This window comes from Streptomyces sp. 3MP-14, assembly GCF_006334905.2.
Lineage (GTDB): Bacteria > Actinomycetota > Actinomycetes > Streptomycetales > Streptomycetaceae > Streptomyces > Streptomyces triticirhizae.
The window spans coordinates 1-57,671 of sequence record NZ_VDLZ02000019.1; the positions used below are offsets into that span (position 1 = coordinate 1).

Below are 57,671 nucleotides of genomic sequence, written 5' to 3' on the forward strand. Positions count from 1 at the left end.
GGAAACGCCCGGTTACATTCCGAACCCGGAAGCTAAGCTTTCCAGCGCCGATGGTACTGCATGGGGGACCGTGTGGGAGAGTAGGACACCGCCGGACAATTATTGAAGATGGTTGAAGGGGATTACCGAGACGAAAGTTTCGGTAATCCCCTTCAACCTTTTTCTGTTTTCTGGGGGTCTCTCGGAGTCAGAGCCGGCCCGAGGTCTTCAGGGCGAGGTAGGCGTCCGCGAGGGCCGGGGCCAGGGCGGCGGGGGTGGCGTCCACGACGGTGACGCCCAGGGTGCGGAGGCGTTGCGCGGTGCGTTGGCGTTCCGCCTGGTGGCGGGCGGCGGCGGCCGCCTCGTAGACGGCGGTCACGGTACCCCGGCGCGCGGCGAGTTCGGCGATGCGGGGGTCGCTGACGGCGGCGACCAGCACGGTGTGGCGTTCCGTCAGCCGGGGGAGCACCGGAAGCAGGCCGGCCTCGACGGGGGCCGCGTCCAGGCCGGTGAAGAGGACCAGCAGGGAGCGTCGGGGCGCGCGGGCGAGGGCCGTGGCGGCGAGCGCTGAGGTGTCGGTCTCCACCAGCCGTGGCTCCAGGGTCGCCAGCGCGGCGACCGTCGCCGGCAGGACGTCGCGGCCGGTGCGGCCCCGGACCGAGGCGCGGGGCTCGCGGTCGAAGGCGAGCAGGTCCACGCGGTCGCCGGCGCGGGTGGCCAAGGCCGTCAGCAGCAGCGCGGCGTCCATGGCCGCGTCGAGGCGGGGGATGTCGCCGACCCGGCCGGCCGAGGTGCGGCCGGTGTCCAGCACGAGTAGCAGGTGCCGGTCGCGTTCCGGGCGCCAGGTGCGGACGGCGACCGCGGATTGGCGGGCGGTGGCGCGCCAGTCGATGGAGCGGACGTCGTCGCCGGGGACGTAGTCCCTGAGGCTGTCGAACTCGGTGCCCTCGCCCCTGGTCAACACCGTGGTGCGGCCGTCGAGTTCGCGCAGCCGCGCCAGCTTGGCCGGCAGATGGCGTCGGCTGGTGAACGGGGGCAGCACGCGCACGGTCCACGGCACCTCGTGGCTGCCCTGGCGGGCGGCCAGGCCCAGCGGGCCGTGCGAGCGGATCGTCACCCGGGCCGCGCGGTGGTCGCCCCTGCGGGTCGGGTGGAGGGTCGTGGTGATCCGCCGGCGTTCGCGGGCCGGGACGGTGAGGCGGTGGCGCGCGGCGGCATAGGCGGCGCCCGGTTGCCAGGCGCTGGGCGGCCAGGCGTCGCGCAGCTCGGCGCGGAGCGGCCGGCCGGCCGGGTTGGTGACGGTGAGGCGCACGTCGGCGGTCTCGCCCAGGCGGGCGGAGGTGTCGCCGTCGCGGGCCAGGCGGAGGGTGCGGACCGGGGCGGCCCTGGCCAGGTCGTAGCCGACGGCGGCGAGCAGCGGCAGCAGCACGGCGAGCACGCCGTGCCAGCCCGGCAGCAGGCCGACGACCAGGGCGCCGAGGGCCGCGATGAGCGCGGTGCGGCCGGTGAGTGCCATCAGCGGGGGACCGGGACGCGGGCGAGCAGGCCGGTGAGGACGCGGTCCGGGGTGACGCCCTCCATCTCGGCCTCGGGGCGTGGCCTGACGCGGTGGCGCAGGGTGGGCAGGGCGAGCGCCTTGACGTCGTCGGGGGTGACGAAGTCGCGGCCGGAGAGCCAGGCCCAGGCGCGGGCGGCGGCCAGCAGGGCGGTGGCGCCCCGGGGCGAGGTGCCCAGGGCGAGGGAGGGCGAGTCGCGGGTGGCGCGGCAGAGGTCGACCACATAGCCGGCGATCTCGGGGGAGACGGCGACCTTGGCGACGGCGGCGCGGGCGTTCTCCAGGTCGGCGGGGCCGGCGACGGGGCGGACGCCGGCGGCGGCCAGGTCGCGCGGGTCGAAGCCGGAGGCGTGCCGGGTGAGGACGTCGACCTCCTGCTCGCGGGTGGGCAGCGGAAGGGTCAACTTCAGCAGGAAGCGGTCGAGTTGTGCCTCGGGGAGGGGATAGGTGCCCTCGTACTCGATGGGGTTCTGGGTGGCGGCGACCATGAACGGGTCGGGCAGCGGGCGGGGCACGCCGTCGACGGTGACCTGGCGTTCCTCCATGGCCTCCAGCAGGGCGGCCTGGGTCTTGGGCGGGGTGCGGTTGATCTCGTCGGCGAGCAGCAGGTTGGTGAAGACCGGCCCCGGCTGGAAGGAGAACTCGGCGCTGCGGGTGTCGTAGACGAGGGAGCCGGTGACGTCGCTCGGCATCAGGTCGGGGGTGAACTGGACGCGTTTGGTGTCGAGTTCGAGTGCGGTGGCCAGGGTTCGGACGAGGAGGGTCTTGGCGACGCCGGGGACGCCTTCGAGGAGGACGTGGCCCCGGCAGAGCAGGGCGACCACCAGTCCGGTGACGGCGGCGTCCTGGCCGACGACGGCCTTGCCGATCTCGGCGCGCAGGGCTTCGAGGACCGCGTGCGGGGCTTCGGCTGATGGGGCGGCGGTCACGTGCTTGGCTCCTCGCCTGTCGTGGGTTCGGTGGTCGGGGGGTGGTCGGTGACGCGGCGTTCGAGGGCGTCGAGTTCGTCGGCGAGGCGCACCAGGGCGCGGTCGTCCTCGGGGGCGGGGCCGAAGAGCAGGGCGTGCACGGCCGTCGGGCCGGTGCCGGCGTGGGCGGCGACGGCCGGGGGCAGGGCCTCGGGGCTGTGGGTGTCGGCGGGTGGGATGCCGACGGCTGGTGCGAGGCGGGTGCGGGTGGCGGTGCGGAGCGCGTCGGCGGCCTGGGCGGTGGCGTGGGTCTGGTGGTAGAGGCGGGCGCGGCCCTCGGTGGTCTCGGCCGCGGGAACGGTGACGGGCAGCGGCTCGGTGAGGACGGGGCCGAGGCGGCGGGCGCGCCAGAGGGCGGCGAGGGCGGCGGCGACGGCGAGTTGCAGGGCGGCCCAGCGCCAGCCGTCGGGCAGCAGTTCGCTGACGGTGCGCCGGTCGGTGTCGGCGGGGGCCTCGGCGCCGGTGGGGAGGTACCAGACGAGGTCGGGGTGGGCGCCGAGGAGTTGGAGGGCGAGGGAGGCGTTGCCGGCCTCGTCGAGGTGGTCGTTGGTGAGGAGGTCGGGGGAGCCGAGCAGCACGGTCTCGCCGGCGGCTTCGGGGGCGTCGGGGGAGTCGGGGGCGTCGGGGGAGTCGGCGGGGACGGTGACCAGGGTGGCGGTGCCCTCGGCCGGGTAGCAGGCGGCGGCGTCGGTGCTGCCCTCGGGGAGGGCATAGCGGTAGCCGCCGAGTCGGGCGGAGCCGGCGCGTTGGGCGGTGGGCCAGTCGCAGCCGGGTTCCCGTTCCTCGGCCTCGACGGGCGGGGCGACGGTGGCGTGGGGGGCGAACGCGGCGGTGGCCTCGGGGCCGGGGGCGAGCAACACGGTGCGGGCGGCGGCGCGTTGGGCGGCGTCGCGGAGGGTGGCGCGGGCCGTCGGGGTGAGCGCCTCGGGCCGGGCGACGAGGAGGGTGGTGTCGGGGCCGGTGGCCGAGGCGGCCTCGGCGGCCGTCTCGGCGAGGGTGGTGGTGACGCCGTGGTCGGCGAGGAGCTCGGCGACGGCGCGGGTGCCGCCGGGGACGGATGCGCGGGGGTCGAGGGTGCCGCTGTCGCCGGAGTTGAGGACGGCGAGGAGGAGGCCGGCGAGGACCAGGGCGACGGCGCCGATGGCGAGGGGCCGGGCGCGGCGCAGGAGGTGGCGGGCGTCGGGGGAGACGGCGGTCCCGGCCGTCTCCCCGGCCGTCGTGGTCGCCGTGTCGGTCGCCGTCATGGTGCGGTCCAGGTGGCGGCGAGGTCGGGCGTGGCGCGGCGTTGGGCGTCGTCGAGGGCGGCGAGTTGGGCGTGGTCGGCGGCGGTGGCGGGTTGCTCGCCGTAGGCGACGGCGTCGAAGAGGGCGGCGGCGGCGTGGAGTTGGGCGGCGAGGTCGGGGAGGGCGCGGGCGGCCTCGGCGGCGGCCTCGGTGGCGGTGCGGCCGGGGCGCGGGTCGAGGAGGGCGCGTTCCTCCAGGGCGCGGACGATGGCGCGCATCCGTTCGCGGACGGCGGGCGCCCAGCGGCCGGCGGCGGCGTGTTCCTCGGCGGCGGCGCGGTGTTCGGCGGCGCTGCGGGGGCGTTCGGTGAACAGGGCGCCGGCGGTGCGGGGCCCGGCGGCGGTGCGCAGGGCGCCGAGGCGGAGGCGGATGGCGATCAGCACGGCGGCGAGGATCAGCAGGATGACGAGGAGGCCGAGCCAGCCGCCCGGGGTGTGGAAGGCGGCCGACTCAAGGGCGCCGAAGAGGCGTTCCCAGAGCCAGTTCCAGGCCCGGCGGACCGGGCCCGGCTCGTGGCGGGTGTAGAGGTGTTGGGAGAGTTCGCGTTCGGCGGCCTCCCGAGCCGGGTCTCTGGGCACGGTGAGCGGGGGGCCCACCTCGTCCGCCGAACGCATGGGGTCAACGCTCCGGGTCGGGCTGGTCGGGGGAGCCCTCGTTCCGGGTGAGGCCGGCGGCGCGGGCGAGTTCGAGGTCGAGGGCCTCGCGGCGGATGCGCTGGTCGATGTAGAGCAGGGCGGTGACGCCGGCGCTGATGGGGAGGGTGATGGTGGCGGCGATGATCGCGCCGATGCCGGAGAGGATCAGATAGGTCCAGGTCAGATCGCTCATGCCGCCGGTGAGGGAGTCGGTGCCGTTGCCGTCGATGAAGCCGGCGATGGCGGCGGTGGGGAACTCGATGATGCCGCTGACGACGACGACCAGCAGCAGCATGAGGAGTTGGATGCCGAAGATCCGCCACCAGGTGCCCTCGACGAGCTTGGCCGAGCGGCGCAGGGAGGCGATGACGCCCTGGCGTTCGAGCATCAGCGCGGGCGCGGCGAGGGAGAGCCTGACGTAGAGCCAGACGGCGAGGACGAAGCCGCCGACGAGGCCGAGCACGGCGAGGGCCGGGATGCCGCTGAGGGCGAGGACCAGGCCGGGGACGGCGACGGCGAGGACGGCGAGGAGCGGAACGAGCAGCACGACGCCGAGCAGGCGCAGCAGCCGGCTGCGGGAGTCGGCCCACGCCTCGGCGAGGGTGACGTCGCGGCCGAGGACGGCGCGGCTGACGACGATGGTCAGCATGGCGGTGGCCAAGACGCTGCCGAGCAGGGTGACGACGCCGGTGACGGAGCTGAACGCGAGGATGTCGCCGAGGGCTTGGCGCAGCTCCTCGTCGGTGGGGTTCGGGTTGTCCTCCAGGGCGGCGAGGCCCTCGCTGTCGCTGAGCCACAGGCGCATCGCGACGGTGGCGACGACCTGGGTGACGATGGCGATGCCGAGGCTGATGACCAGCACGGTGCGCCAGTGGGCGCGGGCGGTGGAGACGGCGCCGTCGAAGAGTTCGCCGAGGGTGAGGGGGCGCAGCGGAACGACGCCCGGCTTGGGTGCCAGGGGCATGGGTCCCCGTCCGCCCCAGCCGGGCGGGGGGCCGCCCTGGCCGGGTGGCGGCCCGGTCCAGCCGGGTGGTGGGCCGCCCCAGCCCTGGGGCGGCCCACCGGGCGGGCCGGAGGGCTGGCCGCCGGGCTGGGGCGGGGGCCCGCTGTCCGGGCCGGGGGACTCGGGTCCGGGCGAGGTCCAGCCCGGCTTGTCGCTCACGGTTGCTCCCTTGTCGGACGTCTGTCGAACGTGTCGTGCGTCGAAGTCGTGCGTCGAACGTGTCGAGGGTGTCGAACGTGTCGAACGGTTTTCTGGGGTTACCCCTGCGGCCGGGTGCCGGTCCCGCCGTGGTCCTGGCGCCCATCGTGCCATGGCGGTGGCGCGGTGCGGCCGGCGGAGTTCGTGGCGCGGTCGCGCCTTCTCTCGGCGGGGGTCGGGCGGCAGACTGGGTCAATGGCTGATCTCAGAGTCCCCACCCTCCGCTGGGCGGAGCCGCCCGAGGGCCCGGTGTTGTTGCTGTTGGACCAGACCCGACTGCCCGCGGAGGAGGTGGAGTTGACGGTCACGGATGTTCCCGGGCTGGTGGCGGCCATTCAGTCGCTGGCGGTGCGGGGAGCGCCGGTGCTGGGCGTCGCGGGGGCGTATGGCGTCGCGTTGGCGGCGGCGCGCGGCTTCGACGTGCGGGAGGCGGCGCGGCTGCTGGCGGAGGCGCGGCCGACGGCGGTGAACCTCGGGTACGGGGTGCGGCGCGCGGTCGCGGCGTTCGAGGCGGCGGGCGGCGTGGGCGAGGTGGCGGCGGCCGCGGCGCTGGCGGAGGCGCGGGCGCTGCACGAGGAGGACGTCGAGGACAGCGAGCGGATGGCGAGGCTGGGGCGGGAGTTGCTGGGCGAGCTGCTGCCGGGCGGCCGCTATCGGCTGTTGACGCACTGCAACACGGGCGCGTTGGTGTCGGTGGGGGGCGGAACGGCGTTCGCGGTGGCGCGGGCGGCGCATCTCGCGGGTGAGCTGCGGCGGCTGTGGGTGGACGAGACGCGGCCGCTGTTGCAGGGCGCGCGGCTGACCGCGTGGGAGGCGGCGCGGGAGGGGATGCCGTACACGGTGCAGGTGGACGGCGCTGCCGGGTCGCTGTTCGCGGCGGGCGAGGTGGACGCGGTGCTGGTGGGCGCGGACCGGATCGCGGCCGACGGCTCGGTGGCGAACAAGGTCGGGACCTACGGTCTCGCGGTGTTGGCGGGCCATCACGGGGTGCCGTTCGTGGTGGTGGCGCCGGTGAGCACGGTGGACCTGTCGACGCCGGACGGGGCGGCGATCCAGATCGAGCAGCGGTCCGGGCACGAGGTGACGGAGCTGGCGCCCGGGATGCCGGTGGCGCCGGTGGGGGCGCAGGCGTACAACCCGGCGTTCGATGTGACGCCTCCGGAGCTGATCACGGCGATCGTCACGGACCGTGGTGTGGTGACGCCGGTGGATCACGGCCGGCTGGCGGAAGTGTGTTCCAGATCACGTTCATATGAGTCGCCATCGGGCAATGGGATGATGGACGCATGAAGGGACGCGTACTCGTCGTCGATGACGACACCGCGCTGGCGGAGATGCTGGGCATCGTGCTGCGTGGGGAGGGGTTTGAGCCGTCGTTCGTGGCGGATGGCGACAAGGCGCTGGCGGCCTTCCGGGAGATCAAGCCGGATCTCGTGCTGTTGGACCTGATGCTTCCCGGTCGGGACGGCATCGAGGTGTGCCGGCTGATCCGGGGCGAGTCCGGGGTGCCGATCGTCATGTTGACGGCGAAGAGCGACACCGTCGACGTGGTGGTGGGTCTTGAGTCGGGCGCCGACGACTACATCGTCAAGCCCTTCAAGCCGAAGGAGCTGATCGCCCGCATCCGGGCGCGGCTGCGGCGTTCCGAGGAGCCGGCGCCCGAGCAGCTGGCCATCGGCGACCTGGTGATCGACGTCGCGGGGCACTCGGTGAAGCGCGGCAGCCAGACGATCTCGCTGACGCCGCTGGAGTTCGACCTGCTGGTGGCGCTGGCCCGCAAGCCGTGGCAGGTGTTCACCCGTGAGGTGCTGCTGGAGCAGGTGTGGGGGTACCGGCACGCGGCGGACACCCGGCTGGTCAACGTCCATGTGCAGCGGCTGCGTTCGAAGGTCGAGCGGGACCCGGAGCGTCCCGAGATCGTGGTGACGGTGCGCGGCGTGGGCTACAAGGCCGGATCGAGCTGAGCTGACGGTGTCGGACCGGGTGTGGTGGCACGGCTCCCGGCTGCTGTCCGAGGGGGCGAACAGCGGTCGGGCGCAGCCAGCCATCCGGATTTTCGGCCGGGTGGCGCGCGGCCCGCTGCTGTCGGTGATGCGGCTGTGGCGGCGCAACATCCAGCTGCGGGTGGTCGCCTCCACGCTGCTGCTGTCGCTCGCGGTGGTGCTGGTGCTGGGCGTGGTCGTGGTCGGCCAGGTCCGCAACGGGCTGCTGGAGGCGAAGCGGCAGACGGCGCAGAGCCAGGCCGACGGCGGCTTCGCGGTCGCCGAGGACCTGGCCGTGGACGCCGACGAGCGGGGCGACACCGGCACCGGGCAGGCCGTCGACACCAGTACCTGGCTCAACAACATCGTGGAGCAGCTGGCCAGCGGCGGGCAGGGCGTCTACTACGTGGTGGCGCTCAGCTCGGACCTGTCGCCGCTGTTCGGCTCGGACGCGAGCCCGGCGCCGCCGCGCGGCACCCGTTCCATGGGCGACATCGAGGCGGCGGAGAGCGTCTCGCCCGAGATGCGGGAGGCCGTCGACCGGCACTCGGCGACCCACCGGCAGTACGGCACGGTGGTGCGGGAGAACGGCGAGACCGAGGCCGCGCTGATCATCGGCAAGCGGCTGCCGGACAACGAGGGCAACCAGTACCAGCTGTACTACCTCTTCCCGTTCACGCAGGAGGAGAAGTCGCTGAGCCTGGTCACCGGGACGCTGGCCACGGCCGGGCTGTTCCTGGTGGCGCTGCTGGGCGCGATCGCCTGGCTGGTGGTGCGGCAGGTGGTGACCCCGGTGCGGATGGCGGCCAGGATCGCGGAACGGCTGGCGGCGGGGCGGCTCCAGGAGCGGATGAAGGTCAGCGGCGAGGACGACATCGCGCGGCTCGGGGAGTCGTTCAACAAGATGGCGCGCAACCTCCAGACGCAGATCCAGCAGCTGGAGGAACTGTCGCGGATGCAGCGCCGCTTCGTCTCGGACGTGTCGCACGAGCTGCGGACGCCGTTGACGACGGTGCGGATGGCGGCCGACCTGATCCACGAGGCGCGTGGCGACTTCGAGCCGGCGACGGCGCGGTCGGCGGAGCTGCTGCTCAGCCAGCTGGACCGGTTCGAGTCGCTGCTGGCCGACCTGTTGGAGATCAGCAGGTTCGACGCGGGCGCGGCGCATCTGGAGGCGGAGCCGACGGACCTGCGGGACGTGGTGCACCGGGTGGTCGAGGGCGCCGAGCCGCTGGCCGAGCGGAAGGGCGGCCGGCTGGTGGTGCGCGGCGACGGCACGCCGGTGGTGGCGGAGGTCGATCCGCGCCGCATCGAGCGGGTGCTGCGGAACCTGGTGGTCAACGCGATCGAGCACGGCGAGGGCCGGGACGTGGTGGTGCGGCTGGCGGCCGGCAGGGACGGGCAGGCGGTGGCGATCGCGGTGCGGGACTACGGCATCGGGCTGCGGCCCGGCGAGGCGGAGCGCGTCTTCAACCGGTTCTGGCGGGCCGACCCGGCGCGGGCGCGGACCACGGGCGGTACCGGCCTAGGGCTGTCCATCGCGATGGAGGACGCGCGGCTGCACGGCGGGCTGCTGGAGGCGTGGGGCGAGCCGGGCGGCGGGGCGCAGTTCCGGCTGACGCTGCCGTGCACGGTGGGCGGGCGGCCGCGCCGTTCGCCGCTGCCGCTGGAGCCGGACGACTCGCAGGCGCGTCGGGCGCTGCGGGCCGGCGCGGTGGCGGCGGCGCGCGCGGTGTCGGCGGCGCCGGGCGACGGCGAGGGGCCGGCGGCGGGGGCAGCGGACGGGGCTTCGGCGGCGAGTGGCGCGGTCACCGGCGGGGAGGGCGGCCATGAGCGGTGAGGCGCGCCGGCGCCTGCCGGTCGCGGTGGTGGCGCTGGCGCTGCTGCTGTCCGGCTGCGCGTCGATGCCGAGCGGCGGCTCGGTGCAGCGGGTGGACTCCTCGCAGCGGGCCGAGGGCGACTCCCAGGTGCGGGTCGACGGGGTCAGCCCGCAGGAGGACGCGGCGCCCGAGGAGATCGTCCAGGGCTTCCTTGAGGCCGTGACCAGCGACGACGCCGAGTACGAGACGGCCAAGGAGTATCTGACGCCCGAGCGGCGGGAGTTGTGGGACCCGTTCCACAGCACCACGGTGCTCACGACGGGCGTCAGCAACCGGCTGCTGGACGCCGAGACGGACGCCGGAACCGAGGAGGGCACCGGCCAGGTCGAGATCTCCGGCACCCGGCTGGCCAACGTCGACGACGCCCATGTCTACAGCCCCCGGGAGGGCGAGTTCCGCACGGTGCTCCAGCTGCGGAGGATCGAGGGGCAGTGGCGGATCGACATGCTGCCGGACGGGCTGGTGATGGGCGAGGCCGACTTCCGGCGGATCTACCACGCGGTCAACACCTACTACTACGCGGACCTGCGGCCCGAGTCGGACCGCGTCGACGGCGGCGACGGGGTGCTGGTGCCGGACCCGATCTATGTGCGGCGGCGGGTGGAGCCCGTCTCGGAGAGCGTGCGCACCCTGTTGGCCGGGCCGAGCGAGTGGCTGAGCCCCGTGGTGACCTCGGCGTTCCCCGGCGACGTCCAACTGACCGGCGACGGCGTCAACATCGACGGGGAGGGCCGGCTCAGCGTGCGGCTCGCGGGGGTGCCCGGCGGCTGGCCGGAGTCCCGGTGCGAGCGGATGGCGGCGCAGCTGTTGCACACCGCGCAGGACGTGGCGTCGGTCGAGGTCACCGAGGTCAGGCTGCGGACCGCGTCGGGCGACCGGCTGTGCGACGAGACGGCGACCGAGGCGCGCGGCCTGGCGCCCGGGCTGCTGGACGGCGACGCCGAGCAGGGCTACTACCTGGACGAGGAGCACCGGCTGGTCTCGCTCTCCGACGACCACGACGAGAAGCCGTTCCCGGTCAGCGGCCCGCTCGGGCAGCGCGAAGCGGGGCTGCGCAGCGCGGCGGTCAGCCGCGACGGCGACCAGGCCGCCGGGGTCAGCATGGACGGCTCGACGCTCTATGTCGCGCCGCTGTCGGACCGCGACGCCGAGCCGGAGGCGATGGCGCTGGCCGACCCGACCGACGAGAACGGCGGCCTCTCCGCGCCCAGTTGGGACGGCCTGGGCGACCTGTGGCTGGCCGACCGGGACGCCGAGGAGCCCCGGCTGCTGCGGCTGAGCGACGGCGGGGGCACGCCGAGGGAGGTGCCGGTCGAGGGCCTGCGCGAGGGGCAGCGGATTCAGGCGCTGCGGGTGGCGCCCGACGGGGTGCGGATCGCGATGCTGGTGGGGGACGAGGAGCGCACCTCGCTGCTGCTGGGCCGCGTGGAGCGGACCGAGACCGAGGAGGGCACCGACGTCTCGGTCACCGAACCCCGGCCGGTGACGCCGCAGTTGGCGGACACGGTGGCGGTGTCCTGGGCGGGCGACAGCGGCCTGGTGGTGGTCGGCCGGCCGGTGGACGGGGTGGAGCAGATCAGCTACGTGGAGACGGACGGCTCCACCGGCGGCGCGCCCAGCGTGCCGGGGCTCAACGACGTCCGGGCGGTCGCGGTGACCGAGGAGGAGGGCCGGCCGATGCTGGCCGAGACGGGGAACCGCATCGCGCGGCTCGGCGAGGACGGCCAGTGGAAGCTGGTCGCCGAGGTGGGATCGACGCCGCTCTACCCGGGCTGAGCCTGCGCCTAGCGGCGCGGCGGCGGGGCCCGTTCGACGGCCGGCTCGGGGGGACGATCCGGGTTGACGACTCGGGTTGACGACTCGGGTTGACGCCGGGGCCCGTTCGGGGGAACGCCGCCGGAACTGCGGTGTGCCGCCCGGGTGATGGGCCACGGTGGGGCCATGCGCGGATGGTGGCGGGAGATCTGTTCCCTGGTGCTGCCCACCGAGTGCGCCGGCTGCGGCCGGGGGCGCACGGGTGTGTGTGAGCGTTGCGCGGACGAGCTGCGCGCCGGTCGGGTGCGCCGGGTGTATCCGGTGCCGACGCCGGCGGGCCTGCCCGGGGTCTGGGCGTCGGCGCCGTACGCCGACGCGGTGCGCGGGATGCTGCTCGCGCACAAGGAGCGCGGGATGCTGCCCCTGGCCCGCCCGCTCGGCGGGGCGCTGGGGCGCGCGGCCCTGGCCGCGCTGGCCGGGCGGCCGGACGCGGAGTGGGCGTTGGTGCCGGTGCCCTCGGCCCGGTCGGCCGTCGCCCGGCGCGGACACGACCCGACGCGGCGGATCGCGCTGCGGGCGGCGGGCGCGCTGCGCGGCGCCGGCCTGGCGGCCCGGGTGGTGCCGGCGCTGCGGCAGGTGCGTCCGGTGGTGGACCAGGCCGGGCTCTCGGGGCGCGAAAGAGCGGAGAACGTGGCGAACGCGCTGGCCGTGCGCCCCCGGGCGCTGCCCGCCGGCGCGCGGGTGCTGCTCGTCGACGACGTGGTGACCACGGGCGCCTCGCTCGCCGAGGCGGCGCGCGCGGTGCGCGCCTCCGGGGCGGAACCGGTGGCGGCGGCCGTGGTCGCCGGGCCGCTGGCCGCGTGGGTCGGGCGTACGCGCGGGTAGGGGTGCCACACCGGCGTTGACAGCGGTACGTTCGAAGGAGAGCGGATGATGCGCATTCCGGTTCGGATGACGCGATCAGCTCGCCATAACAGTAGATGCGCATATGTTCGCGAAGGATCGACTTCCGACCACATCCCCTGAGAGTCCCGGAAGAGGAGGGGGTGTTGATCTTCCTCCCCGGGGAAGAGGAGGTGAAAGTCGTAACCCCGTCGTAACGCCGGAAGGGGCCGTGGACACCGGCCCGTCCGGCGCAAGTGCACCAAGGAGGTGCCCCACTCAGAGCGTGGGGCCGTCCGGGAACGGAGTTCGCGTGGACATCGTCGTCAAGGGTCGCAAGACCGAGGTGCCGGAGCGCTTCCGCCGGCACGTGGCCGAGAAGCTGAAGCTGGACAAGATCCAGAGAATCGACGGCAAGGTGACCCGTCTCGACGTGGAGGTGTCCAAGGAGCCGAACCCACGTCAGGCGGACCGTTCCGACCGGGTCGAGATCACGATGCGCCACCGGGGGCCCGTGGTGCGCGCCGAGGCGTCGGCCGCCGACCCGTACGCGGCGCTCGATCTCGCCGTGGAGAAGCTGGAGTCCCGGCTGCGCCGGGAGAACGACAAGCGGACCTCCCGCAGGGGGCGCGGCCGCATCCCGGCGAGCGCCGTCGCCGAGGTGGTGCCGGACGCGGCGCCGCTCAACGGCAACGGGCTGCTGCCGACGCCGACCGCCGAGCCGGACGAGGTGCCCGTGCGGCGCGTCGGGCCCGTGGTGGTGGAGGGTGACGGGCCGCTGGTGGTCAGGGAGAAGACCCACACCGCCGCCCCGATGGGCCTCGACCAGGCGCTCTACGAGATGGAGTTGGTCGGCCACGACTTCTATCTCTTCGTCGACATCGAGACCAAGCAGCCCAGCGTGGTCTACCGACGGCACGCCTACGACTACGGCGTGATCCGGCTGGAGACCGATCCGCTGAGCGAGGTCGCGCCGGAGGGCGCGGGGGGCGCGCTCGGCGGCTGACGCCGCTTCGTGCCTGGTAGCGCGCACCCCTTGGCCGGATCGTGGACCCGGCCGGGGGTGCCGCCATGGAATCATGGGGTAGCCGAGTGTGGCGGCGTACCCGCCAGGGGGAGGGATTCGATGGTGGAGACGTTCGGGCCCAGGATGCCCAGGGGGCGGCCGGCCTTCACGGCCGAGCGCGAGCCGGCGGAGGAGAGCGAGCCGATCCGGGTGCTGGTGGTGGACGACCACGAGCTGTTCCGGCGGGGTCTGGAGATCGTGCTCGCCCAGGAGTCCGACATCGAGGTCGTCGGCGAGGCGGGGGACGGCGCCGAGGCGGTGGAGAAGGCGGCCGACCTGCTGCCGGACATCGTGCTGATGGACGTGCGGATGCCCCGGCGGGGCGGGATCGAGGCGTGCACCGCGATCAAGGAGGTGGCCCCCAGCGCGCGGATCATCATGCTGACGATCAGCGACGAGGAGGCCGACCTCTACGACGCCATCAAGGCGGGCGCGACCGGCTATCTGCTCAAGGAGATCTCCACCGACGAGGTGACCGCCGCGATCCGCGCGGTGGCCGACGGGCAGTCCCAGATCAGCCCATCGATGGCGGCCAAGCTGCTCACCGAGTTCAAGTCGATGATCCAGCGCACCGACGAGCGCCGCCTGGTGCCGGCGCCCCGGCTGACCGACCGGGAGCTGGAGGTCCTCAAGCTGGTGGCCACCGGGAAGAACAACCGGGACATCGCCAAGGAGCTGTTCATCAGCGAGAACACTGTCAAGAACCATGTACGGAACATCCTGGAGAAGCTCCAGCTCCACTCCCGCATGGAGGCGGTGGTCTACGCGATGCGGGAGAAGATCCTCGACCTGGAGACCGGCTGAGACCGGCTGAGACCGGCCGAGACCGGCCGACACCGGTTGAGGCGCGCTGAGACCGGCGTGCGGCGGCGGCCGGAACCGGTACCGCCGCAGCCGGCCCCGGCTCAGTCGCCGGCCGGGGTGACCCTCGCGACCTCGGCGGCCAGCGGGCCCGCCAGCTCCGCCGGGGTGCAGCGCTCCACCCGCACCTGGTCGCAGCCGACCCAGCCGGCGGCCTCCACCAGCGCCTGGGCCATCGCCGGCACCGCCTTCTCCGCCCGGGGCAGTGGCCCCTCGAACGCCGCGTGCCGGGCGACCAGCGTGCGCCCCTCCCGCGCCGGGTCCACGCGGCCCAGCAGCTGGCCGCCGGCCAGCAGCGGCATCGCGAAGTACCCGTATATCCGCTTGGGCCGGGGCACATACGCCTCCAGCCGGTGCACGAAGCCGAAGATCCGTTCCGTGCGCGGCCGGTCCCACACCAGGGAGTCGAACGGCGAGAGCAGCGTGGTGCGGTGCCGGCCACGCGGCGGCGCCGCGAGCGCCGCCGGGTCGGCCCAGGCCCGGTGCCGCCCGCCCTGGCCCCCGGCCGCCGGCCAGCCGGCGACCTCGACCGGCACCAGCCCGGTGTCCTCGATCACCGCCGCCACCTCGGCCCCCCGCAGCCGGTGGTAGTCGGCGAGATCGGCCTGGGTGGCCACGCCCATCGCGGCCCCCGCCTGGGCGACCAGGCGTCGCAGGCACTCCTCGTCCGTCAGCCGATCGTGGTAAAGCTCCTCGGGCACCGCCCGCTCGGGCAGGTCATAGACGCGCTTCCAGCCGCGCCTCCTGGTCACCACCACGTCGCCCAGCATCAGCGCCCGCTCCACGGCCACCTTGCTCTCCGACCAGTCCCACCACAGCCCGCCGTTCTTCGCGCCGCCCAACTCCGTCGCGGTCAGCGGGCCTTCGGCGCGCAGCTGGTCCAGCACCTGGCGGTAGGCCGCGTCCGGCAGCTCGTGGTGCCAGGTGGTGCGGGCGCGGTAGGCGCGGCGGCGGAACGCGAACAGCGGCCACTCCTCGATCGGCAGCACACAGGCGGCGTGCGACCAGTACTCGAAGGCGGTGTCCCCCGACCAGTACGCCTCCTCCACGGCGGGGCGGCCCACCGCGCCCAGCCGGGCGTAGGGCAGCAGCTCGTGGGAGCGGGCCAGCACGGAGATGGTGTCCAGCTGCACCGCGCCCAGCCGACGCAGCACCCCGCGAACCCCCGCTCGGCGGTCGGGCGAGCCCAGCAGACCCTGGGCCCGCAGAGCGATCCGTCGGGCCTCGTCTGGGGAGAGTGTCACAACAGCGGCAGTCATGCGGGGATCGTAGGGCCGACCACTGACACCCGTGTGGGCGCTCGCATACCATGGCCGGTGCGGCGGGGCCATCTCGCTGTGCCCGCGCCTTCCACTCGCGCCAGGCCCGACCGTCAAGGAGACCAGCCCTCGTGTCCGTCTTCAACAAGATCATGCGTGCAGGCGAAGGCAAGATCCTGCGCAGGCTGCAACGCCTCGCCAAAGAGGTCAACTCGATCGAAGAGGACTTCGTCAATCTGACGGACGCCGAGCTGCGGGCGCTCACCGACGAGTACAAGGAGCGGTACGCGGGCGGCGAGAGCCTGGACGACCTGCTGCCCGAGGCGTTCGCCACCGTGCGCGAGGCGGCCAAGCGGGTCCTGGGGCAGCGCCACTACGACGTGCAGCTGATGGGCGGCGCCGCGATGCACCTCGGCTATGTGGCCGAGATGAAGACCGGTGAGGGCAAGACCCTGGCGGGCACGCTGCCGGCGTATCTCAACGCGCTCTCCGGCAAGGGCGTGCACATCATCACCGTCAACGACTACCTGGCCCAGCGTGACTCCGAGTGGATGGGCCGGGTGCACCGCTTCCTGGGCCTGTCGGTCGGCTGCATCACCTCCGGGATGCGCCCGGCGCAGCGGCGCGAGCAGTACGCCTGCGACATCACCTACGGAACGAACAACGAGTTCGGCTTCGACTACCTCCGGGACAACATGGCGTGGTCCAAGGAGGAGTTGGTGCAGCGCGGGCACAACTTCGCCACCGTCGACGAGGTGGACTCCATCCTGATCGACGAGGCCAGGACCCCGTTGATCATCTCCGGCCCGGCCGACCAGGCCACCAAGTGGTACGCGGACTTCGCCAAGCTGGCGCTGCGCCTGGAGAAGGGCGAGGCGGCCGTGCCCTCGCGCCAGGTGGCCGAGTCCGGCGACTACGACGTGGACGAGAAGAAGCGCACCGTCGCCATCCACGACGCCGGGGTCAGCAAGGTCGAGGACTGGCTGGGCATCGACAACCTCTACGAGTCGGTCAACACCCCGCTCGTCGGCTATCTGAACAACGCCATCAAGGCGAAGGAACTGTTCAAGAAGGACAAGGACTACGTCGTCATCGACGGCGAGGTCGTGATCGTCGACGAGCACACCGGCCGCATCCTCGCCGGCCGGCGCTACAACGAGGGGATGCACCAGGCCATCGAGGCCAAGGAGGGGGTGAAGATCAAGGACGAGAACCAGACGCTCGCCAAGATCACCCTCCAGAACTACTTCCGGCTCTACGACCGGCTCTCCGGCATGACCGGCACGGCGATGACCGAGGCCGCCGAGTTCCACCAGATCTACAAGCTCGGCGTCGTCCCGATCCCGACCCACCGGCCGATGGCCCGCAAGGACCAGGCCGACCTGATCTACCGCACCGAGCCGGCGAAGTTCGCCGCCGTGGTCGACGACATCGTCGAGTGCCACGCGAAGGGCCAGCCGGTGCTGGTCGGCACCACCTCCGTGGAGAAGTCCGAGTACCTCTCGCAGCAGCTCAACAAGCGCGGCGTGCGGCACGAGGTGCTCAACGCGAAGAACCACGAGCGGGAGGCGGCGATCGTCGCCAAGGCCGGCCGCAAGGGCGCGGTCACCGTGGCCACCAACATGGCCGGCCGTGGCACCGACATCAAGCTCGGCGGGAACCCGGACGACATCGCCGAGCAGGAGCTGCGCGCCAAGGGCCTGGACCCGGTGGAGCACTCCGAGGAGTGGGCGGCGGCGCTGCCGGGCGCGCTGGAGCGGGCCGAGCGCTCGGTGGAGGCCGAGTTCGAGGAGGTCAAGTCGTTCGGCGGGCTGTATGTGCTGGGCACCGAGCGGCACGAGTCCCGCCGGATCGACAACCAGCTGCGCGGCCGCTCCGGCCGGCAGGGCGACCCGGGCGAGTCCCGCTTCTACCTGTCGCTGGGCGACGACCTGATGCGGCTGTTCAAGGCGCAGATGGTCGAGCGCGTGATGTCGATGGCCAACGTGCCGGACGACGTGCCGATCGAGAACAAGATGGTGACCCGCGCGATCGCCTCCGCCCAGGGGCAGGTCGAGCAGCAGAACTTCGAGATCCGCAAGAACGTCCTCAAGTACGACGAGGTGCTCAACCGCCAGCGTGAGGTCATCTACGCCGAGCGGCGCCGGGTGCTCTCCGGGGAGGACCTCCAGGAGCAGGTCGGCTACTTCATGGACGACACCATCGAGGCGTATGTCCAGGCGGAGACCGTCGAGGGCTTCGCCGAGGAGTGGGACATGGACCGGCTGTGGGGCGCGTTCAAGCAGCTCTACCCGGTGCAGGTCACGGTGGAGGAGCTGGAGGAGGAGACCGGCGGCCGGGACGGGCTGACGCCCGAGTTCCTCGCGGAGTCCGTCAAGGAGGACATCCACCGGCAGTACGCCAGGCGCGAGGAGGAGCTGGGCTCCGAGGTGATGCGGGAGCTGGAGCGCCGGGTCGTGCTCTCCGTGCTGGACCGCAAGTGGCGTGAGCACCTCTACGAGATGGACTACCTCCAGGAGGGCATCGGGCTGCGCGCCATGGCGCAGCGCGACCCGGTGGTGGAGTTCCAGCGGGAGGGCTTCGACATGTTCACCGCCATGCTGGAGGGCATCAAGGAGGAGTCCGTCGGCTACCTGTTCAACCTGGAGGTCCAGGTGGAGCGGCAGGTCGAGCAGGTGCCGGTGCAGGGCGGGACCAAGGAGGAGGCGGCGGCCGAGGGCGCGCAGGAGGCCGTGCCGGCCGGGGCGCGCCCGGCGATCCTGGCCAAGGGCCTGGAGGCGCCCAAGCCGGCGCAGGGCCTGCGCTACTCCGCGCCGACGGTGGACGGCGCCGGCGGCGTCGTCGAGGGCGACTTCGCCGCCGGCGAGGAGAGCGCGCCGGCCGCGACCAGCTCCGGCCAGGGCCAGACCCGCGCCGAGCGGCGCAAGGCGCAGAAGGGCGGCCGTCGCCGCAAGAAGTGACGCGGCGGCGCGGAGGAGCGCCGCCGGCCCCGGCCGGCGGCGCCGACGCTCGCGGTGGATCAGGGGGCGTGTCCCAGCGGGGACGCGCCCCCATGCGCGTGTCCGGGCGCGGGCGGCGGGCGGCCGTCACGGGACCGTGTCCAACTCGACGGCGACGCAGCGCCAGACGCCGGCCCGCTGCTCCTCCAGCCGGAACGCCAGGGCCCTGGCGCGCCGCCCGACGCTGACCACGGCGCACGCCTCGATCGCCGCGCTGCCGGGGCGCGAGCCGCGCACCAGGCGCAGGGCGGGCGCCGGATCGCCCTCGGCGGGGCGGAGCGGGGCGCGCGGCGCCAGCCGGATCAGCTGCTCGTACGCCGGGTCGCGGACATGCCCGAGCAGCACGGTGACCGGGCGCTGCCCGCTGAGCACCAGCACCAGCTGGCGGGCGAACCACTCGTGCGGGAGCGGCAGCGCCCGCTCGCGCGGCGCCCGGTGCCCCGGGCGCCGGGGGTCGGTCCGCCGGCCGCCCGCCGGGCCGGTCGGCCGGGGGCCGCGACGGCTCCTGGGCTGGGGAACCCGCTGCTGACCTCGCTGTTGACCCCGTTGACTGAGCATGGCTGCCGGACCCTTCCCCCCACGCCGTGTGGCGCTACCGATCGGTAACAACTGCGGAGTGTAATCAACTGCCCAACCCCCGGCAACCGTTGCCCGGAGCGCGCGGAGGGCTTCGGAGATGCGCGGCGGACCCCCGCGCGCCCCCTGGTAAGGTGAGGCCGCTTCAGGCCCAGGAAGGAAGCGTCGGTGCCGTGCGCGTCTACATCCCCCTCACGCTCTCCGGGCTGGCCCGCCTCCATGTCGCCCGGGAGATCGCCCCGGCGCCGCTGACCGCCTACGCCGTCACCCCGGCACTGCGCGAGTGGTATCTCTCCGGCAGCGAGGAGGAGTTGGAGTACGCGGCGCTGAGCAGGGCGGCCGTGGCCTCGCTGCGGCTGGTCGCCACCGAGCTGGGGGTGGCCAGGCGGCGGGTGGTGGTGGCCGCGGATGTGCCCGACCGGGTGGCGTTCGCCGATCCCGAACTGGCGCTGTCCCCCGAGGCGTTGGGCGAGGTCAGGCTGACCGAGGCGGTGCCGCTCGGCTGGCTGGCCGCCGTGCATGTGGACGCCGAGGAGGCCGCCGAGGACGTCCAGGCGGCGGCCGAGGCGGTGGGCGCGGCCGACCAGGGCGACGAGGACGCCCAGTTCGTGGTGGACGGCGTCGCCGACCACGAACTGCTCTGGTACGGCGTCCAGGAGATCGACCGCCTGGTCTGAGGCCGCGCGCCCCCTCGTGCGCCGGTGCGCCGGTGCGCCGGACCAGGTGCGCCGATCCAGGTGCGCCGGACAAACCCGCTGTCCCGTTGTCAGTGCCGGGTCGTAGTGTGCGGGACATGGCTTCTCCGCGCGACCCGGCACCCGCACCCCACATCGTCTGGGACTGGAACGGCACCCTGCTGCACGACATCCACGTCGTGCTGGAGGCGACCAACGCCGCGTTCGCCGAGGTGGGGCTCGCGCACCTCACCCTGGACCGGTACCGCGAGCTGTACTGCGTCCCCATCCCCGAGTTCTACCGGCGCCTGCTGGGCCGGCTGCCCACCGACGAGGAGTGGGAGGTGATGGAGGAGGCGTTCCACCGGCACTACTTCGCCCGCTCCGACACCGCCGCCCTCGCCGAGGGCGCGGCCGAGCTGCTCGCCGACTGGGTGCTCGCCGGGCGGACGCAGTCGGTCTGCTCGCTGGCCGCGCACGACCGGCTGGGGCCCTGGCTGACCAGGCTGGGCGTGGCCGAGCACTTCATACGCGTCGACGGGAACCGGGGCGAAGGGCAGGTGCTCGGCAAGGCCGCCCAGATGGCCCGTCACCTGGCGGCCATGTCCGGGGTCGATCCGGCCCGGGTCGTGGTGATAGGCGACGCCACGGACGACGCGGTGGCGGCGGCGCACGCCGGCGCCAAGGCCGTTCTCTACACGGGGGGTTCGCACAGCCGGCGCAGCCTGGCCGGCGCCGGGGTGCCCGTGGTGGACAGCCTGGCGGAGGCGGTGTCCGTCGCCGAGGAGGTGGTGCGGCGCGGCTGACGCGCCGGCGCCTGGCAACCGGCGCCCGTTCGCGAATCGGGCCGGGGATATACGCTGGTGCGGTGTTCAGTGCGATACCGCCTGCCCCCGACGCTTCGAAGGGCAGGCAGCGTGGCCTTCCCTCGGCGACTCCGCCAGCTCGGCGGCCGGCCGGTCGACTGACTTCCACCCTCGGTACCACCGGAAGCATCCCAGCCATCCGAGCGAGCGCTGTCCGGTGACCGTTACTCGACGTCACGCGACGGTGCGCGACAGGAGCAGGACATGCACAGCAAGCTGGACGAAGCCAAGGACGAACTGCTGGCGCAGGCGGCCAGGGTGGCCGACCACGGGCCCAGTCAGGGGCAACCGCCGGCGCACGGGATGGACGCGGAGGCGCTGCGGGCCTATCTGCGGCGCTACTACCTCTTCATCGCCGCCGAGGACGTGACCGAGCGCGACCCGGTCGACCTCTACGGCGCGGCCCTCGCCCACCACCGGCTCGCCGCCGAACGCCCCCAGGGCACCGCCAACGTCCGGGTCTACACGCCCTCGGTCGACGAGATCGGCTGGACGTGCACCCACACGGTGGTTGAGGTGGTAACGGACGATATGCCCTTTCTGGTGGACTCCGTCACCAATGAGCTGTCCCGCCAGGAGCGCGGCATCCATCTGGTGGTCCACCCGCAGATCGTGGTCCGCCGGGACGTCGCCGGCCGGATGCTGGAGGTGCTGGACGCCGGCCGGGACCGGGAGGGGGCGGTCGATCCCGAGCAGCTGCCGCCGGACGCGGTGGTGGAGTCCTGGATTCACGTCGAGATCGACCGGGAGACCGACCAGGAGCAGATCCGTCAGGTCGAGGCCGATCTGCGGCGGGTGCTCGGCGATGTGCGCGAGGCCGTCGAGGACTACCAGAAGATGCGCGAGGCGGCCCTGCGGATCGCCGAGGGCCTGGCCGACGAGCCGCTCTCGGACGAGCTGCGCCAGCAGGATGTCGACGAGGCCGCCGAGCTGCTGAGCTGGCTGGCGGCCGACCACTTCACCTTCCTCGGCTACCGCGAGTACGAGCTGGCCAGGGAGGACGACGGCGGCGGTGGCGACGAGCTGCTGCCCGTTCCCGGCACGGGACTTGGCATCCTGCGCTCCGACCCGCCCTACCCGAAGGGCGAGACGGACCACCCGGCGGCCTCCTCCGCGTTCCACCGGCTCTCGCCGACCGCCAGGGCCAAGGCCAGGGAGCCCAGGCTGCTGGTGCTGACCAAGGCCAACAGCCGGGCCACCGTGCACCGTCGGTCCTACCTGGACTACCTGGGCGTCAAGAAGTTCGACGAGCAGGGGCGGGTGATCGGGGAGCGGCGGTTCCTCGGGCTGTTCTCGGCCGCCGCGTACACCGAGTCGGTGCGCCGGGTGCCCGTGATCCGGCGGAAGGTCGCCGAGGTGCTCCAGGCCGCCGGGTTCAGCGTGCAGAGCCACAGCGGCCGCGACCTGCTCCAGATCCTGGAGACCTATCCGCGCGACGAGCTGTTCCAGACCCCGGTGGAGACCCTGCGCAGCATCACCACCGCCGTGCTGCACCTCCAGGAGCGGCGCCGGCTGCGGCTGTTCCTGCGGCAGGAGGAGTATGGCCGGTACTACTCGGCGCTCGTCTATCTGCCCAGGGACCGCTTCACCACCACGGTGCGGCTGCGGCTGACCCAGATCCTCCGGGAGGAACTGGACGGCAACAACGTCGACTTCACCGCCTGGAACACCGAGTCGGTGCTCTCCCGGCTGCACTTCGTCATCCGGGTCGCGCCCGGCACCGAGCTGCCCGAGCTGACCGAGGCCGACCTCGACCGGATCGAGGCGCGGCTGGCCGAGGCGTCCCGCTCCTGGACGGACGGCTTCACCGACGCGCTGCTCGCGGAGTACGGCGAGGAGCAGGCGGCCGACCTGGGTCGCCGCTTCGGCGGTGCCTTCCCCGAGGGGTACAAGGCGGACTTCCCGCCCCGCGCGGCCGTCGCCGACCTCCAGTATGTGATCAACCTCAGGCCCGAGGAGGGCGAGGACTTCGCGCTGAGCCTCTACGAGCCGGTCAACGCGGGCCCGGGCGAACGCCGTTTCAAGATCTACCGAATCGGCGAGCCGGTCACGCTGTCGGCCGTGCTGCCGGTGCTTCAACACCTGGGCGTCGAGGTGGTCGACGAGCGCCCGTACCACCTCAGGCCGGCCGACGGCGCGCCCACCTGGATCTACGACTTCGGCCTGCGGCTGCCCGAGACGCTCGCCGGCGGCCTGGGCGGCGGCGCCCGGCAGCGGTTCCAGGACGCGTTCGCGGCGGCCTGGACGGGCGCGGCCGAGGACGACGGCTTCAACGCGCTGGTGCTCTCGGCGGGCCTGACCTGGCGCGAGGCGATGGTGCTGCGCGCCTACGCCAAGTACCTGTGGCAGGCCGGCGCGCGCTTCGCCCGGGAGAACATGGAGGCCACCCTCCGCCGCAACGTGCACACCACCCGCCTCCTGGTGAACCTCTTCGAGGCCCGGCACGCGCCCGGCCGGCAGAGCGCCGGGCGTGAGCTGACCGACGGGCTGCTGGAGGAGCTGGACGGCGCGCTGGAGCAGGTGCAGAACCTCGACGAGGATCGCATCCTGCGGGCGTTCCTCACCGTGATCAAGGCGACCCTGCGGGTCAACTACTTCCAGCACGACTCCGACGGCCGCCCGCACGCCTATCTGTCGATGAAGCTGGACCCGAAGGCCATTCCCGAACTGCCCGAGCCGCGGCCGGCGTTCGAGATCTGGGTGTACTCGCCGCGGGTCGAGGGCGTGCACCTGCGGTTCGGCAAGGTGGCGCGGGGCGGGCTGCGTTGGTCGGACCGGCGGGAGGACTTCCGCACCGAGATCCTGGGCCTGGTGAAGGCCCAGGAGGTGAAGAACACGGTGATCGTGCCGGTCGGCGCCAAGGGCGGCTTCGTCGGCAAGCAGCTGCCCGACCCCTCGGCCGACCGGGACGCCTGGCTCGCCGAGGGCATCGCCTGCTACCGCACCTTCATCTCGGGCCTGTTGGACATCACGGACAACCTGGTGGACGGCGAGGTCATGCCGCCGGCCGACGTGGTGCGGCACGACGAGGACGACACCTATCTGGTGGTCGCCGCCGACAAGGGCACGGCGACGTTCTCCGACATCGCCAACGAGGTCGCCCAGTCGTACGGCTTCTGGCTGGGCGACGCGTTCGCCTCCGGCGGCTCTGCCGGCTACGACCACAAGGGCATGGGCATCACGGCGCGCGGCGCCTGGGAGTCGGTCAAGCGCCACTTCCGGGAGCTGGGCCACGACACCCAGTCCGAGCCGTTCACGGTGGCCGGGATCGGCGACATGTCGGGCGACGTCTTCGGGAACGGGATGCTGCTGTCGGAGCAGATCCGGCTGGTGGCCGCGTTCGACCACCGGCACATCTTCCTCGACCCCGATCCCGACCCGGCCGTGGGCTACGCCGAGCGCCGCCGGCTGTTCGCGCTGCCGCGTTCCTCGTGGGCCGACTACGACACCTCGCTGATCTCCAAGGGCGGCGGGGTGCACCCGCGCACCGCCAAGTCGATCCCGCTGACCCCGCAGGTCCGCGAGGCGCTGGACCTGCCGGACGGCACGATCTCGCTCACCCCGGCCGAGCTGATGCGCGCCATCCTGCGGGCGCCGGTGGACCTGCTGTGGAACGGCGGCATCGGCACCTATGTGAAGGCCGCCTCCGAGTCCCACGCCGACGTCGGCGACAAGGCCAACGACGCGATCCGCGTCAACGGCCGGGACCTGCGCGCCAAGGTCGTCGGCGAGGGCGGGAACCTGGGCCTGACCCAGCTGGGCCGGATCGAGTTCACGCTGAACGGCGGCCGGTGCAACACCGACGCCATCGACAACAGCGCGGGCGTCGACACCTCGGACCACGAGGTCAACATCAAGATCCTGCTGGACGCCGTGGTGGCCAACGGCGACCTGACGGTCAAGCAGCGCAACGCCCTGCTCGCCGAGATGACCGACGAGGTCGGCGCGCTGGTCCTGCGCAACAACTACGCGCAGAACGTGGCGCTGGCCAACGGCGAGGCCACGGCCGCCGGGCTGGTCCTGGCGCACCAGCGGGCGATCAGCCGGCTGGGCGAACGGGGCCTGCTGGACCGGGAGTTGGAGTTCCTGCCGGACGACGACGAGTTCCGCGAGCGGCGGGCGGCCGGGCGCGGGCTGACCCAGCCGGAGCTGTCGGTGCTGCTCGCCTACGGCAAGCTGACCACCACGGCCGAGTTGCTGACCACCGAGCTGCCGGACGACCCCTATGTCGACCGGCTGCTGCTGGCGTACTTCCCCCGCCCCCTGCGGGAACGATTCCCCGAGCTGATCGAGCGGCACGCGCTGCGCCGCGAGATCATCACCACGCTGCTGGTCAACGACACGCTCAACGTGGCCGGTTGCACCTTCATCCACCGGATGCAGGAGGAGTCGGGCGCCTCGACGGAGGAGATCGTCCGGGCGCACACCGTGGCCCGCGACATCTTCCGGCTCGGCGAGATCTGGGACACCGCCGAGCGGCTGGACAACGAGGTGCCCGCCGCGACGCTGACCCGCATCCGGCTGCACGCCCGCCGGCTGGTGGAGCGCGGCGCCCGCTGGCTGCTCAACAACCGGCCGCAGCCGCTGAAGCTGGCCGACACCACGGAGCTGTTCGGCGAGCGGGTGGCGCAGGTCTGGGCGGAGCTGCCCACGCTGCTGCGCGGCCGGGAGCTGGCCCATCTGGGCGCGCAGCACGAGGAGTTGGCCGAGGCCAAGGTCCCGGACGAGCTGGCCCGCCGGGTCGCCGGGTTCTCCGCCGTCTTCCCCGCGCTGGACATCGTGGCGGTCGCCGACCGCACCGGGCGCGAGCTGCTCGACGTCGCCGAGGTGTACTACCACCTCAGCGACGAGCTGAGCATCTCCCGGCTCCAGGAGCGGATCAGCGAGCTGCCCAGGGCGGACCGTTGGCAGTCGATGGCGCGCACCGCGATCCGGGAGGACCTCTACGCGGCGCACCAGCTGATCGCGGCCGACGTGCTGGCCGAGGGTGGGCCCGAGGCGACGCCGGAGGAGCGGTTCGCGGCCTGGGCGGACCGCAGCGCGGCCGTGCTCAACCGGGCGCGGGCCACGCTGCACGAGATCCAGTCCTCGGACAGCTTCGACCTGGCCAACCTGTCGGTGGCGATGCGCACGATGCGGACGCTGCTGCGCAGCAACCGCTGACCGCCCTCCGGCCGGCGGCCGGCGCGCGTGGCGCGTGTCGGCCGCCGGGCGGTCCCGGCGGCCGGTGGTTTGCTGGCGGGGAGCCGGCCGGCGGGGACGGCCCGCCGGAGCGAGGGACAACGGGAGGCGGGCAGGCATGGGCGCTCACCAGCACGGTCAGCAGCACCAGCACGGTCACCAGGAGGGCCACCAGCACCACGGGGCGGCCGGGATCGACTGGGCGACGGAGGGGGAGCGGCTGATCAGGGGCGCCGAGCTGCACGCCGACGAACTGCGGCGCACGGTGGCCTGGCTGCGCGCGCAGCAGCCGGCGGCCCGGCTGGTCGTCGACGCCGGCAGCGGCCCGGGCGTGGCCAGCTGCCTGCTGGCCGAGGCGTTCCCCGAGGCCGAGGTGCTGGCCGTGGACGGCACGCCCGAGCTGCTGCGGCTGGCCGAGGAACGGGCCGCCGCGCTGGGCCTGGCCGGCCGGGTGACGGTCCGGCGGGCCGAGTTGCCCGGCGGGCTGGCCGGCGTGGCGGGCGTCGACCTGCTGTGGGCCAGCCGGGTGGTGCACCATCTCGGCGACCAGCTGGCCGGGTTGGGGGAGCTGGCGGCGACGCTGCGCCCCGGCGGGCTGCTGGCGCTGGCCGAGGGCGGGCTGCCGACGCGCTTCCTGCCCCGGGAGTTCGGCCTGGGCAGGGCCGGGCTCCAGGCCCGGCTGGACGCGGCCAACGAGGAGTGGTTCGGGCGGATGCGGGCCGAGCTGCCCGGTGCCGCGACCGTCGTCGAGGACTGGCCCTCGCTGCTGACCAGCGCGGGGCTGGCCCCGGTCGGCTCGCGTACCTTCCTCACCGAGCTGCCGGCGCCGCTCGGCCCCGAGGGCCGGGCGTATCTGGTGGACCGGCTCGCCAGGCAACGGGAGGTGCTGGACGGGGTGTTGGACGCCGAGGACCTGGCCGCGCTGGACGTGCTGCTGGACCCGGACGCGCCGGAGGGGCTGCTGCGCCGGCCCGACGCGTTCTATCTCAGCGCCACCACCGTCCACCTGGGCCGGGCCGGCTGAGCGACGAAGCGGGGGGCGCGGGCCCAACGGCCCGCGCCCCCCGTTCACTTCAGGGCGTTCACGTCGCGACGCTCACGCTCCGGCGGTCACTTCACCGCGCCCGCCATCACGCCGGACACGAACTGCCGCTGGAAGGCGAAGAAGATCGCCAGCGGAATCAGCATGGTCAGGAACGCGCCCGGCGCCAGCACGTCGAAGTTGCTGCCGAACTGCCGCATCTCCTGCTGGAGCGCCACCGTCATCGGCGGCGAGCCGGCGTCGGCGAAGATCAGCGCGACCAGCATGTCGTTCCAGACCCACATGAACTGGAAGATGGCCAGCGCCGCGATCGCCGGGCCGCCCAGCGGCAGCACCACCCGGAAGAACAGCCGCAGTTCGCCCGCGCCGTCCAGCCGCGCCGCCTCCAGCAGCTCGCGCGGGATCTCCGCGAAGAAGTTCCGCAGCAGGAAGATCGCGAACGGCAACCCGAAGGCCGAGTGGAACAGCACCACCCCCGCCGTCGTCTCGAAGATCCCCAGGGTGTTGAAGAGCCGGGCCACCGGGATCAGCGCGACCTGGATCGGCACCACCAAGAGGCCGACCACCACCAGGAAGAGCCAGTCCCGGCCGGGGAAGTCCATCCAGGCGAAGGCGTAGGCCGCCAGCGCCCCCAGCACGATCACCAGCGCCGTCGCCGGCAGGGTGATCGCCACCGTGGTCCACACGGAGCCGGTGAACTTCTCGTTCCCGAGCAGGCTGTCGTAGTTGCTGAAGCTCCACTGCCCCGGGTCGGTCAGCGCCTCCCACCAGCCGGTGGAGGCGATGTCCCTCGGGTCGCGGAACGACGAGACGAACAGGCCGGCGGTGGGCAGCAGCCAGAGCACGCCGAGCACCACCAGCACCACCCGCACCACCGTGCCGGAGGCGAGGGCGGCGAGGCGGCTGCTCCAACGCGTGGGTGGCGGGCCGGCGTTGGCCGACGCCGGGGCGTTGGCCGGGTCGGGTACGTGTGCGGTCAAGGTGGGAGCGGTCACCGCTGGTTCTCCCGTCGCAGCCTGCGCAGGTTGATGATCATCACCGGGACCACGAGCAGCAGCAGGAACACCGCGATGGCGCTGCCCACGCCCTGGTCGGCTCCGGTGCCGAAGGAGGACAGATAGAGCTGGAGCGCCAGGACGTTGGCGTCCGCCTGGCTGGAGCTGGGCGCGATGACATAGACCAGGTCGAAGATCTTCAACACGTTGATCATCAGCGTCACGAACACGACGCCCAGCACTGGGGCCAGCAGCGGAACGGTGATCCTGCGGAACACGTGCCACTCGTTGGCGCCGTCCACCCGGGCCGCCTCCAGGGTCTCCCTGGGCACGCTGGCCAGCCCCGCCGCGATCAGCACCATCGCGAAGCCGGCCCACATCCAGACGTAGCTGGCGATGATCGCCGGCGTGACGACGTTCGGGCCCAGCCACTCGATCCCGTTGTAGGGGGCGGTGAAGTTGTCCGAGGGCAACCGGAGTTGGGCCCCGTCCGCCTCGGCCGGCAGGGTGAACGTCCCGTCGTCGCCGGTCGTCGTGTCGGCGACCACCTGCCCGTCGCGCACCGCCTCCACCGTGATCCCGGAGAGCGCCAGCTCCTCGGGGTCGATGGTGTTCTCGGCGCCCGCGCCGCCCCGGGTGAAGTCCATCCAGACCGTGCCGGTCACCTCGCCCGGCTCGCCGCCGGGCGCCGCCGCCAGGTCGGCGCCGGACAGCTCGGGCTGCGGCACCGCCACCAGCGGCAGCAGCGCCGGGGTGCCGGCGGTCACCGGCTCGGTCAGCAGATACGAGCCGTCCTCCTCGACGGTCAGCGGACCGCCGGGCCTGGGCTGGGCGTCGGGCCAGCTGGAACTCTCGGCGAAGGTGTCGTGCACCGTCGTCGCCAGCGCGTTGGCCAGACCCCGGTCCGGGTTCTGCTCGTAGACCATCCGGAAGATGATCCCGGCGGCCAGCATCGAGATCGCCATCGGCATGAAGACGACCAGCTTGAACACGGTCGCCCAGCGCACCCGTTCGGTCAGCACCGCGAAGATCAGACCCAGCGCGGTGGCCACCGTCGGCGCCACCACGATCCAGATCAGGTTGTTCTTCAGCGCGGTCCTGATGCCGTCGTTGGTGAAGATCTCCTTGAAGTTGTCCAGGCCGACGAAGCTGTCGCCCGAAGCGTCGAACAGGCTGCGCTGGATCGAGTACCCGATGGGGTAGACGACCAGCGCGCCGAGCAGCAGCAGCGCCGGGAGCAGGAAGCTCGCCGCCACCCAGGGACGGGCCCTGATCACCGCCTTGCCGGAAGCCATGGGTTGTCAGTCTCCGTCCGTCAGTGGCCGTACGCGTCGGCGGCCTGGGACTCCAGGTACGCCTGGGCCCCCTCGATGTCGTCGGGGTCACGCAGGAAGTTCTGGAGTCCCTGCCACATGCCCTGTCCCGTGGTGCCGCCGAAGGCGGCCGGGGTCTGGTCCGACATGTCGAACCGGAAGTCGTCGCCGGCGGCGATCAGCGCCTCGGCGATGCCCCGCTGGACGTCGTTCGGGTAGACGTCGAACTCCAGGGACTTGTTGGGCGAGACGAAGCCGCCGGGCTCGGCCCAGATCGCGGCCGCGTCCGTCGAGGCCAGATACGTCAGGAACGCCTCCTGCGCCTCGCTCATCTGCCCGTCGGGTGCCACGGCCACGGCCGCGTCGCCCGCGCTGACCACCGGCGGGGCGCCCTCGCCCACGGCCGGGAACGGGAAGACCCGCGCGTCCACGCCGATCTCCGCGTCCGTGTTGTCGCCGATAACCGCGCCCACGAAGTCGGCCTCGAAGACCATGCCGGACTCCGGCTCGGTGAGGTTGACGAACGTGTTGGTGACCGAGGTCGGGAAGTCCGTCTGGAGCGAGCCGCTCTGGCCACCGAGCAACAGCCGGTTCTCGCCGTAGAGTTCGCCGAGGGTGGTCAGCGCCTCGGTGACGCTCTCGTGCGTCCAGGGGATCTCGTGGGCCGCGAGCTGGTCGTACATCTCGGGGCCGGCCTGGGAGAGATAGATGTTCTCGAACCAGTCGGTGAGCGTCCAGCCGTCGCCGCCGGCGACCGAGACCGGCGTGGTGCCGGACTCCCAGACCGTCCAGGCGGTGTCGATGAACGCGTCCCAGCTGTCGGGCGGCGAGACGCCCGCGTAGTCGAAGGCCGTCTGGTTGTACCAGATCAGTGACTTGTTCGCGGCCTTGACATAGACCCCGTAGAGGTCACCGTCGCTGCCGGCGGCCAACTGCTGCCAGCCCTCGGTGTAGTTGGCGTCCAGCTGCTCCCTGGTGGAGTCCTCCAGCGGCGCTATCCACCCGTTGTCGGCGAACTCCCGCAGCACGCCGGGCTGCGGCACCATCACCACGTCCGGCGGCGAGCCGCCCTCGATCTTGGTGCCGACGAACTGGGAGACGTTGTCGCCGCTGGGTACCACGGTCACCGAGGCGCCGGTGCGCCGCTCGAACTCGTCGGTCACCCGGACGAAGTTGTCCTGCTCGGCGCCGGTCCACACCGCGCCGACCTCCAACGACTCCCCGCTCAGGTCGGGAAGTTCGATGGTCGGCTCCCGCTGGGACTGCTCGCCCTCGTCGTCGCTGCCGCAGCCCGACAGGGCCAGCGCCGTGGTGGCCACCACGGCAGCCGTCACCCGTTTCGCTCTCCGGCCAGGGCTTGGGCCCGAACCGCGCATGAACACCGCCTCACCTTGGAAAAGATGCGGCAACCCCCGTCCGTGCAGGGCCTGCCACGCCGCACGTCCTACGCCGCACGTTCCTACGCTCTGTCCGGTATCCGATCAAGACGGATGTGGTCTCAACCGGCCTTTGTGATGGGGCTGTTACCCACCGCACGGACAATGCGGGGCCAATGTGCCAGGGGGTGCGCCGGTGGCCTGAAGTGGTCGTTGAGGGGGCGTGCCGGACCTGGGCCACGACCTGCGGCGAAACCCGTCCGGACCGCCCCGCGCAGGGCGGACGGCGCGGCCGTGCGACCGGCCGAACTGTCCGAAATCCGACCGGTGGTGGGGCGGCGTGGCGGTGGGGCGGCGGGGCGGCGTCGGGGGTGGGGCGCGCCCGGGGTCAGACCGGGGTGGCGGAGGCGGTCTCCCTGGTGCTGGCGGCGCGGGCCGCCGCGCTGGCCAGCAGAGCGATGTCGGTCGGCCCGTTCCCCAACTCGCGGACCGGGCGGCGGGCCGGGGGATCGCCCAGCCGCGCCCAGTCGAGCCGGGTGACCGTGGGGCGCAGCGTCGCCGTGCGCGGGATGCGCCCGGTGATCCGGCCGGTCTGCACCGGGGTGCGCGCGCCGTCCGGGGTGCGCAACTCCGCGCGGCCGAGCGGCGCCCCGGCGAGCAGCAGGCGGCTGGCCGAGGCCAGGCGCAGCGGATCGTCGCCCGCCGGCGGGCCGCCGGCCAGCACCAGCCGGACGCCGAGCGCCGGGCCCTCCCGGCGCACCGCGTCCAGCGCCCGCAGCATCGAGCCGGCGGCCTGCCGGCCCGGCGCGCCCAGCGGCGGGCTGACCAGCGCCGGCAGGTCGTCCACCAGCACCACCAGCCAGGGGAGCGGGGCGCTGCCGGGCGCGCGCATCGCCGGCTCGGGGCCCGCGTCCTGGGCGCCGCCCCAGCCCAGCGGCTCGCCGCCGCTGCGCGGCGCCACCACCCGGCCCTCGGCCAACTCCCCGCCCGCCGGGGCGATCTCGTCCCCGAAGCGCCCGAAGCGCCCGGGCCCTTCGGCGCGTCCCTCGCCCCGCCCGCGTCCCTCGCCCCGCCCGCGTCCGTCGTCGCCCATGCCGGCCGCGCCGCCCGGGCCGCCGGCGGTGCCCACGGCGAACGCGGTGCCGCCCAGCAGCAGGGCCCGCCGCTTCAACTCGCCGCGCAGCGCCTGGGCGAAGGCCCTGATCCGCACCGGGTCGGTGGCGCCCAGATAGGAGGCGACCTGCGGCAGCTCGGCCGAGGGCGCCAGGCCCTCGCCGGCGCCCTCGACCAGCAGCAGCGACAGCTCGCGCGGGCCGTGCGTGGCCGCCAGCGAGGCGGCCAGCGCGTTGAGCGCCTCGGTGCGGCCGGAGCGCGGGCCGCCCTCGACCAGCAGCGGGTCGCGCGCCTCGCCGAGCCCGAACCACACCGGGCCGCGCTCGCCGACGCCCAGCACCACGGGCAGCTCGGTGCCGGCGGCCCAGCGCTCGCGCAGCGCGCCCGGCGTGACCCGGGACAGCTCCAGGACGTCCAGCAGCCGACAGCTCTCCGGCAGCGGCGCGGCGCCCGGCGCGGCCCCGCCGCCAGGACCGCCGCCCGCGCCGTCCTCGCGCAGCGGCGCCAGCGCCCGGGCGAACCGCTCGACCCAGGCCGGCGAGACCGCGTCGGCGCTGGCCGGCTGGCCCGGCCTGCCGTCCGGGCCGACCAGCCGCACCGCCGTGGCCACCGCGCCGCTGAGCAGGCCGACCGCCCCGCAGGAGGCGAACGCGGGGTGGGCGGCGCGCGCGGCGTCCAGCGTCTCGGCGACCGGCGAGGACGGGGTGGCCGGCGGGGTCTCGGCCAGGCAGAGCAGATGGACGCCGGCGGCCGGTCCCTCGGCGGCCAGCCGGGCCAACTGGCCGGCGGCGGGCGCGGAGAGCGGGCCGTCCACCAGAACCACCGAGCGCCGCCGTGGCGCGGCCCCGGCCGGCGGGCGCTCGATCTCGGCCAACTCCCGCAGCCGGGCGGCCGCCTGCTCGTCGTCGAAGCCGAGCAGCAGCCGGCAGTCCTGCCCGCGCGCGGGGCGGGTGTGCGGCAGCCAGCCGAGCCACGACCACTCCTCGGCCCGGCCGGGGGCCAGCACCACCAACTCCAGGGCGCTCGGCGGATGGAGCCCGGCGAGCTGGGCCAGCACCGCGCGGGCCAGCCCGGTGATCCGCTCCCTGGGCCCGGCCAGGCCGAGCGAGCCGACGGCCGGCAGGCTGACGGTGACCGGCGGGAGCCCGTCGGCCGGGCTCTGCGCCGTGCCCAGCCGCACGCCGTAGGCGTCCGGGCTGTCGGGACCGCGCTCCCAGAGCCGGGGCCCGGACTCGACGGCCAGCAGCAACAGGGCGGCCAGATCCGGCCAGCGGGACTCCTCGGCGGGGGCGACCCGCGCCGCCGGGGCCGCCTCGGCCGGCTCCCCGGCGGGCGGCGCCTGCGGCGGCCGGCCGCCCGAGCGGCGCCCCCAGCCGCCGAGCCCCACGCGGCGCTGCACCCGCGTCGGCGGCGGCTCGTCCGGAGCGCCCGGCTCCGGTGCGCCCGGCTCCACCGGCCGCGTCGTGGGCAGCGCCGGCGGCCCGCCCAGCGCCAGCGCCGGGGGCGCCGGCCGCTCGTCGGCGGTCAGCACCCGCAGCGCGGACTCGCCCAGCCGCAGTATCCCGCCGGGCGGCAGGAGCACGGGCCGCTCCCGCACGGGGCGGCCGTCCAGCCAGGTGCCGTTGGTCGAGCCGAGGTCGGCGACCGCGATGGTGCCGTCGGAGCCGAGCGTCAACGAGCAGTGCAGCCGGGAGACATCGGGGTCGTCGAGGGGGATGTCGGCGTCGGCGGAGCGGCCGATGGTGGCCGTGCCGCCGCGCAGCAGATGGACGCCGCCGGCGTCGGGACCCGAGGCGACGAGCAGCCGGGCCGGGACCGGCTCGGCGCCGGGCCCCTCCAGCGGCCGGTGCAGCGAGAGCACCGCCCCGTCCACCAGGGGCGGCTGCCCCAACAGGCAGCGCGCCGGGTCCAGTCGGCGGTCCTCGCAGAAGACCGCCCCCGGCGCGGAGCCGCCGGGCGAGACCGCGCTGGCCAGCGAGCCCACGACGGCGGAGAGCGGGGTGCCGGCCGGGGCGGAGATCGCCACGTCGACGCCGTCGGCAACGCCGGGCCCGAGAACGGTCACCCTGATCTGAATCGGCATCGGCCCTCCCGGTCACACCCGGCTGTCATGTCCCGACCCGCAACGGATGCGGATGCTGCTGGCATCCTCGCACCCGCCACTGACACCGGAACGCGCGTCTGATGCTTAATGATCTTGATTGGCTATATCTGACCAGATCTGATCGGTCGTTGCCAGGCCCCGGGGAGAGCGCGTTCCCGAGACCCTCGCACCCGCCCGTCGTTCACCGTCGTCCGCCGTTCGGCGCGGCCCGCCCGTCCGACGCCCCATCATCTCCCGGCCCGCCCGCCGCGCCCCACGCGACCCTCCCGCCGGCCACCGGCGCGCCGCCCGCCGGACCGTCCCGCGCGAGCCCGCGCCCGGCGGCCCACGCAACCGACCGGCCGACCGCCGCGTCCCAGCAACCGGGGCCTGGGCCGCCGTTCCGGCGCCCCCCGCTGTCACCCGTCGCTGTCACCCGGCGGCACTACAGTGCGGCACTACAGTAGGGGCCTCGGGTCCCGTGACCATCAGCGAAGCATCAGGGAGCTAGCGTGCGGCCGGTAGGCAGCAAGTACCTGCTTGAGGAGCCGCTCGGGCGCGGCGCCACCGGCACCGTCTGGCGCGGCCGCCAGCGCGAGACCGCCGGCTCCGAGGCCGCCGTCCAGGGCGAGCCTGGCGAGCTGGTCGCGGTCAAGGTCCTCAAGGAGGAGCTGGCCCACGACCCGGACGTGGTGATGCGCTTCCTGCGCGAGCGCTCCGTCCTGCTGCGCCTGGCCGCCGCCAACCACACCAACATCGTCCGCACCCGCGACCTGGTGGTCGAGGGCGAGGTGATAGCCCTGGTGATGGATCTGATCGACGGGCCCGACCTGCACCGTTACCTCTACGAGAACGGCCCGATGACGCCCGTCGGCGCCGCGCTGCTCACCGCCCAGATCGCGGACGCGCTGGCCGCGGCGCACGGCAAGGGCATCGTCCACCGCGACCTCAAGCCGGCCAACGTGCTGCTCGCCGGCGGCCGGGACGGACAGCCGCTGCGCCCGATGCTCACCGACTTCGGGATCGCCAGGCTCGCGGACTCCCCGGGCGTCACCCGGGCGCACGAGTTCGTCGGCACGCCCTCCTACGTCGCGCCCGAGTCGGCCGAGGGCCGCGAGCAGACCTCGGCCGTCGACATCTACGGCGCCGGCATCCTGCTCTACGAACTCATCACCGGGCAGCCCCCGTTCGGCGGCTCCAACACCCTCCAGGTGCTCCAGCGCCACATCAGCGAGCGGCCGCACCGCCCCGACGGCGTGCCGGGCCCGCTGTGGACCGTGATCGAGCGCTGCCTGCGCAAGTCCGCCGACGAGCGCCCCTCGGCGAGCAACCTGGCGCGCGCGCTGCGCACCGTCGCCGCCGGGATCAACGAGCACGCCACCCCCGAGCAGCGCAACGCGGCGCTGGGCGTCGGCGCCCTGCTGCTGCCCGAGCCGTCGCCGGTCCGGGTGCCCGGCACCGGCATCGGCCCGGAGGGCTCGTCCGAGCCCACCCAGGTGCTGCCCGGCGGCTCCCGCGACGCCTCGGGCGGGGGCCGGGGCGCCGACCCCGACGCCGCCACCAACGTGCTGCCCACCACCGGCCGGGACGGCGGGGGCGAGCGGGACGACAGGCGAGACGACGGGCGGGATGACGGGCTGAACACCACCCGCGCCATGCCGACGCACGGCGCCACGCCGCCCGAGCCCGAGGGCCCGCACCCTTGGGAAGAGCAGATGCGCGCGGCCAGGGACCGCAACGAGCCCACCCGGGTGCAGCCGGTCCAGCAGCCGCAGGACCCGCTCTACCGCCCGCCGCAGCGGCAGCCCCAGCGGCGCCCGCAGCGCCGTCCCCAGCAGCACCAGCAGCCGCCGGCGCCCAACCAGCCGCGCCAGGACCCCTACGGCTACCCGCCGCAGCAGCCCCAGCAGCAGCGCTACCAGCCGCCGCCCCCGCCCCAGCAGTACCAGCGCCCGGTGCCGCCGCCCTACCAGGAGCCCCCGCAGCGCCGGCAGGCCGAGCCGCGCCGGGACCGCGAGCCGCGCGGCCGTTCCCGCAGCGCCAACCCGATGCGGATTCCCGGACTCGGCTGCCTCAAGGGCTGCCTCTTCATACTGCTGATTCTGGTCGTGATCGGTTTTCTCATCTGGAACTTCACGCCGCTTCAGGACTGGATCGCGGACGGCAGGAGTTTCTGGGACACCGTCACCGACTGGTTCGACGACCTGCGGGAAATGCTCGGGTTGATCGACGAGGCCCAACAGACCGTGGACGAGAACCTCCCCGACGGCGGTGAATGACCAACGCGCGCCGTTCCGTTGGTGAATCCCCGCACCGGCGAAGCGACAACTCGACCGTGATCTCGGTGATTTATCGACTTCCGGTCGGGAATTTCGTCCTGGACATGCCGGCAAACCCGGACAAGCCCGGCGTGCTGTCCTGTGCCCGGCGAGGCCGCGTCGTAGCCTCACGCCATGGCACGGAACATCGGCAGCCACTACACCGCCCACCGTGTGCTCGGCCGCGGCAGCGCCGGAACGGTGTGGCTCGGGGAGGGGCCCGAGGGTCCCGTCGCGATCAAGCTCCTGCGGGAGGACCTGGCCGCCGACCCGGACCTCGCCGAGCGCTTCGCCCATGAACGGCACGCGCTCCTCGGCCTCGAACACCCCCATATCGTCGGCGTCCGCGAGCTGTTGGTCCCCGAGAGCCAGCACGGCGCCACGGGGCCGGCCGGGGCGAACGGCGAGATCGCCCTGGTGATGGACCTGGTGCGCGGCCCCGACCTGCGCACCCACCTCACCCGTGAGCGCCGGCTGGCCCCCGCCGAGGCGGCCACCATCGTGGCCGGCGTGGCCAGCGGCCTGGCCGTCGCGCACGCCGCAGGCATCGTCCACCGCGACGTCAAGCCGGAGAACATCCTGCTCGACACCTCCGGCGAGCAACCCGTCGCGCTGCTCACGGACTTCGGCGTCGCCAAGCTGATCGACGAGCCCCGGCACGGCGGCAGGTCCGGCGTCGTCGGCACCCCCGACTACATGGCCCCCGAGATCGTCGAGGGCCTGCCGCCGCGCGCGGCCGTCGACATCTACGCCCTGGTCACCGTGCTGTACGAGCTGCTGTCCGGGTTCACCCCGTTCGGCGGCGGACACCCGGGCGCCGTGCTGCGCCGCCAGGTCACCGAGCAGGTGGCCCCGCTGCCCGGGCTCCCGGACGAGCTGTGGGAGCTGATCCAGCAGTGCCTGGCCAAGGCCCCGGCCTCGCGGCTGCGCGCCGCCGAGCTGGCCTCCCGGCTGCGCGAGCTGCACCCCGCGCTGGTCGGCCTCCCCCCGCTGGACCTCGGCGACCCGGCCGCCGACGAGGAGCGCCGGCAGGCGTCAGGGGACGCCGATTACGCCGGGTACGCCGAGCACGGTGACGCCACGGCGGCCCTCGCCACCGCCGCCCCGACCAGGGCCGCCGTCCCGCTGGTGCGCGGCGCGGCTCCCGACTCCGAGCGCGTCACCCACACCCGGATGCGGGTGCCGGACGCCGACGAACTGGCCGGAGGAGCGCACGGCACCGCCCGCGCGCCCCGCGCCCCCGGCCAGCCGCGCGCCGGCTCGGCCCGCAACACCACCGCCGGCGCACGCCGGCGCCGTCGGCTCGCCGTCACGGTCGCCGGCGCCGCCGTGCTCGCCGCTGTCGCCGGATGGCTGCTGTTCTCCGGCGGCGACGAGGGCGGCGGGGGCGACGGGCGGGGACCGGCGACCGAGGTCACCCTGGTCGACGAGGCCGACGTCGGCTGACGCCCCCGCCGCCCGATTCACCGCCGCCGGCCCGCCTGCGCCCCGGACGTCAACGGTTACGCTGGGGGGGTGGCAGTCGTCGATGTTTCCGAAGCGCTCAAGTCCCTCGCCTCCACCATGGAGTCCATCGAGGCCGTGATCGACCTCGACAAGATGCGGGCCGACATCGCCCAGCTCGAAGAGCAGGCGGCGGCTCCCACGCTGTGGGACGACCCGGAGAGCGCCCAGCAGGTGACCAGTCGGCTGTCGCTGCTCCAGGGCCAGCTGCGCAAGGTCGAGGAGCTGCACGGCCGGATCGAGGACCTGGAGATCCTCTTCGAGCTGGCCGAGGCCGAGAGCGACGCGGACGCCCGCCGCGAGGCCGAGGCCGAGCTGGCCTCGGTGCGCAAGTCCGTCGACGAGCTGGAGGTGCGCACCCTGCTCTCCGGCGAGTACGACCCGCGCGAGGCGATGATCAGCATCCGCGCCGAGGCCGGCGGCGTCGACGCGGCGGACTTCGCCGAACAGCTCCAGCGGATGTATCTGCGCTGGGCGGAGCGCAAGGGCTACCCGACGGAGATCCTCGACACCTCCTACGCGGAGGAGGCGGGCATCAAGTCCACCACCTTCACGGTCAAGGCCCCCTACGCCTACGGCACGCTCTCCGTCGAGCAGGGCACCCACCGGATGGTGCGGATCTCCCCGTTCGACAACCAGGGCCGCCGCCAGACCTCGTTCGCCGGCGTCGAGGTGCTGCCCGTGGTGGAGCAGACCGACCACATCGAGGTCCCGGAGAACGAGATCCGGGTGGACGTCTTCCGCTCCTCGGGGCCCGGCGGCCAGTCGGTCAACACCACCGACTCGGCGGTGCGGATCACGCACCTGCCGACCGGGATCGTCGTCTCCTGTCAGAACGAGAAGTCCCAGATCCAGAACCGCGCCGCCGCGATGCGCGTCCTCCAGTCACGCCTGCTGGCCCACCAACGGGCCGCCGAGCAGGCCAAGATGGACGCCCTCAAGGGCGACGGAGGGAACTCCTGGGGCAACCAGATGCGCAGTTACGTTCTCCAGCCGTACCAGATGGTCAAGGACCTGCGTACCGAACACGAAGTCGGAAACCCGCAGGGCGTGTTGGACGGGGATATCGACGACTTCCTGGAAGCCGGAATCCGTTGGCGTAAACAGCACGAGAAGTAACCTTCACACAACTCTTCCCCTCGGTAAGGCACTTACCGGACATCCTGCTTGACGGGGATGCGTTCAGAGGGAAGGCTGTTCACTTGGCACGCCTGTGATCCGTGGGTGCGAGTTGCGCAAGGGGCGCGTGAGAACGAAGGCGAACCCCACGCAGTTCCGCTGCCCTTGCGTGAGGCTGCCCCATTCACGGGACACTGTGACGGACACCGTCACACACCAAATAGCTACAGGGGGTAGTGGATAGATGGCCAGTCCCAAGACACGGGCCAACGTGGCGCGTATCGCCGCAGCCGCCGTCTTCGCGGCGGGCGCTTCGCTCGCCGTCGTCGGCACCGCGTCGGCGAGCAACAGCTCGGCCAAGCCAGCCCAGCCTTCGACGCAGGACGCGAGCATCGTGGGCGTCATCGAGGGGAGCGATGGCGGCATCATCGGCATCACCGAGGGCTCCTCGGAGGGTGACGACGAGGGCACCAACGAGGGCGAGTCCGACGGTAACGAGTCGGATGGCAACGAGTCCGACGGTAACGAGTCGGACGGCAACGAGTCCGACGGCGGTGAGTCGGACGGTAACGAGTCGGACGGTAACGAGTCGGACGGTAACGAGTCGGACGGCAACGAGTCCGATGGCAACGAGTCGGACGGCAACGAGTCGGACGGCAACGAGTCCGACGGCGGTGAGTCGGACGGCAACGAGTCGGACGGTAACGAGTCCGATGGCAACGAGTCCGACGGCGGCGACCAGGGCGCCACTTCCGAGGGCGGCCCGCAGGGCGTCAACGAGGGTGGCGACGGCGGTCTGGAGCCCGACACCGAGGGTGGCAGCAGCCCCATCGAGCAGGACACTCCCACCGAGGACCTGACCGATGCCGAGGTCCCCGAGGAGCCCCAGGAGGAGCTGGCCGAGACCGGTTCCTCGACCAACGAGACCCTGCTGATCATCGGTGCCGCCACCATGATCGCCGGTGGTGTGGGCTTCCGCTACCTGCCCCGCCTGATCAACAAGGGCGGCGCCCCCGCCTGATGGCGCGGTAGCCGATCCTGACACAGGGCAACGGGCCCGGAACGCTCAGTCGTTCCGGGCCCGGCGCTCGTCGTGGTCGTGGTCGCGTCGCCGGGCCCGGGGCTCAGGCCGGGCGGGCCACCAGCAGCGCCACGGCGGCCAGCCCCAGCAGGATGGCGATCAGCGCGCCGGGGGTGCCCAGCACGGCCCAGGGGCCGCGTTCCTGGCGCAGCCGCGCCAGCTCGGCGCGGCACACCGCGCACCGCCCCTCGCTCACCCGCCCCGCGCAGTTGGCACACACCAGCCAGTCGGCGGTCATGTGATCGTCTCCTCTCGTTCCCCCTCCCCTCCACTGTGCCAGGCCCCGGGCCGATCCGCAGACGAGCGGACGCGGGGCGCGGGGTCGGCCCCCGGGGGACAACCCCCGCAAGAGGGGGCAAGAGGGGTGGTGGCGCGGCCGCCGGGACTGCGCGCCGCGCGGCGCTTCGCGTAGGGTCTGCCCAGCAAGGGAGAACCCCTTGTCCGTACCCAGTCCCGACTTGGTGTAACCGTGATTCGATTCGACAACGTCTCCAAGACTTATCCCCGGCAGCAGGCGCCGGCCCTCAGCGGCGTCTCGCTGGAGGTCGAACGTGGCGAGTTCGTCTTCCTGGTGGGCTCGTCGGGCTCGGGCAAGTCCACGTTCCTGCGGCTGCTGTTGCGGGAGGAGCGCGCCAGCGAGGGCACCGTGCACGTGCTCGGCAAGGACCTCGGCCGGCTCTCCAACTGGAAGGTGCCGCAGGTGCGCAGGCAACTCGGCACCGTCTTCCAGGACTTCCGGCTGCTGCCCAACAAGACGGTGGGGGAGAACGTCGCGTTCGCCCTCGAGGTGATCGGCAAGCCGCGCGGTCAGATCCGCAAGACGGTGCCGGAGGTGCTGGACCTGGTGGGGCTCGGCGGCAAGGACGACCGGATGCCGGGCGAGTTGTCCGGCGGTGAGCAGCAACGCGTCGCCATCGCCCGGGCGTTCGTCAACCGCCCGCTGCTGCTGATCGCGGACGAGCCCACGGGAAACCTGGACCCGCAGACCTCGGTTGGCATCATGAAGCTGCTGGACCGCATCAACCGCACGGGCACCACCGTGGTCATGGCGACCCACGACGCTCAGATCGTGGACCAGATGCGTAAGCGTGTGATCGAACTCGAACGCGGTCGGTTGGTGCGTGACCAGACCCGCGGTGTCTACGGCTACCAGCACTGACTCGACCACGGAAAGGACGCCATGCGCGCCCACTTCGTCCTCTCGGAGATCGGGGTCGGTCTCCGGCGGAACCTCACCATGACATTCGCGGTGATCGTCTCGGTCGCCCTCTCCCTGGCCCTGCTGGGCGGCGCGCTGCTGGCCCGCAAGCAGGTCAACAGCATGGAGGACTACTGGTACGACCGGGTCGAGGTGTCGATCTTCCTCTGCAACGAGATCGACGCCGAGACCGACCCCGCCTGTTCCCGTGGCCCGGCCACGGAGGAGCAGCGGGACGAGATCGAGGCCGAGCTGCGGGAACTCGCGCTGGTCCAGGAGGTCTACCACGAGACCGCCGAGGAGGCGTACGAGCACTACCAGGAGCAGCAGCGGGACTCGCCGTTCGCCTCGGTGGTGACCCCGGAGCAGATGCAGGAGTCGCTGCGGGTCAAGCTGACCGACCCCACCAAGTACGAGGTGATCTCGTCGGCCTTCGCCGGCCGGGAGGGCGTCCAGTCGGTGACCGACCAACGGTCCCTGCTGGAGAACCTGTTCAACCTGTTGAACGGCGTGAACATCGCGGCCGTGGGCCTGATGATGCTGATGCTGGTGGTGGCGGTGTTGTTGATCGTCAACACCGTGCGGGTCTCCGCCTTCAGCCGCCGCCGGGAGACCGGGATCATGCGGCTGGTCGGCGCCTCCAGCTTCTACATCCAGCTGCCGTTCATCCTGGAGGCCACGATCGCCGGCCTGTTGGGCGCGGTCTTCGCCTGTCTGCTGCTGCTCGGGGTGTATCTGGGGATCGACAGCTTCCTCGCCGAGCGGATTCCGGTGATCGACTTCGTCGGCTGGGACGCCGTTCTCTCGGTGCTGCCCTATGTGCTGGTGACGGGCATCGCGATGCCGGCCCTTGCAGCATTCTTCGCTTTGTACAAGTACCTGAAGGTGTGAATCGGGTGTGATGAATCCCCGATGCTGGACGGGCTGTCAACTACCGTGCGCCCGCCGGGGATGTCCTACACTCCGCACCATGTCACGTCCGTCTCACCGTGGTTCGTCCCGGAGCGTCCGGCGCGGTGCGGCCCTGGCATGTGTCTTCACCGGGGTGTTGGTGACCGGGGCCGCGACCGGCTCGTGGCCCGAGGGGGCCGACGGCTCGGAGAGCACGGTGCTCGCCTCCGGCTCGGGCGCCGGGTTCGGCGGCGAGGAGGCACGGGGCCCCGCATCGGGGACGATCGACGACGCCAGAAGACTGGTCAGCCGCAGCGGCGACCGCTGGTCGGCGGCCTACACGGCCGAGGAGTACGAGCGGCTGCGCCGGGGGCTCGACGGCGAGTATGTCGGCACCGGGATAGCGGTGTTGCGCACCGCCGACGGCCGGATCGAGGTCAGCGAGGTCCACGCCGACAGCCCCGCCGAGCGCGCCGGGATCGAGCCGGGCGACGAGATCCGCGCCATCGACGGGGTCCCGCTGGCCGGCGGGCCGGTCACCGACGTGGTCAGCCGGCTGCGCGGCAGCGACCGCCCCGAGCAGGCGGGGCCTGGCAGCACCGTCTCGCTTGGCATGGAACGGGACGGCCGCCGCTGGGAGTTGTCGGTGGAACGCGCCCGCCTCACCGTGCGCAGCGTCGTCGTCACCGAGAGCGGGGACGGGGTCACCCACATCGAGGTGGACTCGTTCACCCGGGGCTCGGCCCAGCTGCTGCGGGAGGCGGTGGCCGAGGTCCCCGCCGACCACGGCATCGTGCTCGACCTGCGGGGCAACGCGGGCGGGCTGCTCACCGAGGCCGCGGACTCCGCCTCCGTCTTCCTGGACGGCGGGCTGGTCGCCACCTACGACGTGCACGGCGAGGAGCGCGCCCTGCACGCGGCGCGCGGCGGGGACACCGACACCCCGCTGGTGGTGCTGGTGGACGGCGGCACCATGAGTTCGGCCGAGATGTTTACCGGGGCCCTCCAGGACCGTAACCGGGCGGTCATTGTCGGTCACCGGACGTTCGGCAAGGGCACCGTGCAGATGCCGAGCGAGCAGCCGGACGGCTCGGTCGCCGAGCTGACCGTCGGGCACTATGTGACCCCGTCGGGCCGGACCGTCGACCAGGACGGCATCGTGCCCGACCTGGTGGTGGACCCGGGCGCGGATGCGGAGGCCAAGGCGAGGACCGTCCTGGACGGGCTCTCCGGCGGGGCCTGACCGCCGGCCCACGGGTAGACTTGGCTGGCCATGGCTAAGGAAAAGGGACGCAAACTCATCGCGCAGAACAAGCGTGCCCGGCACGACTACCACATTCTGGATACCTATGAGTGTGGGCTGGTGCTGACGGGCACCGAGGTCAAGTCGCTGCGCGCCGGCCGGGCCTCGCTGGTCGACGGATTCGGCCAGATCGACGGTGCCGAGGCGTATCTCCACAATGTGCACATCCCGGAGTACGCGCAGGGCACCTGGACCAACCACAGCGCTCGGCGCAAGCGCAAGCTGCTGCTGCATCGCTCGGAGATCGACAAGCTGATCGGCAAGCTCCAGGAGAGCGGGCTCACGCTCGTTCCGCTCCAGTTGTACTTCGTGAACGGCCGCGCCAAGGTCGAGATAGCGCTGGCGAGGGGCAAGCGGGAGTACGACAAGCGCCACACGCTGCGGGAGAAGCAGGACCGCAGGGAGGCGGAGCGGGCCATGTCGGCCGCCCGCCGCAGGCAGCGGGCCTGAGGCGCGGGCCCGGGCGACAATCCCGGGGCGCCACGGGCGCTCCCGCGCTATACTCGACGACGGAGCACACGCACGGGCCGCCGGGGAATGCTCACGGCGGGTCGTTTGTTAACTCAACACGGGGATGATCGGTTTCGACAGCGAACGTCGAAGCAGGGGAAGCGAGCCGAGGAAGCGGCAATGATCTCGTTAACCATATGTCGCAAAAAAATAATCGCCAATACCAAGCGCGATTCCTTCGCCCTCGCTGCCTGAGCAGCGACCGCGAGGTGTCAGCCCGGGTTAGTTCCCGCCCCGGGTCCTGACATCAGCTAGGGGACTCACCGCCCACCCCGGTCACGGGGGTGTTCGGGACATCACACAGTGACTGAGCCCGTCGGAGACTTGTCCGCGTGATCTCCGGGGCCGAGAAAATCGCAGCGGACTGCGCTCGGAGAAGCCCTCCTTCCACTTCGTTGGACGCGGGTTCGATTCCCGCCATCTCCACCCTCGCGCAGCCGGCCACGGCCGGCGCGCAGCGGCCCCGTCCCGGGTTTCCGGGGCGGGGCTTCGTCGTGTTCGGGGGTTGTGTCGGCGCGGTGTCGCGGTTCACTCCCGCCGGCGCCCCGTGGTGAACTCCCGCGCGGCTGACCGGCGTTGATCGGCCGTGTTGCGGCCGGTGTCGGACGGTTGAGAGCGTAAGCCCGCCTTTTGTCAGTGTGGGCCGGTAAGGTCGCGCCATGGCGAACAGCGGATCGACAGGGACTCCCGCTCTGGGGCGCGGGAGTTGGCGGACGCACCGCGTCACGCTCATCGGCGGCGCCGCGCTGGTGACGGTGCTCGCGGTGGTGGCGGTCCTGCTGCTGCGCGGTGGAGGCGACGACAAGGGCGAGGAGCGGGCCCGCGCGGTCACCGAGCGTTTCCTCGACGCCTGGGCGGCCGGGGAGTTGGCGGACGCGGCGGGCCTCACCGACGATCCGGCGGCCGCCGAGTCGCTGCTCGGCTCCGTGGTGGCCAACACCGAGCCGGAGGAGATGTCCTTCGAGGTGACCGGCGCCGTGGACGGGCCCGAGGACGCGCCGGACGACGCGCGGGCGGTGGGCTTCACCGCCCGCTTCGCGCTGGCCGGGCTGGGCGAGGTCTCCTGGGAGAGCGTGGCCCTCGCCGTTCCCGGCTCGGGGGACGAGTGGCGGCTGCGCTGGGAGTCGGCCCTGCTGCACCCGGAGTTGGCCGAGGGGCAGACCCTGGTGAACACGGTCGCCTGGCCGGAGCGGGCCGGCATCCTGGGCGCGGACGAGTCCCCGGTTGCCGGCCCGGCCCGGGTGTGGTCGGTGAGCATATGGCCGGCCCAGCTCACCGACGAGGAGCGGGCCTGGGAGGCGTTGGAGGAGCTGGACGCCGGCGTGGACGTCGAGGCGCTGGCCGAGCGGGTGGCCGAGGCCGAGCCCGACCAGGCGGTCCCGGTGATAACGCTGCGGGACGAGGTGTACGCCGAGCACGCCGAGGAGTTGGTCGCCGTTCCCGGCTTCCAGTTCGCCGAGGAGGAGCGGACGTTGGCGCTGGCCGCGCGGTCCGTGGTCGGCTCGGTGGACGCGGAGAGCGGTGAGGGCGCCTCGGGCCTCCAGGCGCGGTACCAGGAGGAGCTGGCCGGCTCGCCCGGCGCCGAACTCGTCGTCGCCGACCGGGAGTCGGGCGAGGCGGTGCGCACCCTGGAGGAGCGGGCGGGCGAGCCGGGGACGCCCGTGGTCACCACGCTGGACCCGGACGTTCAGCGGGCGGCCGAGGAGGCGCTCGCCGAGGCGGGCAGCGACGGTTCGATCGTGGCGCTGCGCGCCTCCACGGGCGAGGTGCTGGCGGCCGCCGACACCCCGGCGGACGGCTTCGCCCGTTCCCTGGAGGGGCAGTTGGCGCCGGGCTCCACGTTCAAGGTGATCACGGCGGCCCATCTGCTGGAGAGCGGGGTCGGCGTGGACGACGCGCTGGGCTGCCCGCAGTACGTCACGGTCAACGGTCAACGCTTCGAGAACCAGGGCGAGTTCGAGCTGGGCGACGACACCAGCCTGCACGACGCCTTCACCGCCTCGTGCAACACGGCCTTCATAGGCAACCTCGACCGCTTCGAGCACGACTCGCTGGGGCGGACGGCCGAGGCGTTCGGCATCGGCGGCACCTGGGAGGTCGGGGCCGCCACCTTCGACGGCTCGGTGCCGGCGACCTCGGAGGACAACGAGCTGGCCGCGTCGCTGATAGGCCAACACCAGGTGCAGGCCAGCCCGTTGGTGATGGCCTCGGTCGCGGGCACGGTGGCGGCCGGCGCGTTCCACCAGCCGGTGCTGGTGCCGGGGGCCGTGGAGAGCCGTCACGAGGCGTCCGCCGAGCTGTCCGAGGAGACGGTGGCGGCGCTGCGGGGCCTGATGCGGGACACGGTGACCGAGGGCTCGGCCTCCGCCCTGGCCGACGTGCCGGGGGAGCCGCACGCCAAGACCGGCACCGCCGAGTTCGAGAACGAGGACGGCGAACTCGCCACCCACGCCTGGATGATCGGCTATCTCGGCGAGGAGGACCTGGCGTTCGCCGTGGTGTTGGAGGCCGGCGGCTCGGGCGGGCGGGACGCGGGGCCGGTGGCGGCCGACTTCCTGACCCGCCGCTGACTGGACGCTGACCCGCCGCCGAGTCACGGGGCGTCCGGGCGTCCCGGCGCGGCCCTCAGGTGGTGAGCCAGCCCTGGGTGGCGGCCTCGACGCCGGCCTGGAAGCGGTTGGTCGCGTTCAGCCGGGTCATCAGGCTGGCCACCACGCGGCTCACCGACCGCTGGGAGACGCCCAGCCGTTCGGCGATCTCGTCGTTGGACAGGCCGGCCGCCATCATCAGCAGCACGTCCCGCTCCTGGCCGATCGGGGCCTTCTCCGGCGTCGCCGTCGGCTGGTCGCCCCGGCCCTCGAAGTCCAGCGCCTCCTCCCAGCTGAGCTGGAAGAACTGGCTGGCGTAGTCCACCACCGCCGGGTCGCGGACCAGCGCGACGCCCGCGCCCGAGCGGCCCGGGTCCAGCGGCAGCACCACCACCTCGTCGTCGTAGATCTGCATCCGGGAGGCGAGCACGCCGGTGGTGCGGACCATCGCCCCGGCGGCGGTGATGCGTTCCACGTGCCGCGCGGTCGGCCGGTGCCGGCGGGCGCCGTGCTGGAAGAGCGAGCGGATCAGCACCCCGCGCTTGAGGAGGTCCATGTCGAGCGGTGCCGCGGCCGCCAGCGCCGCCTCGCTCTGCCCGCCGCCCGGCACCAGCGCGTCCAGCGATCTGACGCAGGTGCGGGCGAGGTCGTCGATGACGGCGCGGATGTTCTCGATGCCCTCCACGGCCTCGATGCTGCTCTTGGCCGAGCGCATCGAGCGGGCCTCCAGGTAGTCCCCGGAGAGCGCGTGCAGCCGCTCCCTGGTCGCGGCCATCGCGACCCGCTGCCGCAGGATGTCGCCCTCCAGGGGGGCGAGGAGGTTCTCGGCCGCGTTCTCCGGGTTGATCGCGACCCAGCCGCCGCCCGGCGTCGGCTGGAGCAGCCCCAGCCGGGAGAGCAGCCGCTCGGCGCGGCGCACCTCGTCGGCGGTCAGCCCGGCGCGCTCGGCCAACTCGGCGGTGTGGTCGGTGGGGTGGGTGACCCGCAGCTGGTAGATCCGCACCGTGGTGGCGTCGATCTCGTGCTCGATCAGTACGTCGGCCTCATGGTCGATCATCGCGGTCGGTCGTCTCCTCCTGCTCGACTCCTGCTGAACCGAGTCTCCGGTGCCGGCCGTGGCTCGAACTGTCACAGGGCCGGATACGGGGCCGGACACGGGTCAGGACAGCCAGCCCTGGAGCGCGGCGCGCGCGCCGGCCTGGAAGCGGCTGTCCGCGCCCAGGCGTTCCATCAGCCGGGCCACCACCCTGCTCACCGACCGGGGTGACATGCCGAGTTGGTGGGCGATGGCCTCGTCCTTCTTGCCCGCCGCCATCAGCACCAACACGTCGCGCTCCACGTCGGACGGCTCGCTGCCGGAGCGCTGGTCCTCCTCGGCGAAGTCGATGGCCCGGTCCCAGTAGTGCTCGAAGAGTTGCTGTAGGAAGTTGAGCACCGCCGGCGCCCGGACGAGGGCCACGCCGGCGGCCGTGTGCAGCGGGTCGATGGGCAACACCGCGCAGCTGGCGTCGTAGATCAGCATTCTCGACGGCAGGACGCTGACGCTGCGGACCTGGGCGCCGGCGGCGATCAGGGTGCCCGCGTAGACCACGGTGGCCCGGTGTTTGCGCGCGGTGTGCTGGAAGAGCATCCGCGTCTTCACACCACGTTCCAGCGTCTCCAGGTCGAGCGGGGTGGCCGCGCGGATGGCGCCCTCGGGCTGGCCGCCGCCGGGCACCAGGGCGTCCAGCGACTCGGTGCAGGTGCGGGCGAGGTCGTCGATGACGGCGCGGATGTTCTCGATGCCCTCGACCACCTCGATGCTGCTCTTGGCCGAGCGCATCGAGCGGGCCTCCAGGTAGTCCCCGGAGAGCGCGTGCAGCCGGGCCCTGGTCGCGGCCATGGCGATGCGCCGTTGCAGGATGTCCTGTTCGAGCGGGGCCAGCAGGGCGTCGGCCGCGCTCTCCGGCGAGATGGCGACCCGGCCGCCGCTGGGCGAAGTACGCAACAGACCGAGCGTGAAGAGTCGTTCCTCGGCCGTTGTGACCTCGTCTTCGGTCAATCCAGCGCGCGTCGCGATCTGGCTCACCGAATCTGTGGGATGGATCACGCGGAGCCGGTAGACTCGGGTCGCCGCTGCGTCTATTTCGCCGGATTCGTGCACGCTCTTCTTCCTCGAACGACGTCGGCCAGCCCCTTGGCGTCAACTTGACAGGCGAGATGATGCCACAGTGACTCTATCGACTTCTCCGTGAATGCTCGTGAGCATGATTGCGCCAGCATGCCACTCATGTTCGTCTATGTGGACACGGAAGAGGGAACCCGTGAAGAAGTTTGCTCTCAGCCTTATCGCAGCCCTTGTCGTCGCGGCTGTGTCCGGTGGAGTAGCCGCCGCTCAGGGCTCCGCCGACGAGTCCTCCGCCCAGGCCGCCCAGGTCACGAACATCTGGGCCTGATCCGGGTTTTCGGAGGGTTCGCGTGAGCAGCGAGGGCGGCATGACGACACCACCGAAGCCCCTGGCGGTGTTGCTCAGCCCGCGCCGCTCGGCCGTCGAGGCGGCCAGGGCGGTTGGTGCGAGCACCCTGGTCCTCGCACCGGACCTTTCGAAACCCGGCGTTCGGGAGGCGGTCGAGGCCGCCGACGACGCCATGACCGTGCAGTGGATGGACCACTCGCGGCTGATGATGTCGATCGGTCACCTCGCCAACTTCCCGGCCAGGATCTCCATCTTCGGCTTCGCCGAGGCGAGCGCCCTCGCGGCGGCCCGCGCGAACGAGGCCCTGCGTTTTCCTGGCAATCCCCATGCGGCCGTCGCGTACCTCACGGACAAGGCGGCCCTGCGCGGCAAGGTCAACCAGCTCACCGGTGCCCCCGTCCGGTTCGAGCACTGCGACCGCGCCGCGCATCTGGAAGCCGTCGCCCTGCGCGTTGGCTTCCCGTGCGTGGCCAAGCCACGCACCGGTTTCGGCGGCCAGGACGTCCATCTGCTGCGTGACGTGGCGGACGCGGCGTTCCTGGCCGCCGGGCTGCCTCCGGAACCGGCCCTCATCGTCGAGGAGTTCCTGGAGGGACCCGAGTTCAGCGTGGAGGCCCACTCCCTGGCCGGCGCGCACACCGTCCTGGCGGTGTCCAGGAAACACACCTCCGGCGCGCCGGAGAGCAGGGAGACGGGGTACGACCTGCCGGCGGAGCTGGACGAGGAAACCACCGAGGCCATCCACCAGTTGGTCGTCGCCACCCTCAACACCGCCGGCCACCGCAGCGGACCGTCGCAGACCGAGGTGATCCTGACCTCGGCCGGCCCCCGGCTCGTCGAGTCGCACGCCCACCCCGGCGAGGACCCGATCAGCGACCTGCTGCTGCTGGCCAGGGGCACCGACCTCGCCGCCCTGGCCATCGCCACCGCGCTCGGCCTGCCCAGGCCGGCGGGAGGGACCCGCGAACGGTACGCCGGCGTCCGTCAACTGCGGCTGCCGCCGGGCGTGTTGGTCGCGGTCGAGGGGATCGAGGAGGCGCTCGCGCTGCCCGGGGTCACGGATGTCGAGATCTCCGTTCCGTTGGGCGGCCATGTTCCGGAGACCACCAGCCGGGTCGCCGGACATGGCTGCGTCACGGCGGTGACGGACGGGCCCCAGGAGCTGGAGGCCGTGCTCAGAAAGGCGCAGGACGTCCTGCGACCGGTCGTGGTCCCCGTGTCCGCGAACGAGGAGGAGCACTCTGCTGCCTGAGCTGTCCCGTCCGCTGGTCCCGCCGGAGAGCCCGGCGCCGCGCACGGATCTGCTGCTCCCCTTCCACGGTGTTCTCGCCCGACCGCTCGGCCGCGCCAGCTATTACGTGTTGGAGCGCATCGACGGCGTGGGTTCGGTCGAACAGCGGGGTGTCCTGGGCGCGTTGAGCCTGCACGGGGTGGAGAGCGGGCATGTGCTGCGTCACCAGCAGGTCGGGGAGACGGCCGTCAGGTTCCAGGCCCGCCTGCTGAAGGAACGCGGCGGCAGCGTGGAGCCGCTGCTGCTGGCCGCGCCCGACCTGGGCGCGTTCCACGCGTGCATCGAGGAGACCGTGCGCCGGCCCGTCGACCAGGAGCTGCCCGTGCCGGGCGGCGGTTTGCAACGCCTGTGGGCCTGCGACGTGTCCTGGACGGTCGACCCGCCCGCGCTGCCGCCGATGCTGCTGGCCGACGGGCACCACCGGCTTGAGGCCGCCCGCCGGCTGCGCCGCGCGCACCCGGGCGCGGTGGGGGACCGGCTGCTGGCGCTGGTCGTGGACCACCGGCGCTACCCGTTGACGCTCTCGGCGACCCACCGCGTGGTGCCGGGGCTCGACCTGGAACGGGCGGTGCGCGCCGCCGAGCGGATCGCGCGGGTGCGTGAACTTCCGCCGGCCCGGCGGCCCGTGCCGCGCCCCGGCACCTATCTGCTGACCGGGCAGGGCCGCATCTGGGGCCTGTCGGAGATCTCGCCGGCCGCGCTGGCCGGGCGGCTGCGGACGCTGCCGGTCGAGTGGGTCGAGCTGCCGGCCGCGATCAGCGACCATGTGCTGATCCCGGCGCTCTGCGAGGACCAGCAGCTGTCGCCGGCGCTCCGCTACACCAGCCACTATCCGGCGCCCGACGAGGTGGGGCTGATCCTGCCGCCGCCGACCTGGGACCAGATCTGGGCGGGCGCGGCCAGCGGCGCCGGGATGCCGCCGAAGAGCACCCACCTGGGCCCGTCGCCGCTGCCCGGGCAACTGGGCGCCCCGGGCTGAGCCGGCCCGGCAGCCGTTCCCCGGCGCCCCCGGGCGCGGCCCGGTTCCGGGAACGGCTCACGCCGGCGGGGCGGGGCGGGTGAGCCCGAGGTTTCGTCTGTGTCACCTGCTGCCAACAGGCCGGAAGCCGGGCGTTGTTAGCTTCGGCCTCACTCGGGGGAGTCCTTCACGGTCCGCCTCGGACATCTCACACCCGCCCGCATGTCCCACCCGTAACCCATCGCACCGCGCTGGAGGCGCCATGTCAGACGTCAAACCACGGGCCGCCCGTCGGGGTGGGCGCTGGATCGAGGAGTGGGACCCGGAGGACGAGCACTTCTGGCGGACCACGGGAGAGTCCGTCGCCCGTCGGAACCTGCTCTACTCCGTGCTCTCCGAGCACATCGGCTTCTCGATCTGGTCGTTCTGGTCCGTTCTGGTGCTGTTCATGGGCGACGAGTACGGGATCGACCCGGCCGGAAAGTTCTTCCTGGTCTCCACGGCCACCCTGGTGGGCGCCGTGGTGCGGGTGCCCTACACGTTCGCCGTGGCCCGCTTCGGTGGCCGGAACTGGACGGTGGTCTCGGCCTCGATGCTGCTGCTGCCCACGGTCGCCGCGTGGATCGTGATGGAGCCCGGCACCTCGTATACGACGTTCCTGCTGGTGGCGGTCCTGACCGGGGTCGGCGGCGGCAACTTCGCCTCCTCGATGACCAACATCAACGCGTTCTTCCCGCTGCGGAAGAAGGGCTGGGCGCTGGGCCTGAACGCGGGCGGCGGCAACATCGGCGTGCCGGTGGTGCAGCTGGTCGGCCTGCTGGTCATCGCCACCGCCGGCGACGGCAGCCCCCGGGTGCTGCTGGCGGTCTACACCCCGCTGATCGTGGTGGCCGCCGCGCTCGCCTGGCGGTACATGGACAACCTGGCGCCGGTCACCAACGACACCGGCGCCGCCAGGGAGTCGGTCAGGGACGCGCACACCTGGATCATGTCGTTCCTCTACATAGGCACCTTCGGCTCGTTCATCGGCTACAGCTTCGCGTTCGGCCTGGTCCTCCAGAACCAGTTCGACCGCACCCCGCTCCAGGCCGCGTCGATCACCTTCATCGGGCCGCTGCTGGGCTCGCTGGTGCGGCCGTTCGGCGGCCACTGGGCCGACCGGTTCGGCGGGGCGCGGATCACGCTGTTCACGTTCCTGGGCATGGCGGCGGCGACCGGGGTGGTGATCATGGCCTCGCGCGCCGAGTCGCTGGCGGTCTTCCTGGTCGGCTTCATCGCGCTCTTCGTGCTCAGCGGCGTGGGCAACGGCTCGACCTACAAGATGATCCCCGGCATCTACCAGGCCAAGGCCAGGGCGCTGGGGCTGCGCGGCGAGGAGGCGGCGGCCTACGGGCGGCGGCTGTCGGGCGCGGCGATCGGGCTGATCGGCGCGGTCGGGGCGCTCGGCGGCCTCGGCATCAACCTCGCGTTCCGGCAGTCCTTCCTGGCCACCGGGTCGGGCGTCAACGCGTTCGTCTCGTTCCTCGCCTTCTACGGGCTGTGCTCGGTGGTGACCTGGGCCGTATACCTGCGCGGCGCGCGCCGGGCGGCGAGCGTGGGCGGCGGCGCGACCGTCGCGGGCGGTCGCCCCAGCGAGGTGCCCGCCTACACCGGCGTCTAGCCGTTGTCCCGGCGGCGCCGGGCCGACGAACCGGTCGCATCGCCCCGAGCCGGCGTAACGCGGGGGAAACGCACCGGAACCGGGCCCGTCACGCCGCCTTGTCAGGCTCGGCGGCAGCCGGGCCCGCTCGGGGCGACGGCGGGGTCGTCGCGGCCCGGGGCGGTGTGGCTCCGATGCCGTGCGGCCGTCGTTGGCCCGGTCACGCCGGCCGGCCGGCGGCCGGTGCTTCATCATCGAACCGTCCGGCGTTCCGGCCCGGCGCCGCCGGGCCGACGACGGCCAGCCAGCACGTCAGCGAGCAACCAGGGTGGAACGGTCAGACCCATGCCCCAGCAAGAGCAGCGCCAGGAAACCGACGTCCGGCCCCTCGACGGCTTCGCCGTCGGGGTGACGGCCGCGCGCCGAGCCGAGGAGCTGGGCGCGCTGCTGCGCCGGCGCGGGGCCGAGGTGACGCACGCCCCGGCGCTGCGCATCGTCCCACTCGCCGACGACGACCAACTGCTCGCCGCGACCCGCGAGTTGATCGGCCGCGCCCCGGACATCGTGGTCGCGACCACGGCCATCGGCTTCCGGGGCTGGGTGGAGGCCGCCGAAGGCTGGGGGCTCGGCGAGCCGCTGCTGGCCACCCTCGCCACCACGGAGGTGCTGGCGCGCGGCCCCAAGGTGCGCGGCGCGATCCGGGCGGCCGGGCTGACCGAACGGTGGTCGCCGGCGTCCGAGTCGATGGCCGAGGTGTTGCAGCGGCTGCTCGACCAGGGTGTCGAGGGGCGCCGGCTCGCCCTCCAGCTGCACGGCGAGCCGCAGCCCGGCTTCCTGGAGGCGCTGCGCGCCGCCGGCGCCGAGGTGGTGGAGGTGCCCGTCTACCGCTGGATGCCGCCGGCGGACATCGCGCCCGTCGACCGGCTGATCGACGCCGCGCTGGTCAGGGGCGTGGACGCGGTGACGTTCACCTCGGCGCCGGCCGCCGCTTCGTTCCTGCGGCGGGCGGAGGAACGGGCGCTGCTGGAACCGCTGTTGGACGCGTTCAAGCGGCATGTGCTGGCCGCCTGCGTGGGCCCGGTCACCGCGCTGCCGCTCCAGGCGCACGACGTGCCGACGCGGCAGCCGGAACGGTTCCGGCTCGGCCCGCTGGTGCAACTGCTCTGCGCGGAACTCCCGGCCCGGGTCGAGACCCTGCCGGTGGCCGGCCACCGGCTGGAGATCAGGGGGCGCGCGGTGGTGCTGGACGGCGCGCTGCGGCCCGTTCCGCCGGCGGGCATCGCGCTGTTGCGCGCGCTGGCGCGCCGCCCCGGGTGGGTTGTCCCGCGCGCCGAGCTGCTGCGCGCGCTCCCCGGCGCGGGGCGGGACGAGCACGCCGTGGAGACGGCCATGGCGCGGTTGCGGACGGCGCTGGGCGCCCCCGCCGTGGTCCAGACGGTGGTCAAACGCGGCTACCGGCTGGCGCTGGACCCGGCCCTGGACGGGCCGAAGTACGGAGACTAGGGCCTGCCCGGCCCGGGTTGGGGGACTGGCCCGCCGGCCGCCGTGCCGCCTGCGGCGGCCGGGCGTCGGCGACGGCGGCTGTTCGCGGTGGGCGCCGGCGCAGGCGCGAGGGCTTCGCTGGTGCGGCTTCGCACCGCGGCCGATCGGCGGAATCGGTGGCCCTGCGGCGCGGGGGCCTGCCCGGCCCGGGTTCGGGGACTGGCCCGCCGGCCGGGCGGCGGCGGGTTGGGGCCGCGTGGTGCGGCGGACCGTTCACGGCCGGCGTGGGCGTGGGCGCTTCGCGCCTGCGGCTTTGCCGCGCGGCGCGGGGGTTTGGCCACCGGCGGTGCCTTCGGCCGGGAGCCGCGCCAGCTGTCGCGGGGTGTTCGGGCCCGAGAGGGTCGTCGGCTGGTGGGACCGGTCGGCGCCGGGCGCGTCACTCGTGTCGAACGGCCGGTCGGCTGGCGGGTGTTCGCAGGCATCCGTGGCTTCCGTGGCATCCGTGGGCGGGAGCTTCGGCCTCCGGCGGTGGGAGGGCGCGAAGCGCGCGTTCCGCGAGCCGAGCCCCGCCGGGGGAGCGGCCGCACCTTTCGGGTGGGCGTCGGCCTGTCCCGGACGCAGCCGTGGCACCGACGTCTCCTGGCCGGCAGGTAGCCGGGCGGCCTCGCCCCATCGCCCGCCCGAGTGCCGCGGCACCTTCCGAGGAACGGCCGCCGCCCACCGGCCCGCTCGCGGGCTTTCGCCGGGCACGCGGGTTGTGCCCCGCCGCGCGGTCGGGGTGACCCCGCACCCCTGCCCGGAGGGTTACCCCCAACCGGCTTGCCGAAGTCCCGCCCGGGGCTTGGCCAGTCCCCGTCCCGTCAGCACCCCGTTGTCTTACGGCGCGGCAGAGGCGTAACCCGCTTCCCGGGAAGCCCCGTGCGGCACGCTCTTGCCCCGCCCGGAGGCGCGCTCGGCCCGGCCTCCCGAAGTGCCGCCCGTGGCACGGCAGTTCGGCCCGGGGGCTTCGGCCAGTCCCCGCCCCGGTGCGCCACAGGCATTCCCTTCCGGGGAAGCGCCGTGCGGCGCACTCCCCCGCCGAGGGGCGCCCACCCCGGCCGAAGGCAACCCCGCGCCTCGGGCGTGCCCGGGGGCGGTCGTTGGCCGAACGGCCCGAGCCCGTCGCTTCCGCCGCCCCAGGTGCTCTCCGATGGGGCGGCTTCGCTGCGTCCAAGCTTTCCCTGCCGGGAGTCGTATGGACCTACCGGGGGAAGCCCCGTGCGGCACGCGCCGCCCTCGCCCGAGGCGTGACCGCCTCTGCCGAAGTCGTCCCCGGCCGTTGGCCGCCCGGCCTGCGCCCCGCCGCCTCCCGGTGCGCCGCAGGTGGCCTCCGCGTCCTCGCCGGAGGCGTCCCGTCCGTGGCGCGGCTGTCGCGCGCGGGGCTCAGACCGTGTCCGTTGCCCCGAGGCGGCGGAGGCATTGCTTCGCCTGGGGGTGTGTCCCCCTTTCAGGGGCAGCTCCGTGCGGCGTGCCCGTCCCCAGCCCGGAGGGCCCGCCTCTGCTGGTGTGGTCCTCGTGCCGCAGGCGGCTTCCGGGCCCTCCCCGGAGGCGCCGCCCGTGGCGCGGCTGTCGCGCGTCGGCCCGGGCTTGTCGTCTCCCCGGGGCGCCGCTGGCAGCCCCCGTTTCGTGGGAGTCCCGCCGGGAGGCCGCGTCCCCCCTGCCGGAGGCATGGCCGCGCCGGAGGTGCGAAACCACTCTCCTCGCCGCAGGCGCGTCCGCCACCGCCGGAGGCCACCGCGTCGCGTCCCCGAGAACGCCGCAGGCATCCCGCGCCGCAGGCAACCTCCGTTTCGTGGAGTCCCGCCGGCAGGCGCGTCCCCCCGCCGGAGGCATCGCCGCACCGGCAGGTGCGACCCGTTGCCGCCGGAGGCGTCCCCGAGCTACGGTCGCCGGTCCGTCGTCCGGGCCGGTCGTCTTCCGGGGCGCCGCAGGCAGTCCCCGTTTCGTGGGAGTCCCGCCGGGAGGTGCGTCCCCCCCTGCTGGGGGCATGGCCGCGCCGGAGGTGCGAGACCACTCTCCTTGCCGCAGGCGCGTCCGCCACCGCCGGAGGCCACCGCGTCGCGTCCCCGAGAACGCCGCAGGCACCCCGCGCCGTAGGCAACCTCCGTTCCGTAGGAGTCTCGCCGGGAGGCCGCGTCCCCCCGCCGGAGGCATCGCCCCACCGGCAGGTGCGACCCGGCACCGGCGGAGGCGTCCCCGAGCTACGGTCGCCGGTCCGTCGTCCGGGCTTGTCGTCTCCCCGGGGCGCCGCTGGCAGCCCCCGTTTCGTGGGAGTCCCGCCGGGAGGCGCGGCCCCCCTGCCGGAGGCATCGCCGCGCCGCAGGCGCGATACCGATCTCCTTGCCGCGGCCACGTCCGCCACCGCCGGAGGCCACTGCGTCGCGTCCCCGAGAACGCCGCAGGCATCCCGCGCCGCAGGCAACCCCCGTTCCGTAGGAGTCCCGCCGGGGGCATCGCCGCCCCGGCAGGCGCGACCCGTCACCGGCGAAGGCGCCGGTCCCTCGGCCCCAGCCCGCCCCCGAGAACGCCGCTGGCAACCTCCGTTTCGTGGGAGTCCCGCCGGGAGGCGCGTCCCCCTGCCGGAGGCATCGCCGCGCCGCAGGCGCGATACCGATCTCCTTGCCGCAGGCGCGTCCGTCACCGCCGGAGGCCGCCGCGTCGCGTCCCCGAGAACGCCGCAGGCACCCCGCGCCGCAGGCGCGAAACCACTCTCCTTGCCGCAGCCGCGTCCGCCACCGCCGGAGGCCGCCGCGTCGCGTCCCCGAGAACGCCGTAGGCAAATGTCGCGTACGGTTGTCGGCTGCCCTGCCACAGCAGCAGAAGGGGGCCGAGGCGTTGGACGTGCGAGACCGGGAGATCCGGGACGAGCAGCGGCATCTGGACGTCGTCTACGGGCGGCTGACCGAGAAGATCCATGAGGCCGAGTACCTGATGGCGGACGCCGCCCGGCGCGGCCAGGTGGGTACGCCCGGCGCGCTCGCCGAGCGGGACGCTCAGGTGTTCCAGGCGGGCCTTCATCTCTCCCGGCTCAACCGCGAGTTCGAGGACTTCCTCTTCGGCCGCATCGACCTGCTCGCCGGCAAGGACGGGGAACGCGGCCCGGACGGCGCGTCCACCTCCGTGGAGCCGGCCGACGACGCCGTGACCGAGGACGCCGACGGCGGGCAGGTCGCCGAGATCGCGGAGACGCTGCACATCGGCCGGCTCGGGGTGCTGGACGCGGAGTACGTTCCGCTGGTGATCGACTGGCGCGCGCCGGCGGCCGCGCCGTTCTACCGGGCCACCCCGCTCCGCCCGGGCCGGGTGGTGCGCCGGCGCGTGATCCGCAGCCGGGGGCGCCGGGTGCTGGGCGTCGAGGACGACCTGCTGCGCCCGGGGCTGCGCGCGCTGCTGGACGGCCGCGAACTGCCGGTGGTCGGCGACGGCGCCCTGCTGGCCGCGCTCGGCCGGGAGCGCGGCCACCGGATGACCGACATCGTCGCCTCCATCCAGGCCGAGCAGGACGAGGTGATCCGCGCCCCGGCCGGGAAGGTGACCGAGGTCACCGGCGGCCCCGGCACCGGGAAGACGGCGGTCGCCCTGCACCGCGCCGCCTACCTGCTCTACCAGGACCGACGCCGTTACGCCGGCGGCATCCTGGTGGTCAGCCCCACGCCGCTGCTGGTCTCCTACACCGAGGGCGTGCTGCCCTCGCTCGGCGAGGAGGGCCAGGTGGTGATCCGCGCGCTGGGCTCGCTGGTCGACGGGTTCGAGGCGGACGCCTACGACGAG

General features: G+C 73.5%; 40 protein-coding genes, 1 rRNA gene and 1 other RNA gene (1 of these 42 running past the window's edge). 28 read left to right on the forward strand and 14 right to left on the reverse strand.

What is annotated here, in order from left to right:
- Positions 1 to 97 (forward strand): 5S ribosomal RNA (gene rrf, locus FH609_RS26615); the annotation flags it as partial.
- A gap of 90 nt (positions 98 to 187) precedes the next feature.
- Here the strand turns inward: rrf and FH609_RS26620 are convergent.
- The 5 genes from FH609_RS26620 to FH609_RS26640 are packed head-to-tail and all read right to left on the reverse strand — an operon-like array spanning position 188 to position 5,384.
- Positions 188 to 1,495, reverse strand: coding sequence for a DUF58 domain-containing protein (locus FH609_RS26620; protein ID WP_139673270.1), 1,308 nt, complete (start codon positions 1,493 to 1,495; stop codon positions 188 to 190).
- The gene (locus FH609_RS26625) at positions 1,495 to 2,463 is read right to left on the reverse strand and encodes an AAA family ATPase (RefSeq protein ID WP_139673267.1); all 969 of its coding nucleotides are present in this window, start codon (positions 2,461 to 2,463) and stop codon (positions 1,495 to 1,497) included. The genes FH609_RS26620 and FH609_RS26625 overlap by 1 nt, the downstream gene beginning before the upstream one ends.
- Complete coding sequence (locus tag FH609_RS26630) at positions 2,460 to 3,746, reverse strand: DUF4350 domain-containing protein (protein ID WP_139673264.1); 1,287 nt, start codon at positions 3,744 to 3,746, stop codon at positions 2,460 to 2,462. Before FH609_RS26630 ends, FH609_RS26625 begins: the two co-directional genes overlap by 4 nt.
- Positions 3,743 to 4,399 (reverse strand): DUF4129 domain-containing protein, encoded by a 657-nt coding sequence (locus tag FH609_RS26635; protein ID WP_139673261.1) that lies wholly within the window; start codon positions 4,397 to 4,399, stop codon positions 3,743 to 3,745. The genes FH609_RS26630 and FH609_RS26635 overlap by 4 nt, the downstream gene beginning before the upstream one ends.
- 4 nt (positions 4,400 to 4,403) lie before the next feature.
- Positions 4,404 to 5,384, reverse strand: coding sequence for a hypothetical protein (locus tag FH609_RS26640; RefSeq protein WP_139673258.1), 981 nt, complete (start codon positions 5,382 to 5,384; stop codon positions 4,404 to 4,406).
- Positions 5,385 to 5,816: 432 nt separating this feature from the next.
- On the opposite strand from FH609_RS26640, the gene mtnA reads away from it, so the two are divergent.
- The 7 genes from mtnA to FH609_RS26680 all read left to right on the forward strand — a co-directional run bounded on the left by mtnA (position 5,817) and on the right by FH609_RS26680 (position 13,990).
- A complete protein-coding gene (gene mtnA / locus FH609_RS26650) occupies positions 5,817 to 6,911 on the forward strand; it encodes an S-methyl-5-thioribose-1-phosphate isomerase (RefSeq protein WP_139673252.1) in 1,095 nt (364 codons plus the stop codon).
- Positions 6,908 to 7,585 carry a two-component system response regulator MtrA gene (gene mtrA / locus FH609_RS26655; protein ID WP_122399469.1) on the forward strand — a complete coding sequence of 226 codons (678 nt, stop codon included), beginning with the start codon at positions 6,908 to 6,910 and terminating at the stop codon, positions 7,583 to 7,585. Before mtnA ends, mtrA begins: the two co-directional genes overlap by 4 nt.
- A gap of 7 nt (positions 7,586 to 7,592) precedes the next feature.
- Positions 7,593 to 9,443, forward strand: a complete 1,851-nt coding sequence (gene mtrB / locus FH609_RS26660) for an MtrAB system histidine kinase MtrB (protein ID WP_139673249.1) — start codon at positions 7,593 to 7,595, stop codon at positions 9,441 to 9,443.
- On the forward strand, positions 9,433 to 11,259 hold the full coding sequence (locus FH609_RS26665) for an LpqB family beta-propeller domain-containing protein (protein WP_139673246.1): 1,827 nt from the start codon (positions 9,433 to 9,435) through the stop codon (positions 11,257 to 11,259). The genes mtrB and FH609_RS26665 overlap by 11 nt, the downstream gene beginning before the upstream one ends.
- Before the next feature lie 165 nt (positions 11,260 to 11,424).
- Positions 11,425 to 12,123: a ComF family protein gene (locus FH609_RS26670; RefSeq protein ID WP_139673243.1), complete on the forward strand. Its 699-nt coding sequence runs from the start codon at positions 11,425 to 11,427 to the stop codon at positions 12,121 to 12,123.
- A 310-nt stretch (positions 12,124 to 12,433) separates the two neighbouring features.
- A complete protein-coding gene (hpf, locus tag FH609_RS26675) occupies positions 12,434 to 13,126 on the forward strand; it encodes a ribosome hibernation-promoting factor, HPF/YfiA family (protein WP_226961971.1) in 693 nt (230 codons plus the stop codon).
- Between the two features lie 144 nt (positions 13,127 to 13,270).
- A complete protein-coding gene (locus FH609_RS26680; protein WP_226961990.1) occupies positions 13,271 to 13,990 on the forward strand; it encodes a response regulator in 720 nt (239 codons plus the stop codon).
- Between the two features lie 101 nt (positions 13,991 to 14,091).
- Here FH609_RS26680 and FH609_RS26685 read toward each other — a convergent pair whose 3' ends face one another.
- A complete protein-coding gene (locus FH609_RS26685; protein ID WP_139673240.1) occupies positions 14,092 to 15,306 on the reverse strand; it encodes a winged helix-turn-helix domain-containing protein in 1,215 nt (404 codons plus the stop codon).
- A gap of 131 nt (positions 15,307 to 15,437) precedes the next feature.
- On the opposite strand from FH609_RS26685, the gene secA reads away from it, so the two are divergent.
- The gene (secA, locus tag FH609_RS26690; RefSeq protein WP_139673238.1) at positions 15,438 to 18,266 is read left to right on the forward strand and encodes a preprotein translocase subunit SecA; all 2,829 of its coding nucleotides are present in this window, start codon (positions 15,438 to 15,440) and stop codon (positions 18,264 to 18,266) included.
- A 126-nt stretch (positions 18,267 to 18,392) separates the two neighbouring features.
- Here secA and FH609_RS26695 read toward each other — a convergent pair whose 3' ends face one another.
- Entirely contained in the window at positions 18,393 to 18,863 is a 471-nt protein-coding gene (locus tag FH609_RS26695) for an Rv3235 family protein (RefSeq protein ID WP_193318077.1), read from the reverse strand.
- A gap of 191 nt (positions 18,864 to 19,054) precedes the next feature.
- Between FH609_RS26695 and FH609_RS26700 the strand changes: the two genes are divergently transcribed.
- The 4 genes from FH609_RS26700 (at position 19,055) to FH609_RS26715 (ending at position 26,626) form a co-directional block, all read left to right on the forward strand.
- Positions 19,055 to 19,558, forward strand: a complete 504-nt coding sequence (locus FH609_RS26700) for a DUF6912 family protein (protein WP_139673235.1) — start codon at positions 19,055 to 19,057, stop codon at positions 19,556 to 19,558.
- A gap of 116 nt (positions 19,559 to 19,674) precedes the next feature.
- The gene (locus FH609_RS26705; protein WP_139673232.1) at positions 19,675 to 20,361 is read left to right on the forward strand and encodes an HAD family hydrolase; all 687 of its coding nucleotides are present in this window, start codon (positions 19,675 to 19,677) and stop codon (positions 20,359 to 20,361) included.
- Between the two features lie 264 nt (positions 20,362 to 20,625).
- Complete coding sequence (locus FH609_RS26710; protein WP_139673228.1) at positions 20,626 to 25,584, forward strand: NAD-glutamate dehydrogenase; 4,959 nt, start codon at positions 20,626 to 20,628, stop codon at positions 25,582 to 25,584.
- Positions 25,585 to 25,720: 136 nt separating this feature from the next.
- Positions 25,721 to 26,626 (forward strand): class I SAM-dependent methyltransferase, encoded by a 906-nt coding sequence (locus FH609_RS26715; RefSeq protein ID WP_139673225.1) that lies wholly within the window; start codon positions 25,721 to 25,723, stop codon positions 26,624 to 26,626.
- A gap of 86 nt (positions 26,627 to 26,712) precedes the next feature.
- Here the strand turns inward: FH609_RS26715 and FH609_RS26720 are convergent, their stop codons facing one another.
- The 4 genes from FH609_RS26720 to FH609_RS26735 all read right to left on the reverse strand — a co-directional run bounded on the left by FH609_RS26720 (position 26,713) and on the right by FH609_RS26735 (position 33,524).
- The gene (locus FH609_RS26720; protein ID WP_226961972.1) at positions 26,713 to 27,639 is read right to left on the reverse strand and encodes a carbohydrate ABC transporter permease; all 927 of its coding nucleotides are present in this window, start codon (positions 27,637 to 27,639) and stop codon (positions 26,713 to 26,715) included.
- Entirely contained in the window at positions 27,636 to 28,934 is a 1,299-nt protein-coding gene (locus FH609_RS26725) for a carbohydrate ABC transporter permease (RefSeq protein ID WP_139673222.1), read from the reverse strand. The genes FH609_RS26720 and FH609_RS26725 overlap by 4 nt, the downstream gene beginning before the upstream one ends.
- Before the next feature lie 20 nt (positions 28,935 to 28,954).
- Positions 28,955 to 30,328, reverse strand: coding sequence for an ABC transporter substrate-binding protein (locus FH609_RS26730; RefSeq protein WP_139673219.1), 1,374 nt, complete (start codon positions 30,326 to 30,328; stop codon positions 28,955 to 28,957).
- A gap of 388 nt (positions 30,329 to 30,716) precedes the next feature.
- Positions 30,717 to 33,524 carry an FHA domain-containing protein gene (locus FH609_RS26735; RefSeq protein ID WP_405379126.1) on the reverse strand — a complete coding sequence of 936 codons (2,808 nt, stop codon included), beginning with the start codon at positions 33,522 to 33,524 and terminating at the stop codon, positions 30,717 to 30,719.
- Positions 33,525 to 34,036: 512 nt separating this feature from the next.
- On the opposite strand from FH609_RS26735, the gene FH609_RS26740 reads away from it, so the two are divergent.
- The 4 genes from FH609_RS26740 to FH609_RS26755 all read left to right on the forward strand — a co-directional run bounded on the left by FH609_RS26740 (position 34,037) and on the right by FH609_RS26755 (position 39,485).
- A complete protein-coding gene (locus tag FH609_RS26740) occupies positions 34,037 to 35,803 on the forward strand; it encodes a serine/threonine-protein kinase (protein ID WP_139673216.1) in 1,767 nt (588 codons plus the stop codon).
- 174 nt (positions 35,804 to 35,977) lie between these two features.
- Entirely contained in the window at positions 35,978 to 37,288 is a 1,311-nt protein-coding gene (locus FH609_RS26745) for a serine/threonine-protein kinase (protein ID WP_139673213.1), read from the forward strand.
- Positions 37,289 to 37,357: 69 nt separating this feature from the next.
- A complete protein-coding gene (prfB, locus tag FH609_RS26750; protein WP_139673210.1) occupies positions 37,358 to 38,464 on the forward strand; it encodes a peptide chain release factor 2 in 1,107 nt (368 codons plus the stop codon).
- 244 nt (positions 38,465 to 38,708) lie between these two features.
- Positions 38,709 to 39,485 (forward strand): LPXTG cell wall anchor domain-containing protein, encoded by a 777-nt coding sequence (locus FH609_RS26755; RefSeq protein WP_139673207.1) that lies wholly within the window; start codon positions 38,709 to 38,711, stop codon positions 39,483 to 39,485.
- A 103-nt stretch (positions 39,486 to 39,588) separates the two neighbouring features.
- Here the strand turns inward: FH609_RS26755 and FH609_RS26760 are convergent, their stop codons facing one another.
- On the reverse strand, positions 39,589 to 39,783 hold the full coding sequence (locus tag FH609_RS26760; protein ID WP_139673204.1) for a hypothetical protein: 195 nt from the start codon (positions 39,781 to 39,783) through the stop codon (positions 39,589 to 39,591).
- A 231-nt stretch (positions 39,784 to 40,014) separates the two neighbouring features.
- Here FH609_RS26760 and ftsE point away from each other — a divergent pair, with 231 nt between their 5' ends.
- The 6 genes from ftsE to FH609_RS26790 all read left to right on the forward strand — a co-directional run bounded on the left by ftsE (position 40,015) and on the right by FH609_RS26790 (position 46,017).
- On the forward strand, positions 40,015 to 40,704 hold the full coding sequence (ftsE, locus tag FH609_RS26765) for a cell division ATP-binding protein FtsE (protein WP_139673201.1): 690 nt from the start codon (positions 40,015 to 40,017) through the stop codon (positions 40,702 to 40,704).
- 21 nt (positions 40,705 to 40,725) lie between these two features.
- Positions 40,726 to 41,634, forward strand: coding sequence for a permease-like cell division protein FtsX (gene ftsX / locus FH609_RS26770; RefSeq protein ID WP_139673198.1), 909 nt, complete (start codon positions 40,726 to 40,728; stop codon positions 41,632 to 41,634).
- 79 nt (positions 41,635 to 41,713) lie between these two features.
- The gene (locus FH609_RS26775; protein ID WP_139673195.1) at positions 41,714 to 42,877 is read left to right on the forward strand and encodes a S41 family peptidase; all 1,164 of its coding nucleotides are present in this window, start codon (positions 41,714 to 41,716) and stop codon (positions 42,875 to 42,877) included.
- 30 nt (positions 42,878 to 42,907) lie between these two features.
- A complete protein-coding gene (gene smpB / locus FH609_RS26780; protein ID WP_122184160.1) occupies positions 42,908 to 43,387 on the forward strand; it encodes an SsrA-binding protein SmpB in 480 nt (159 codons plus the stop codon).
- A 120-nt stretch (positions 43,388 to 43,507) separates the two neighbouring features.
- Positions 43,508 to 43,876: a transfer-messenger RNA gene (gene ssrA / locus FH609_RS26785) on the forward strand.
- A 230-nt stretch (positions 43,877 to 44,106) separates the two neighbouring features.
- Positions 44,107 to 46,017, forward strand: coding sequence for a penicillin-binding transpeptidase domain-containing protein (locus FH609_RS26790; protein ID WP_139673192.1), 1,911 nt, complete (start codon positions 44,107 to 44,109; stop codon positions 46,015 to 46,017).
- A gap of 55 nt (positions 46,018 to 46,072) precedes the next feature.
- Here the strand turns inward: FH609_RS26790 and FH609_RS26795 are convergent, their stop codons facing one another.
- Together FH609_RS26795 and FH609_RS26800 are read right to left on the reverse strand one after the other, a co-directional pair.
- Positions 46,073 to 47,092 carry a helix-turn-helix transcriptional regulator gene (locus FH609_RS26795; RefSeq protein WP_139673189.1) on the reverse strand — a complete coding sequence of 340 codons (1,020 nt, stop codon included), beginning with the start codon at positions 47,090 to 47,092 and terminating at the stop codon, positions 46,073 to 46,075.
- A 102-nt stretch (positions 47,093 to 47,194) separates the two neighbouring features.
- Entirely contained in the window at positions 47,195 to 48,022 is an 828-nt protein-coding gene (locus FH609_RS26800) for a helix-turn-helix domain-containing protein (RefSeq protein WP_226961974.1), read from the reverse strand.
- Positions 48,023 to 48,510: 488 nt separating this feature from the next.
- Between FH609_RS26800 and FH609_RS26805 the strand changes: the two genes are divergently transcribed.
- From FH609_RS26805 to FH609_RS26825, 5 genes are all read left to right on the forward strand, one after another.
- Positions 48,511 to 49,743: an ATP-grasp domain-containing protein gene (locus FH609_RS26805; protein ID WP_139673186.1), complete on the forward strand. Its 1,233-nt coding sequence runs from the start codon at positions 48,511 to 48,513 to the stop codon at positions 49,741 to 49,743.
- Positions 49,744 to 49,795: 52 nt separating this feature from the next.
- On the forward strand, positions 49,796 to 50,761 hold the full coding sequence (locus FH609_RS26810; protein ID WP_264372788.1) for a DUF1015 domain-containing protein: 966 nt from the start codon (positions 49,796 to 49,798) through the stop codon (positions 50,759 to 50,761).
- A 241-nt stretch (positions 50,762 to 51,002) separates the two neighbouring features.
- Positions 51,003 to 52,400 (forward strand): nitrate/nitrite transporter, encoded by a 1,398-nt coding sequence (locus tag FH609_RS26815; protein ID WP_139673179.1) that lies wholly within the window; start codon positions 51,003 to 51,005, stop codon positions 52,398 to 52,400.
- Between the two features lie 324 nt (positions 52,401 to 52,724).
- Positions 52,725 to 53,882 (forward strand): uroporphyrinogen-III synthase, encoded by a 1,158-nt coding sequence (locus FH609_RS26820; protein ID WP_139673176.1) that lies wholly within the window; start codon positions 52,725 to 52,727, stop codon positions 53,880 to 53,882.
- A gap of 2,853 nt (positions 53,883 to 56,735) precedes the next feature.
- On the forward strand, positions 56,736 to 57,671 hold the 5' portion of the coding sequence (locus FH609_RS26825) for a HelD family protein (protein ID WP_139673173.1). Its footprint extends 1,431 nt past the window's final position; 936 of the gene's 2,367 nt are visible here — the first part of the coding sequence; the start codon lies at positions 56,736 to 56,738; its stop codon lies off the right edge, out of view.

What these genes read in the sequence shown, in the direction of transcription:
- FH609_RS26620 (WP_139673270.1), bottom strand. Translation starts at nt 1,495, where the DNA reads ATGGCACTCACCGGCCGCACCGCGCTCATCGCGGCCCTCGGCGCCCTG.
- FH609_RS26630 (WP_139673264.1), bottom strand. Translation starts at nt 3,746, where the DNA reads ATGACGGCGACCGACACGGCGACCACGACGGCCGGGGAGACGGCCGGG.
- FH609_RS26635 (WP_139673261.1), bottom strand. Translation starts at nt 4,399, where the DNA reads ATGCGTTCGGCGGACGAGGTGGGCCCCCCGCTCACCGTGCCCAGAGAC.
- FH609_RS26640 (WP_139673258.1), bottom strand. Translation starts at nt 5,384, where the DNA reads ATGCCCCTGGCACCCAAGCCGGGCGTCGTTCCGCTGCGCCCCCTCACC.
- mtnA (WP_139673252.1), top strand. Translation starts at nt 5,817, where the DNA reads ATGGCTGATCTCAGAGTCCCCACCCTCCGCTGGGCGGAGCCGCCCGAG.
- mtrA (WP_122399469.1), top strand. Translation starts at nt 6,908, where the DNA reads ATGAAGGGACGCGTACTCGTCGTCGATGACGACACCGCGCTGGCGGAG.
- FH609_RS26665 (WP_139673246.1), top strand. Translation starts at nt 9,433, where the DNA reads ATGAGCGGTGAGGCGCGCCGGCGCCTGCCGGTCGCGGTGGTGGCGCTG.
- FH609_RS26670 (WP_139673243.1), top strand. Translation starts at nt 11,425, where the DNA reads ATGCGCGGATGGTGGCGGGAGATCTGTTCCCTGGTGCTGCCCACCGAG.
- FH609_RS26680 (WP_226961990.1), top strand. Translation starts at nt 13,271, where the DNA reads ATGCCCAGGGGGCGGCCGGCCTTCACGGCCGAGCGCGAGCCGGCGGAG.
- FH609_RS26685 (WP_139673240.1), bottom strand. Translation starts at nt 15,306, where the DNA reads ATGACTGCCGCTGTTGTGACACTCTCCCCAGACGAGGCCCGACGGATC.
- FH609_RS26695 (WP_193318077.1), bottom strand. Translation starts at nt 18,863, where the DNA reads ATGCTCAGTCAACGGGGTCAACAGCGAGGTCAGCAGCGGGTTCCCCAG.
- FH609_RS26705 (WP_139673232.1), top strand. Translation starts at nt 19,675, where the DNA reads ATGGCTTCTCCGCGCGACCCGGCACCCGCACCCCACATCGTCTGGGAC.
- FH609_RS26710 (WP_139673228.1), top strand. Translation starts at nt 20,626, where the DNA reads ATGCACAGCAAGCTGGACGAAGCCAAGGACGAACTGCTGGCGCAGGCG.
- FH609_RS26715 (WP_139673225.1), top strand. Translation starts at nt 25,721, where the DNA reads ATGGGCGCTCACCAGCACGGTCAGCAGCACCAGCACGGTCACCAGGAG.
- FH609_RS26725 (WP_139673222.1), bottom strand. Translation starts at nt 28,934, where the DNA reads ATGGCTTCCGGCAAGGCGGTGATCAGGGCCCGTCCCTGGGTGGCGGCG.
- FH609_RS26730 (WP_139673219.1), bottom strand. Translation starts at nt 30,328, where the DNA reads ATGCGCGGTTCGGGCCCAAGCCCTGGCCGGAGAGCGAAACGGGTGACG.
- FH609_RS26735 (WP_405379126.1), bottom strand. Translation starts at nt 33,524, where the DNA reads ATGCCGATTCAGATCAGGGTGACCGTTCTCGGGCCCGGCGTTGCCGAC.
- FH609_RS26745 (WP_139673213.1), top strand. Translation starts at nt 35,978, where the DNA reads ATGGCACGGAACATCGGCAGCCACTACACCGCCCACCGTGTGCTCGGC.
- FH609_RS26755 (WP_139673207.1), top strand. Translation starts at nt 38,709, where the DNA reads ATGGCCAGTCCCAAGACACGGGCCAACGTGGCGCGTATCGCCGCAGCC.
- FH609_RS26760 (WP_139673204.1), bottom strand. Translation starts at nt 39,783, where the DNA reads ATGACCGCCGACTGGCTGGTGTGTGCCAACTGCGCGGGGCGGGTGAGC.
- ftsX (WP_139673198.1), top strand. Translation starts at nt 40,726, where the DNA reads ATGCGCGCCCACTTCGTCCTCTCGGAGATCGGGGTCGGTCTCCGGCGG.
- FH609_RS26775 (WP_139673195.1), top strand. Translation starts at nt 41,714, where the DNA reads ATGTCACGTCCGTCTCACCGTGGTTCGTCCCGGAGCGTCCGGCGCGGT.
- smpB (WP_122184160.1), top strand. Translation starts at nt 42,908, where the DNA reads ATGGCTAAGGAAAAGGGACGCAAACTCATCGCGCAGAACAAGCGTGCC.
- FH609_RS26790 (WP_139673192.1), top strand. Translation starts at nt 44,107, where the DNA reads ATGGCGAACAGCGGATCGACAGGGACTCCCGCTCTGGGGCGCGGGAGT.
- FH609_RS26795 (WP_139673189.1), bottom strand. Translation starts at nt 47,092, where the DNA reads ATGATCGACCATGAGGCCGACGTACTGATCGAGCACGAGATCGACGCC.
- FH609_RS26805 (WP_139673186.1), top strand. Translation starts at nt 48,511, where the DNA reads ATGACGACACCACCGAAGCCCCTGGCGGTGTTGCTCAGCCCGCGCCGC.
- FH609_RS26815 (WP_139673179.1), top strand. Translation starts at nt 51,003, where the DNA reads ATGTCAGACGTCAAACCACGGGCCGCCCGTCGGGGTGGGCGCTGGATC.
- FH609_RS26820 (WP_139673176.1), top strand. Translation starts at nt 52,725, where the DNA reads ATGCCCCAGCAAGAGCAGCGCCAGGAAACCGACGTCCGGCCCCTCGAC.